The organism is Akkermansia sp. UBA7090 (genome assembly GCF_002493465.1).
Taxonomy (GTDB): Bacteria; Verrucomicrobiota; Verrucomicrobiia; order Verrucomicrobiales; family Akkermansiaceae; genus Akkermansia; species Akkermansia muciniphila_A.
In genome coordinates this window covers 1-54,145 of record NZ_DKYW01000007.1, presented here as the reverse complement: position 1 = coordinate 54,145, position 54,145 = coordinate 1, and the positions used below count along the sequence as shown (strand labels likewise).

The window sequence follows — 54,145 nt, the reverse complement described above, 5'->3', positions numbered from 1 at the left end:
TCAATTATGATATGGAGCGCACCAGGGAGAATGAACCCGCCTTCCCGTGGAAAAACAAAAAGTAATTCCCGCCGTTTTTCCTTATCACGCCTCCTTCACCATGATAGAGTCTTTTCCGAAACAACTTACCGTGATGTTCAAACTGCCCTCCATCCTGGCCTGCGCCATTTTTTCCGCACACACGGCATGTGCCGCCGCAGCGGAAAAATACAGCGTTATCCCGGAGCCGGGAAAAACGAAGCTGCAGCAAAACAGTACCAGAACCCTGAAACTTCTTTCCGACCGGGAAACCCCGTCCCTGGGAACGGACGCCTACCGGCTCTCAGTCACTCCTCAGGGGGCGCACATCGCTTCCGGAGGAAGGGAGGGCAGAATTTACGGGCTGGCAACCCTCCGCCAGCTCCGGGACCAGTTGGCGGAGCAGCCGGAGGGCATCCCCTGCGGCGTCATTACGGACGAGCCGCGCTACCCCTGGCGCGGCCTCATGGTGGACCCCGCGCGGCATTTCATCCCCGTCAAGGACCTGGAAAAATTCGTGGACCTTATGGCCTACTACAAATTCAACAAGCTCCAGATCCACTTGACGGACGACCAGGGGTGGCGTCTTCCGGTGCCCGGCTACCCCAAACTCAAAAGCATCTCTTCCAAACGGAAAGAAAGCATGCGCAACGGAACTCCTCATGAGGGGATGTACACCAAACAGGAACTGAAGGAGCTGGTGGCGTACTGCGCGGCGCGCGGCATTGAGGTCATCCCTGAAATAGACGTGCCGGGCCACAATCAGGCCCTGGCGGCAGCCTATCCCGAATTCTTCTGCTTCCCGAACCCGGATACGAAAGTAAAGACCGATGAAGGCGTCACTCTCCACCTCATCTGCCCGCACAAGCCGGAAGTATGGGAATTTTATGCCGCTGTTTTCAAGGAACTCAAAGACATCTTCCCGTCCGGCATCGTCCATCTGGGCGGGGATGAAGCCCCCCTGGAAAAAACCTGGGCCCAATGTCCCCTCAGCATCCGGTACCGGGAGCAAAAAGGCATGAAGGACGTCCATGAGGAATTGAAGGAATTCATCAAAAAAATGTCCTCCATGCTGGCTGTTCACGGCAAGCGCATCCAGCTATGGTATGAAAAGCCGTGGGCCAAAGCCAACATTTACAGCAAAGGAGACGCCGTCTTCACCTGGCGCATGGGCCAGACTCCGTCCACCATCACAGAAACAAAAAAACAGGGACTCTCCCTGATCATTGCTGCCGGAGAACACTGCTACCTGGACTATCCGCAAATTCCAGGGCAAAACAACCGGGGATGGATGCCCACCACCACGCTGGAACAAAGCTATAAGCTGGATCCCGCCTACGGCAAACCGGAAAAAGAAGCGAACCATATCATCGGCGTTCAGGGCACCGTGTGGGGAGAACATCTCCCTGCCCTGGATCACATTCTCTACCGCGCCTATCCGCGCGCCTGCGCCATTGCGGAAGCCGGCTGGTCCCCGATGAACGCGCGTTCCTGGGAGAACTTCCGGCGCAAGCTGGCCGACCACCGTCAATTCATCCTCAAACGCTTCAATTATGATATGGAGCGCACCAAAGAAAACGAACCGCCTTTCAAATAATCCGCATTCTTTTTCCATGAGCAACATGAAATTTGCACGTCCGCACCGCCCCTCCGTAGAAGAACTGGCCCAGGGAGTACTGGCCGGAAACCGCGCCCTGCTGGGAAGGGCCATTACACTGATAGAAAGCAATGCCGTCCGGGATCAGGAATCTTCCCGCGCCCTCATCTCCAGGCTCCTGCCCCATTCGGGCAACGCCGTCCGCATCGGCATCACGGGCGTTCCGGGCGCCGGAAAATCCTCCTTCATTGAAGCCTTCGGCACCTACCTTTGCAAAAAAGGTTTCAAGGTGGCCGTGCTGGCTATTGACCCGTCTTCTTCAGTCTCCCGCGGTTCCATTATGGGAGACAAAACACGCATGGAGGAACTTTCCGGAGAGGAAAACGCCTTCATCCGCCCTTCCCCTTCCGGAGGCTCTTTGGGCGGCGTAGCCCGGAAAACGCGTGAAACCATGATTGCATGCGAAGCCGCGGGCTTTGACATTATTCTCATTGAAACCGTGGGGGTCGGCCAGTCGGAAACTACGGTGCGCTCCATGGTGGACATATTCATGCTCCTGCTCATCACCGGAGCCGGAGACGATCTCCAGGGAATCAAGCGGGGCATTATGGAACTCGCGGATATCCTGGTAGTTACCAAGGATGACGGCGACAACCGCCAACGCGCCGCAGCCCACTGCCAGGAACTGAAAATGGTGCTTCACTACCTGCAAAGCCCCACTCCCGGCTGGACGCCCTCCGTCCTCACCTGTTCCTCCCTGGAGGGACGCGGTCTGGACACCATTGAAGAAACGCTCTTCCGCTTCCGGGACAGCATGAAGGAATCCGGATTCTGGTACAACCGCCGCCGGAGCCAGTCCCTCTCATGGGTGCAGGCCCTGGTGCACGAAGCCCTGCTCACCGCCTTTGAACAGCACCCCGCCGTAGCGTCCCGCATGCCCATTCTGGAAAACATGGTGGCGGGGGACAAGATGGACCCCGTTTCCGCCGCACACGACCTGCTGAGCCACTTCACTTATCCAGCGCCCGGACATTAAAGAAATCTTCAAGCACCCTGGCGTAAACTTCCTTTTTAAACTCCGGCAGCCACTCCAGCTTAAATTCGGCCGGGGTTATCCATTGATAGGCGCAAAACTCCCGATTGTCCAGGTCGGGGGCCGGAGCGTCCGCATGCAGCCGGCACAGGAAATATTCCTGCTCCTGCCCCACAAAAGGCTGCCGCCGCTTTTCACGGACATACTCCAGCACCTCCGGCGGATAATCGTAACGATACCCTTTCCGGGATTCCACAATATCATACTGGGTCGGTAAAAAACCCACTTCCTCTCTAATCTCGCGCCGCACGGCATCCAAAGCCGTTTCCCCCGGGTCAATTCCGCCCTGGGGAAACTGCCAGGCCCCTTTCTGCCCGGAACGCTCGCAAATCAATAATTTCCCGTCCTGCCGGACCATCATCCCCGCAACATTCGGACGATACAATCTTTCCATGCCTTGTTCATTAACATAACCTTTTCCGCATTTCCAGCCATGTTCTTCCATAAGCCTGTTGAAAACGGGCAAAAAATCCTTTTACAGATTTTTTCCCCCTCCTTCCAGGCGGCCCGGACATCATCCACCTTCCATCAGAAAAATAAAGACGGAAAATGTTCCGTTTGCAGCGGGAAAGCCGTCCAATCAGCTAAAAATTTTAGTAATCAGATATTAACATCCTCCCTTTTTTCGAACATTGTTCTTTATTGGCAAGTCTATTGTTTTCACATAGTAAACTCCGGGAAGCAGGCCTCCCTTTTATTTTTCGCGCATTCCATTAATAAAGCTCCGATATGATCATAAAAATAAACTGTTTGGCCACCGCGCTTCTGGCAATGTCCGTATGGGGAGGCGGAGTGTACGGAGCAAACAAAAATGACCTTCACAGCATGCAAGATGCGGAACAAGGCCCCAAAGACAAACCGGATGCGCGGAGCATTTCCCGTTCCAATGCCAGAAGAGCGCTGTTTGAAGTCACGAAAGGAATTTACCAGATTCACGGGAACGGTTTTCCGAACATAACTATTATGGAGGGACAGGAAGGCATCATGATCATTACCCCTTTCGTCCCGGAAGAAATCATGACCGAAAGTCTTGACCTTTACTACCGGAAAGCGGGAAAACGGCTTGTCAAAGCCATCGTCCATACACACCCCCATATCGACCATTTTGCCCATGCCAGAAGAGTGACATCCGGGCAGCACATCAATTCCAAAGGAACGCAGATACCGATACAGGGAAACTCTCCGCAAAAAGCCATCCCGGAAAAGGCTCATGCGGGCAATACCATGAAAAAAGATTCTGCCCGCATGGAGGCCGCTCCTTTTGATAAAACGGTAAAAAGCGCCCTGCATTCCGGCAGGGGCGCCGCTGATTCCGGTAAAATCATCACAGCGTTCCCGCCTGCCGGGACTACCGCCAAGACAGGTGGAACAGTAAGGATAGACGGCATAGAAGTGGAATTCATGACGGTTCCCGGAATGGGAGCCTCTCCTGCCGCACTAATGTATTTTCCCCAATTCAAGGCGCTTTTTTATGGAGAAGACACGGCAAGGGCCATGCATGATATCTGCACTCTGGGAGTATCCAACATAAGGGAAGCAAAAAACCGCTGGAAAGCTCTTGATCAAGCCATTCAGCGTTATGAAGACAAAATAGAAATTTTATTCGCGCAACATCATCGGCCCAGAATGGGAAAAGAAAATATTAAACGGTTCCTGGCCAGGGAATGCCGCAGCTGCAAATACATGCATGACCGGATATTGAATCTGGTCAGCAAAGGGTATTCTCCCGCAGAGATTGCGGAAAAAATCAATCCGATGCCGGAAGACGGCAGAATCAAGATTAGCTCTCCGGAAATCACCGGGCAAAAGGACTATCGTCAAGACGCCGGGGCATTAAGGCACGTTATGTTTGCCAATCTAAAAAGCGGCAACATAAGGAATCTTGCAGGAAATATGTTGAAACAATTCGGTTATCAAACGGAGTCCTTATTCCGAAACAATGAACTTCTCGTCAATGCCGGGGAACCGGGAAGCGGTCTGCTTAAAAATTCCCGCGAACTCGTCTTGACGGACACGTTATCTGCCCTGACTCCTGAACTGCTGTTCGACTACCTGGGCGTCAGCCTGAATAGCGAAAAGACCAAAGGGAAAAAGCTGGCTTTCAACTGGATTGCCCAAAATGGAAAACCATACGGTTTCTGGATTGAAAACGAAGTACTGATGTACCGCGAAGGAAAACCGGTCAAACACCCCGACGCAGTCATTACCGGAGACAAACTCCACTTTGCCCTGGTTGCCACGCGCGCAATGCCCTTAAAGACGGCGCTGGACAAAGGCATGATCAAAATTGAAGGCAATACGGATAAATTCAGGGAACTGCTCGGATGCATGGATAAATTCCATGGGAACTTCCATATCATAGTTCCCTGAGCTCATTACCTCTTGAAGAGTACCGGCATTATTTTTCTCAACATCATTAACCGTATCAGCAAATATTGTTCAAACGGCCATGTCTTCCGGCGCAGGAAAGCAATTGAAACGAGGAATGGCTATTTCTCAAGGGCTAAACATATTCTCTCCCCGCAACATCCAACGATTTTTCTTCCCATAGGGTAAGGGCTAATATTAAATGGAAATCATGAAACGTTTTTTCCTTCCTGTTTTAGCGCTACTTGTTTGTGCAGCCGCACCTCTTTCCGCCCAGGCCAGGAAAGGAGCCGCCACCCCTTCCACGGACGACTACAACCAGAGCCAGTTCTGGATAGGCAATTTTCCGGAGGGGCAGTATGTGGTGCATCTCAGCCGGATTGTAGCGGTGGCGCAGCATAAGTATATTCTGGACAATGCCTGCATGGTGTATGAAGTGACGCTGATTACTCTGGGGAATACGCCCACCAAGTTTTATTATCTGGAAACGCTGGGGCAACATTCCGGCATCAACGCCATCAAGAATGTGACTGACCGGGCGAAGGAACTAGGGGCCGGCGCCGTCAACCGGGCGACGGGAGGAAGCATTGACCCGGATACAACCGTCGCAAAGATTTACCCGAATACGAATACCGTGGAATTCCGTGTAGCTACCCTGGAACAGCTCAATAAAATGTATGCCTCTCTGCTCAAGGCGTGGCAGGACGGGAAAGGGAGGACGTTCAAACCCTGAAGGCCTGAATCAGTGATTAAAGCGTAGCTAAGCACGGTCTGATTCCAATCCGCGGCAAGTACGGATTTTTTAATCATCTTTCCTCACTGCTAAATATATTTCCTCTCCATCATGTGGGCCTTCAGAGGATCCGCAGAATAGAGGTGGGTAAGGCCGATCGCCAGAGCGTCGGCGGCATCGGATTCCGGCGTTTCCCGGAGTTCCAAAAGAGCCCGCACCATAAAGGCGACTTGCGTTTTTTGAGCAGCCCCGCGCCCCACGACGGAGAGTTTCACGCTTTTGGGGGAGTACTCCATGATACGCAGCCCGGCTTCCGCCGCGGCAATGACCACGGCCGCCTTGGCCGCTCCCATCGTGATGGCCGTCTGATGAGACTGGACATAGATGATGCGCTCCACCGCCATTTCATCCGGGTTCCATTTGTCAATAAGGTTGCCCAAATGCTGCTTGATGGCTAGCAGACAGCCGGACTGGGACACGCTCCGGGGAATGGAGAGCGTTCCATAGTCCAGCGCGCGCGCCCGTCGGTAGTCGCCCTCCACCACGGCATAACCCGTGTTGCGGATGGCCGGGTCTATGGCAAGAATGCGCATGGGATGATCTTCATTCCATCAGAGAGAAACATCATGTTTCCCCCTCCTTAGCGCCTGCGGCGCTTGGGGCCCGCGGGTTTGGGCTTGCGGACGGATTTGACGGGCTTGTCTTCCAACAGGGCGGTGTACGTGTAATTGAACCCGTCCAGTTTTTTGCGCTCAATGGGTTTCCCGATGAAATTTTCCACAGCCGCGGCAAAGTCCAGTTCATCCGCCGTCATGATCGTGAACGCATCCCCTGAAGCTTCCGCGCGGCCGGTACGGCCGATGCGGTGCACATAGTCTTCCGCATTTTCCGGAACGCGGTAGTTGATGACGTGGGTCACGCCGCTGATGTCAATGCCGCGAGCCGCCACATCCGTAGCCACCAGAATATCGTATTTTCCGCTCTTGAATCCCTTAAGCGCCTCCATGCGCTCTTTCTGGGGAATGTCGGAGTGCATGACGGCCACTTCCCCGCGGTAACCATGATGCTTGAGCATGCCGCATACCGCGTCCGCCTCCTTGCGGGTGCGGGTAAAGATCATGACGGAACGGAAATCCGTTCCCTTGAGCAGGGCCAGCAGCAGCTCATCCCGCTGATCCAGAGCCACCGGATAAAAGGCGTGGCTGATGGTGGCGGCCACTTCACGCCGGGCGATGGTGACTTCCGCGGGGTCCGTCAGGCACCATTTGGCAAATCCCGCGATGACCGGAGGCATGGTAGCGGAGAAGAAGAGGGTTTGCCTTCCTTCCCACGGGCAGAGGTTGACGATTTTACGGACAATGGGCAGGAACCCCATGTCCAGCATTCGGTCCACTTCATCCAGAACCAGGGCCTTGACTTCACCGAAGCGCATGGTGCAGCGGTAGAAGTGGTCTACCAGACGGCCGGGGGTGGCCACGACGATGTCCGCTCCTTTTTTCAGGTCTTCCGTCTGCTTTCCGTATCCCACTCCGCCGTACAGCAACGCTACTTTCAATCCGGTGAATTCACCGTATTCGGCAAAGGCTTCCGCTACCTGGTCGGCCAGTTCACGGGTGGGTTCCAGCACCAGTATCTGAGGTTTGCCGATGGGTTGAAGCTTCGTCAGCAGAGGGAGGGCAAAAGCGGCGGTTTTCCCCGTTCCCGTCTGGGAGGCCCCAATGAGGTCCCTGCCTTCCAGAATGATGGGAATGGCCTGCTCCTGAATGGGGGTGGGATGTTCATAACCGCATTTCTCCACCGCCTTCAAGACGGGTTCCGATAAACCTAATTCTGAAAATAACATTGATCTTGTATGCTTGCTAAAGAGTAGAACACGATTCCGCACAGAGGCGCAGGAACCGCGGTCAGGAGATGAACGGATTGGTCAGCAGTTCGTTCTTTACGGTGGTATAAGGCCCGTGTCCCGGGAAAATCATAGTCGTGGCGGGCTGGTTGAGCACTTTCTTTTCAATGCCCTGTTTCAGCAGGCGCAGGTTTCCTCCCGGAAGGTCCGTCCGCCCGATGGAGCCGGCAAAAATGACGTCACCAGTGAACATGATTCCTTCATCCGGCAAATCGTAAACAATGCTGTCCGGAGAATGGCCGGGCACCTGGTGGAGATGCCACAACAGGCCGCCCCAGTTCGCCGTGTGAATGTCCGGAGTGAGTACTTCATCCACCACAAACGGCTGGACGTTGAGGGGAAGCCCCCAGGCGTCGCGGGCCATTTTTTCCAGCGTCAGGCTTTCATTGTAGGGCTGCCCGGCATGAATGCGGCAGTCGAAAATCTGGCGCATGCGGCAGGCGTCCTCCACATGGTCAAAATGCTGGTGGGTAATGAGAAGGTCCGTGATGATGATATCGGGCTTTTTGGAATAGATCCAGTCCGCGAAACCGGACGGAGCATCCACAGCCACGTAAGTGTTATCCCTCGTTTTGAAGAGGTAACCATTACAGGAAGCCACTCCACCCGTATAAACGCGAATCCGATCCATGGACAGGGATTGTAGTGAGATCGCCCGGAATATCCAGTATAAAGACGATTCCCTTAAATCGCTTTCTGTCATCTTCCCCTGGAAAAGCCCCTCACATCAGTCTCCAGGGAATGGTGCGTCCGGCATCCATCGGCACCACTTTCTGTCCATGCCCTTCGTAAACGTCCGGCACCGGCATTTCACGCCGCTGCAAACGGACCGTCCTGGCAGGCGGGTTCAGACCGTACAGAGCGCAGGCATGGCCGGAAACAAAGCCCTGCAGCCGGTCCAGGGCTCCGTGTTCGTCAAACAGGGCCGCCAGACGCGGAAGGGCGATGGGGGCCGTGAATACGCCGGCGGCGCATCCGCACGCTTCCTTGGCATGGATGGGATGAGGGGCGGAGTCGCTGCCGAACATGAGGCGGGGATGCCCGGAAAGGGCAGCCTGCAGCAGGGCTTCCCGGTCTTCCGGCCTTTTGGCGATCGGCTTGCAGAACAGATGCGGCCTCAGCATGCCTCCGGCCACATCGTCCAAAGTAATCAGAAGGTGCTGGAGGGTTACCGTGGCGGCCAGGTTTTCAAATTCATCCAGCAACCGCACGGCGGCGGCCGTGGTAATGTGTTCCATGCAGATAGTCAGCCGGGGGAAGCGCGTGGCCAAATCACGGTAAACATTCAGGAATTCGGCCTCCCGGTCCATCACGAAGCCGTGGCTTTCTCCATGCACCAGCAGGGGAATATCCATTTCCTGCATGATGGACAGGGTGGCTTCCGCATCCTTCATGGCTTTCACGCCGCCTTCGCTGTTCGTCGTAGCCCCTGCCGGGTACAGCTTGATGCCGAACACCAGTTCCTTGAGCCGGGACAATTCCTTCTCGGAATAGGAACGGAAAAATGCCGTCATGTACGGCTGGAACACATCGCCTCCGCAAGCGTCCAGCACCCGCTGCCGGTAAGCCTGCACCGCATCCGCATCAGCCACCGGAGGCACCAGGTTGGGCATGATGACCGCTCCGGCAAAGGAGGCGGAACTTAACGGGGCGACCAGCTTCAGCATATCGCCGTCCCTCAGGTGAAGATGCATGTCCAGCGGGGAGTGCAGTTCCAGAATCATGCCGATATCATGAGGGAAAATTGCGCCTAAATCAAGCACGCTCCCCCGCCCCGCAGGAAAGCAATTCTCCAACGGGGGGAGAAAAACGGGCATTTCCCCGCAAACCGGAAGGGACGCGGTACGCTTCGCGCTGTTGAGATGAAGTCAAATTCCGCTCCATGCCTCAGAATCCGGGGGCCATCCCGGACGATTTTCCTGAAACGGCAAGCGGAATACGGGAACAGCAACAATCCGGGCACAAAAAAGCCGCCCGGAGGCGGCTGTTTCTTCTGAACAAGGTGGCGAAGCGGACGGGGCTCGAACCCGCGACCTCCAGCGTGACAGGCTGGCGCTCTAACCGAACTGAGCTACCGCTCCATAACCTTGGATGTCGTCCCTGCTTGGCGGCGGGGACGTGGAGGCTTATACACGCCTTCATACCCCGGTGACAAGAAAAAAAGACTTTTTTTGCAACTTCTGCAACCGCCGGCGGTTTGTACGGTGAAGAAACCGTAACTTTTCAATTTCCTGATTTATTTCAATACAACAACAAATTCTCAACCTTATTTGTTTTAGTTTGACAACAATTAACCGGTTTTGACATAACACCCCCATGCTTCAGACTGCCGCGGATATCACTGCCTCCGTTCACCAATTTGAGACGATTCTTTATCAATTCAAAAGAGATAACCTGAATGAGGTGGACCAGAACCATTACCAGAAAATCATGGGGCTTTCCGTCCGGCAGATGAACGCCCTGGGCGCCCTGAACCGCCTGATGACCAACCGCCAGGAAGGCATTCCCCTGAAAACGCTCGCCCATTATCTCCGCATGAGCATTCCCTCCACCTCCCTGCTGGTGGACAGCATGGTGAAGAAAGGTCTGTTCGACCGCAAGGAGAATCCCCGCGACAGGCGTTCCCTGTGCATCCGCCTTTCCGAGGAAGGCGAATCCAGGTTCCAGATGCTTTTCAACGGCATGAAGGAAAAACTGGACACCCTGTTCAGCATTCTGTCGCAAGAGGACAAGGAAAATTTCTGCCGCATTGTGGATACCCTCTACAACCACGTTTACAATAAATAATACCACATGAAAAAACACACGCATCATCGGAAGGCGCCCCTCCGCCTGCTGGCCGGCTCCGGCCTGCTTTTTTCTCTGTTTGTTCCGGGTTATTCCCAGGGAGCGCCGGGAAGGGCTGCGGCCAAGCCCAGCACCGTACTCGTCCAGAAAGCCGCCGCTATTGACAGCGCGGTGAACAAAAAGTACATCGGCCAGGTGGAAGCCATTGACCGGGTGGCTGTGCAGCCCCGCGTCTCCGGCAACATCGTAGCCACCCGCTTCCAGGAAGGAAAGGTCGTGAAGAAGGGGGATCTCCTGTTTGAGATTGAGGACACGCGTTACAGGGCGGCTGTGGAGGAAGCGGTAGCCAAAAAGGCCCAGCTTGAAGCCAAACTTCTTTACGCCAAGAATAGTTTTGAACGCTACAACAGGCTGTTGGCCTCCAAATCCGTCTCCATGGACACGGTGGAAAACGCCAAGAGCACCATGCATGCCCTGGAAGCGGAAATCCAGTCCGCAAACGCCGCCATTACGGTAGCGAAGGATAATCTTAATTACACCAGGCTCACAGCCCCCATCACGGGCCGCACGGGCCGCGTCACTTTTTCCACGGGCAATTACATCACCCCCACCTCCGGTTCCCTGGTGACCATTACGGGCATTGATGAGGTATATGTGAAGTTCCCCATCAGCGAACGCGACTTCCTTTCCCTGTTCGGCACCCAGGAACAGATGAAGAAAGACGCCCTGGTGTCCGTCAACCTCGCCAACGGCAAGGCATACGACCAGCCGGGCAGAATTTTCATGACGGACAATACCGTCCAGACGACCACGGACACCCTGAATGTCTGGGCCAAATTCCCCAATCCGGAAGATGAGCTGACGCCCGGCGGCGTAGTCACGGTTAATCTTTCCAAGAAAAACGTGGACCGCTTCCCGGCGGCCAACATCTCCTCCGTGATGCATGATGCGTACAAGAGCTACGTTTACATCGTCAATGACCAGGGCGTCGTGGAACGCCGGGACGTTACGCTGGGCAACACGGTCAATAACGAACAGTGTTTCAGTTCCGGCGTCAAGGAAGGGGAAGTCGTCATCATCGACGGCATGCACAAGGTGCGTCCCGGCGCCAAAGTGAATCCGGTCTATTCCGTCCAAAACTGAGCTACCCATGATTGCGGACCTGTTTATCAAACGCCCCAAATTCGCCATCGTCATCGCCATCCTGATGATGCTGGCGGGCGGCATCTGCCTGAACCAGCTCCCCATTGCGGAGTATCCGGAAATCGCCCCCACCAGCATCAATGTGCAGGCCACCTATACGGGCGCCAGCGCCCAGGTGGTGATGGAGACGCTGGCCTCCCCCATTGAGGAAGAACTCAACGGGCTGGAAAACCTGCTCTATTTCTCCTCCAAGTCGGATAACACCGGCGGCTATTCCCTGTCCCTGACGTTCAAGAGCGGCACGGATTCGGACATCAACATGGTGAACGTTCAGAACGCCTTGAAACGGGTGGAATACAAACTTCCCAGGGAGGTGACGGACCAGGGCATCAAGATCAAGAAACGCTCCTCCGACATCCTGGGATTCTTCGCCTTCCGGTCCACCAGCATGAGTTCCCTGGAGCTGAACAACTTCGTCAAGACCAGGGTGAAGGATGAGGTCGCCCGCGTACCGGGCATCTCCGCCGTCAACCTGATGCCGGAAAAAAATTACAGCATGCGCATCTGGCTGGACGCCCTGCGTATGTCCGCCCTGAATATCACGCCGGAGGACGTTTCCAACGCCATCAAGGCGCAGAACGTCCAGGCCGCGGCCGGCTCCATCGGCTCGGAAGGGGAAAACAACTTCATCCAATACAAGGTGAACGTCACCGGACGGCTGCAAACCGTGGAGGAATTCAGCAAGATCATCGTCCGCACGGGCCAGGACGGCCACGTTACCCGGCTGGATGACATTGCCCGCATTGAGCTGGGCGCGGAAACCTACACGGGCAGCAGCCGCAACAACGGGGAAGACTCCGTGAACATGGCCGTGTACCGCCTGGACGACGCCAACGCCCTGGAAGCCATGAACGGCGTGAAAAACACGCTGGAGGAACTGGCAAAACGTTTTCCGGAAGGCGTGAGCTACGTCGTGAGCTACGACCCCACGCAATACATTTCCGCCACCATGGCGGAAATCGTGGAAACTCTTGTCATCGCCCTGATTCTGGTGGTGGGCATCACGTACCTGTTCCTGCAGAACTGGCGCGCCACGCTCATTCCGGCGCTCGCCATTCCCGTCTCCCTGATAGGCACCTTCGCCATCCTGCTGCCCCTGGGCTTTTCCATCAATGTGCTGACCATGTTCGGCCTTATTCTGGTAATCGGCTCCCTGGTGGACGACGGCATCATCGTAGTAGAGAATACGATGCGCATTCTGGAGACGGAGAATCTCTCTCCGGAAGAAGCCACCAGGAAGAGCATGCACCAGATTACAGGCGCCATCATCGCCACCACGCTGGTAACGGTAGCCATTTACGTGCCCATCGCCTTCTTCGGAGGAATGGTGGGGAACATTTATATGCAATTCTCCGTAACCATGTGCGTGGCCCTCTGCCTTTCCGCCGTCAATTCCCTGACGCTCAGCCCCGCCCTGTGCGTGCTGCTGCTGAAAAGGAAGCAAAGGAAACAGAGCAGGTTCAGCCTCTTCCGCCCCTTCAACGTCTCTCTGGAATGGGCGCGCAAAAGCTATATCAAATGCGCCGGCATCATGGTGCGCCGCGCGTGGCTGACGCTGATTCTGCTGGCCGCCGTCCTGGCCGGCAACTGGAAACTGTTTGAGACCGTTCCCAAGTCCTTCCTTCCCCCGGAAGACAAGGGCACCGTTTTCTGCGATATCCAGCTGGCCCCGGGCGCCACGCTGGGCCGGACGGAACAGGCCATGCGCAGTGCGGAACAGAAGCTGATGAGCATCCCAGGCGTGCGCCAGGTCTCCTCCACCTCCGGATTCAGCTTCATGGGCGGCAACGGGGAAAACCTGGGCATGTGCATCGCCCAGCTTGATCCCTGGGACAAGCGCAAGACGCCGGAGCTCTCCCTGGATTCCATCATGCAGAAAGCTTCCACCCTGTGTGATGAAATTCCGGCGGCCAAGGCCACCGTGTTCAGCCCGCCCGCCATCATGGGGCTGGGCCTGACGGGCGGCGTCTCCTTCATGCTCCAGGCCAGCGGGGAGGAAACGCCCAAGGACCTGGAACGCGTGACGAACGACCTTCTGGACAAAATCAACAAACTGCCGGGAACCATGTATGCCCGCAGCGCGTATGAGGCGAACACCCCCCAGCTTTTCCTGAACATCGACCGTGAAAAGGCGCAGAGCATGCACGTGCCCGTCAGCCGCATCTTCACGACGCTTCAAAGCAAGCTGGCCTCCATGTACATCAATGATTTCAACCTGATCGGCTACACGTTCAAGGTGAAGATGCAGTCTGCGGCAGAAAACCGCACCACCATCAATGACATCATGAACACCTACATTCAGAACGATCAGGGCCAGATGGTTCCGCTCAGCTCCGTAGCCACCCTGTCCTACATGGTAGGGCCGCGGCAGATATCCCGCTTCAACCAGCTCATGTCCGCGGAAGTGACCGCCCAGGCAAAACCCGGCGTCAGCAGCGGCGAGCTGATGAACCAGATTGAGGCTATTCCGCTGCCGGAAAACTACTCCATCACCTGGACGGACATGAGCTATCAGGAACGGCAGAACGACGGAAAAATCGTCCTGCTGATGGGGATGGCCCTGCTCTTCGGCTACCTGTTCCTGGTGGCGCAATATGAAAGCTGGACGGTCCCCATTTCCGTCATTGTTTCCGTCTCCGTGGCCCTGCTGGGCGCTTTGCTCGGCCTGATTATCTGCAACACGCCTCTGAGCATTTACGCTCAGCTCGGTCTGGTGATGCTGGTAGGCCTGGCCGGGAAAAACGCCATTCTGATGGTGGAATTCTCCAAGATGGAGCGGGAGCGCGGCGTTCCTATCCAGGAAGCCGCCCTGGAAGGGGCCCGGCAGCGCTTCCGCGCCGTGATGATGACGGCCATATCCTTCATCATCGGGGTATTCCCCATGGTCATCGCCTCCGGAGCGGGCGCGGCAAGCCGCAAAGCCATTGGCATCTCTACCTTCTACGGCATGATCCTCGCTACTTTGGTGGGCATCCTGTTCATTCCGGCCCTGTACGCCATGTTCCAGCGTTACCGCGAATGGGTGAAAGGTCTGTTTGCCGGAAAAGCGGAATAGATGTAAAGAAAAACTGCTCCATGCCAGACGGGGCGGCCCTGCCGCTCCGTCTTTTTTATGCCTTCAGCGCCTGACCGCAGAGTTACGGACAAGAGCGGCTATTTGACCTGCTCGTACAAATACAGGTCAAAATTTTCAAACCGTTCCTTCAGGACGGCATGCGCCAGCCGGTCCTCAAACGGAGGAAGAAAAGTGTCCGCCGGATATTCCCCCTTTACTTTGGAAACCCACATGCGGGACATGGCCGGCATCATCAGGGAAAAAATCTCCGCCCCCCCAATAACCATGATTTCCGGGTCCATCAATTCCAGACGTTCCAACTCCCCTGCGGAATGAATCACCTGAACGCCTTCCGCCGTCCACGCCGGATCGCGGGTCAGCACGATATTCTGCCTGCCGGGAAGGGGCCTGCCTATGCTCTCATACGTTTTCCGGCCCATCAGCACGGGGTGCCCCGTCGTAATGCGCTTGAACGTTTTGAGGTCGTCCGGCAGATGCCAGGGGAGCGCTCCCCGGTAACCAATGCCGCGGTCGGGAGCCATGGCGACCACTCCTGTATAAGTAACGGGCTGTGACATGATGGGTTAAGGGATGAATGCGCTAAACGGAGATGGGAGCCTTGATGTGCGGCAGGGGATCATACCCCACGAGCTCAAAGTCTTCATAATGGAACCCGTCAATGGTGTTCACCTCCGGGTTGAGCTTCATGACCGGCAGAGGACGGGGCGTGCGGGAAAGCTGTTCCCTCGCCTGGTCCAGATGGTTCCGGTACAGGTGCAGATCCCCGAACGTATGGATGAATTCCCGGGCTTCATACCCGCATACCTGGGCGGTCATAAGCAGCAGCAGCGCATAGGAAGCTATATTGAAGGGAACCCCCAGAAAAAGATCCGCGCTGCGCTGGTAAAGCTGGAGGGAAAGGCCGTGTTTTTCTTCTCCCGGCTGGGCGGGAATCACGCAAAACTGGAACAGGGAATGGCACGGAGGGAGGGCCATATCGTCCACCAGGGCCACATTCCACGCGCTGACGATGTGCCTCCGGGACCAGGGATTATGTTTCAGGCCGTCAATCAGTCTGGCAATCTGGTCAATGGGTTTTCCGTCGTTTCCCGGCCAGCAGCGCCACTGCGCTCCGTACACGGGCCCCAGATCCCCGTTTTCGTCGGCCCATTCATCCCAGATGCTGACGCCGTTGTCTTTCAAAAACCTGATATTGGTATCCCCTTTCAGGAACCAGAGCAGTTCATAAATGATGGAGCGCAAATGAAGCTTCTTGGTCGTCAGGCACGGAAAACCGTCGCGCAGGTCATACCTGCTCTGCCGTCCGAACACGCCGATGGTGCCCGTTCCGGTACGGTCCTCCCGCCCCGCCCCATTAGTCAGAACATCCTCCAAAAGTGCCAAATACTGCTTCATTCCCTTAAATTACGCTTTTCTAATCCCTGAACCCGTGATAATACGAGCATGCGCCACCTTAGTATCATCTCCTGCTTCAAAAGCCAGCCTTTTCACTTCTCCCCGCATCTTTTCCGGTTTTCCGTTCCATGATCATTCCTGAAGAGCCATATTTGGGATTTGCCGCCTTTTGCCACATTGCAGGCGCCTTCTGCCTGATTCCGGCCCTGCTCCACACGCGCACGCCTCAGGGAACAATCGCGTGGCTCATTTCCCTGCTGGCGTTTCCATATATTGCCGTCCCCTTTTACCTGATCCTGGGACGCCGGAGATTCAGCGGATATGTGGAAACGCGCCGCCGTCAGACGGACCCCGAATCCGCATGGGGGGAACTGACGGATAAAATCACAGACTGCATGGTTCCGTATGCCATACAGTCATCCGACACGGCGGGAAAAATCATGCGCACGCTTTCCAACATCGTGCGGCTGCCCGTCTGCCGCGGCAATTCCTGCCGCCTGCTTATTGACGCGGCCAATGCTTTCCCGCGCATTTACGACGCCATCAAGAACGCAGAGCATTACATCCTGATTGAATTCTTCATCATCAAAAACGATTCCGTGGGGCAGAACCTGAAGGACCTGCTGATTGAACGGGCCAGGGCCGGCATCCGCATCTACATGCTGTATGATGAAATCGGCTCCCACAAGCTCCCGCCCGGTTACATTTCCGCCCTGCGGAAGGCAGGAGTGAACATTGAGCCTTTCAACGGGAAACGCCATTTCCTGAGCAACATCCTGCGGCTGAACTTCCGCAACCACCGGAAACTGGTGGTGGTGGACGGCTCCACCGCCTTTATCGGAGGCATGAATATAGGAAGGGAATACCTGGGCAAAGGCGCTCTGGGCTACTGGCGCGACACGTTTGTTCAGCTTGAGGGGCCTTCCGTCCAGCAAACGCAAATCAGCTTTCTGGAGGACTGGAACTGGGCCATGCTGAAATGCGGCCCCTCTTCCCTTCCCCGCCTCCGCTGGGAAATCACGCCCCAGCCGGAGAATGAAACCCTGCTCATCCTGCCCTCCGGTCCCGCAGACGTCATTCCCGCCTGGAAAACCGCGCTCATCGCCCTGGCGAACAGCGCCACCCGCCGGCTCTGGATCGCCACGCCCTACTTCGTCCCGGACGAGGGGGTCATGGCCGCCCTGCAGGCGGCGGCCCTGCGGAATGTGGACGTGCGCATCCTGCGCCCGGAGCGGGCGGACCATATTCTGGTGAAACTGTCCTCCTTTACTTTCCTTCGGGACCTGGACACATACGGCATCCAGCTCTGGGCCTATCAAAAGGGGTTCCTGCACCAGAAAGTGGTTCTGATGGACGATGACATAGCCACCGTGGGAACCGCCAATCTGGACAACCGTTCCCTGGCCCTGAACTTTGAAATCACCGCCGTTATCCATTCCCCCTCCGTCTGCGCGGAGGTGAAAGCCATGCTGGAGCGGGATTTTTCCTCATCCAAAAGGGAATCCCTGGCGGATTACAACAACAAATCCCTGGGCTTCAAAATGCTCTGCAACCTGGCGCGCCTGACGGCCCCCGTCCAGTAGTTCTTCCGGGGAATCCGCTCTTGTATGCTTGACCTGCAAGGGAGGCTGTGAGAAAATCATTCTCCAGAAGCCACCTCTTCAATTTTTAACAACAGTTAACTAAATAATGAATCCTGTTACATTCAACTGCACCGTTCTGCGCGACGGGCATCAATCCCTGGCGGCAACCCGCATGAAGACGGCAGACATGCTGCCCATTGCCCCCATTCTGGACTCCATGGGCTTCAGCGCCCTGGAAACCTGGGGCGGCGCCACCATCGACGCCGGGCTGCGCTTCTTGAAAGAATGGCCTTTCGACCGGCTGGACGCCCTGAAAAAAGCAGCCCCCAAAACGCCGCACATGATGCTGCTGCGCGGCCAGAATATCGTGGGCTACACCAACTATGCGGACGACGTGGTGGAAGCCTTTGTCGCCATGAGCGCCAAGCACGGCATGAACATCTTCCGCATTTTCGACTGCGTGAACGACCCGCGCAACATGGAAACCTCCATCCGCGCCGCCAAGAAAGCCGGAGCGCAGGCCCACGGCACCATCTGCTACACGACTTCTCCCGTGCACACCACGCAGACGTTTGTGGACATGGGGCGGGAACTCGCGGACATGGGGGCGGACGCCATCGTCATCAAGGATATGGCCGGCCTCATTCCTCCGTATGTCACCCAGGAACTCGTCAGCGCCCTGAAAAAGGACCTGAACATCCCCGTCTGGATCCACACGCATGACACCGCCGGCCTCGGCGCCTCCACCTACCTCAGCGCCATTGATGCCGGAGTGGACGCGTGCGATGTCTCCATCTCCCCCTTCGCCAACGGCACGGGCCAGCCGGACTGCCTGCGCATGCTTGCCCTGCTGAACGGCAATCCCCGCAAGCCGGATTACGACGCGGACAAGCTCATTGAAGTTTCCGAAATGCTCAAACCCGTCTATGACAGCCTGGGCAAATTCGCCTCCCACCGCAATGAAGTGGTGGACTCCGACACGCTCCGTTACCAGGTGCCCGGCGGCATGCTTTCCAACTTCCGCACCCAGCTCAAGGAACAGGGCATGGAAGACAAGTTTGAGGAAGTATTCGCGGAAATTCCGGTAGTCCGCAAGGCCCTGGGCTGGATTCCGCTGGTGACCCCCACCTCCCAGATCGTAGGCGTGCAGGCGATGCTGAACGTCAAGTTCGGCCGCTGGAAGAACATCACCCCCCAGGCGGCGGATATTGCCCTGGGCTACTACGGCCGCACCTCAGCCCCCGTGGACCCGGAAGTGCAGAAACTCTGCGCGGAAAAGATGGGCAAGGAACCGATCACCTGCCGCCCGGCGGACCTGATCAAGCCCGGCATGGAAGACCTGCGCAGGAAGCTTGCGGAAAAGGGGCTCCCCACGGACGACGAACACTGCGTCATCTACGCCATGTTCCCGCAGCAGGTGGAAGACTTCTACAAAAAACCGGAACCTAAGGAAGAAGCCCCCGTGCAGGTGAACACCGCTCCCGCCGCGGCTCCGGCGGCCGCGCCGTCCATGACCGTCATTGACAACGGCATCACCGCCCGGGTAAGCGGCCCCTCCGGTTCCCGTGACCTGACCATCGTCATCAACGGCCAATCCCACTCCGTGAAAGTGGAACGCATCGGCTAAAATCTCCGGTGCGCCGACTTAAACCGTTTGCGGGCGGTTCCCTCCATGAGAGGGACCGCCCGCTTTGGCGTTCATTGCTTCCCTGAGAAACGGCAGTTCCGTCACAGGGAACGATCATTTGGTAAAGATCAGCATTTTCCCGGCCAGTGTCTGGCTGAGAAGCGCCGCGGGAATCTGTTTGACGGAACCAGGCTTGAGCTGGTGGGTTCCCCCCCAGGCGTCAACGGCCGTCGTGCTCTCTTCCGAGTCGCAGGAATAATAATTCCCCCCCGTACTATCCTTTCCCCACCAGGACGCGGCTACATCCTGAATGGATTGATTGCTGTCCCGCAAAATATTCAGGTCAAACACAAATTTTCTGCCCCAGTGGTAAGCGTCCGCCAATTTTCGGGACGCGCAGTCCACATTCTTCTGTATGACGCACCAGTGGGCACGAATACCTGAAGTATCAGGATTTCCCCCGGCATCTACGCAGAAGGGAACCATGCAAAGGCCTCCGGCATCCAGAATGCCCACAATGGAGGAAACTTCACAGGCGGCAGACTGACACTTGATTTTGGAAGATTCCAGACTCCTGATATAATCCGCCATGACGGGAGTGGAGTCATATAATTCTCCAATAATGGTTTTCTCGTCTCTTTTGAATTTTCTCCTCAGGGATACTCCCTTCTTGTCTCCGTCCGATGTGGCAGGAATTTTAATATTGTAGAGATAATCCAGAACAAAAGACAAGGAGTAAAGACCGCAGGTCGGCCCCTTCTGGTCCTTGAATTCAACGTTCCGGCCTTCCGGATTGGTAACTGTAATAGACATAATTCAATAATGATGGCGTGGGGATTCATTTCCCGCACGCCGTCATTACATCGTGAAAGCACAGTGGACGCACGTTCCGCCATGCTTCCTGCCATGTTCACCTTCTGAAACGCCGCATTTATCCCGCGGAAAGAAAGTGTTCCGGAAACTCAACTTTCCCTTAATCCCGCCTGTCTCATCAGGGCGAATTCCCGCCTGGCGGTGCGCCTTACGCGCCAGAGCAGCAGCACGGCCGCTACGGACAGGCCGATGATGAATCCCGTCCAGATGCCGCGCGCGCCCATGGCCGGGACAATCCAGTCCGTGCGGGCGAGGATGTAGCACGCCGGAAATCCTACTATCCAATAAGAGAAGAACGTAATGAAGGTAATGGACGCCGTGTCCCGGAATCCTCTCAGAACCCCGGCGGAGAGCACCTGCAAACAGTCCGGAAGCTGGTAGGCCGCCGCCAGAATCAGCAGGACGGAAGCCGTGCTGACAATCAGCTCCGAGTCATTGTACAGGAGCACAATCTGCTCGCGGAACAGGGTGATGCCTCCAAAGGTGCACAGGCAGATGGTGAGCACCAGCACGTAGGAAGACAGAATGGCGGATCTGGCGCCTGCCAGATCATTCCGGCCGTGATGGTACGCCACGCGGATGGAAGCCGCCAGCCCTACGGAGAGCGGGAGCATGAACACCAGGGCGCCCACATTCCCGGCAATCTGGTGGCTCGCCACCTGCGTCTCTCCCAGAGGCGCCAGCACCAGCGCCGCCGCGCAGAAGAGCATCACCTCGCACAGCTGGGAAACGCCTATCGGCACGCCCAGCCGCACAAGATGCGTGATGACGGATGGCGTGGGCCGCCGCCAGGAAATGATGTGCCTGCGGTACGGCCTGTGCTTGGGATTAAAGTAAACCAGCAGGAACATCAGCAGGAATTCAATGTAGAAAATGACTGCCGTGGCCGCGCCGCACCCTGCTCCGCCCATGCGGGGAAAACCGTACATGCCGAAGACGAACATGTAGTTCAGGGGAATGTTGAGCAGCAGGCCGCACAATCCCACGTACATGGCGGGCCGCGTCATGTTGGAGCCTTCGTTCAGGCTCTTCAGGGCCACGAATCCCAGGTTGGCGGGAAGCCCCCACATAATGGCGGACATGTAGGCGGAAGCCATTTGACACATGGCGGCGTCATCGGAAATCCAGCCGAACACGTTTCTCAGCGCATCAATGACCGGCATGGAAACCAGACTGAGCATCAACGCCAGCCACAGGCCGTGGTTGGTCATGTAGCCCACGCGGCTTTCATGGCTTTTCCCCCTCATATTGGCAATCACGGGGCCGATGATCATCAGCACGCCGCAGGCGAACAGAGCCACGGGCAGGTACACGGAAGACCCCAGGGCCACGGCGGCCATGTCCGTCACGCCGGCGCTCCCGGCCACAATCGCGTCCACCGCACCCATGCCCACAATGGAGAGGTTGACCACCAGCACCGGGAAAGCCAGCGGTATCAGCTTTTTCATCTCCTTCAAATTCCACGTCTTATTCATTTTCTTATTTCCTTCCATGCCTTTCCTCATTCCAAGAGCCGGAACCATTCCCGGCAAACAAGCCGGACCGGAGCGGCAAGCTCCAATCCGGCTTTAAAGTTAAGGGTTGTCCACCGTGCCGGGGCATCCTGCCCCGTCGGTCATTCAACGGTTAAGCACCACGCGGGCGCACTGTTCCGCCACCTGGCGGAACGCGGCGGAAACCGGGTTCTGCCCGGGATCTTCCAAAGCCACGGGGCGGCCTTCGTCCCCGCCGGAGCGGGTGGAAATATCCAGCGGAATCTTGCCGAGCAGGGGCACTCCCAGCTTGGCCGCTTCCCGTTCGCCGCCGCCTTCGCCAAAGATATGGTAAATCTTTCCGTCGGAGGGGCACTGGAAATAACTCATGTTTTCAATCACGCCCAGAATGGGGGTCTTCACCCGTTCAAAAAGGCCGATTGCCTTGCGCGCGTCAATCAGCGCCACTTCCTGCGGCGTGGTCACCACCACTACGCCGTCCAGTTCCGCCGTCTGAACAATGGTCAGCTGAATGTCTCCGGTGCCGGGAGGCAGGTCCAGAATCAGGAAATCAACATCCCCCCACGCCACGTTGCGCAGGAACTGCTGGACGTAGCGTGTCGCCAGAGGGCCGCGCACCGCTACAGGATCGGACTCGTTAATCAGCAGCCCCATGGAAAGGAGCTTCACGCCATGAGCCGTCACCGGGAGAAATTCGTCATTCTCATTGGCTCCGGGGCGTTCCTTGGTGCCGAACATCAGGGACATGGACGGGCCGTAGATGTCCAGGTCCACCAGGCCGACGGAATAGCCCAGCTTGCTCAGGGCCACCGCCAGGTTCGCGGAAACGGTGGATTTGCCCACGCCGCCCTTGCCGGAAGCCACGGCAATGACATGTTTGGCGCCGGGAACGGAGGATTTCCAGGTAGAGGGGTCGTCATTAATTCCCTTTTTGGCTTCCGGAGCCTTATGCTCAATATTGACGTCGCAGTGTTTCACGCCGGGCAAATGCTTCATCACGCCGTGAACGCCTTCAAAAATGTAACGGGGAATATCCGCATTCTTGCTCTCAATCACCAAATCAATCGTGACGTTGTTTTCAGCGTCAATGTCGATCTTTTTCACCAGCCCGAAAGATACGATGTCCCGGCTGAACCCCGGAAATTTAACCGTGGTCAGCGCAGCCCGTATCAACTCCGGAGTCAATTCCTGTTGTGTCGTCATATCTCTGAAATATTCGTGGTTGCATCAACATTGCGGCCCCGCGCCTCCGGAATGCGGAATACTCCGGAATAGGAAAAAGGGGACGTCAAAACCGGGAAGCAAAGATACTCCCTTTTTTATTTTTGACAACGCCTAATTCAGACAAAACGACTTTTTGACCGCCGGATTTCAATGACCCGGACACCAAGAAACGGCGGGACGGCCGTAGCCCCGCTATCGGTCTTCAAGAAAAACGGGAGGGAGGGGGAACTTATTCCCCCTGCTGCTTCAGCGTCTCCCGGATATCCTGGAGAGCGGCGATGAAATCGTCCAGAATTTCCGCGGGCACCATAATCCGGTCCCGGTTGGAACTCACCTTTTCCGTAATACGCACCACTTTGCCGCGCGCATTCTGTTTGAGATCAAGAAAGAACGTCTTGCGTTCCGCAATGATTTTTTCTGTGCAAATAATATCGTCCTCCACGGCTGTAATCTACCTCTGGTTGAATGAGGCTTTCAGGATAAATCTTCCCCGCTGGCGGGTCAATATTTTATTTGCCCCACCCCCGGCAGATGCGGACGTGAGGCAAAAGCCGTGGAAAAACCGTTATTTGCCCGGCAGGGTTTCCGCATCCGTTTTCCGGGCAAACTTGGTTGAAAACCGGCGCTCCGCGCGTTAACCGCGGCAACGTGACCGGCCAAAAAGAATGAGGTACAGGAAAACATAACCCGGCTCAAAAAAAACAGCCGCCGTCCGGGCCTGTTCACAGCACTCGTTGATCATTTCCCTTCCCATCCTGGACCAGCCAACCGGCAGGGGGGATTTTCAGCTCTTCAGCTGTCGCCCTCCCACGCAGAGGAACGGGAAGAAAAGGAAAAGCCATGAGGGCCGCCCATGCCCCCCGGAAAGGAGCGCCGCCCGTCAGCATTCCGCACGCCATCTGGCCTGCTCCGTCTTGTAGAGCTTATACGTGACGGCATCCGCCAGGGCTTCCAGGCTGGCCTCAATAATGTTGTAGGAAACGCCCACAGTCGTCCAGGTGGCGACGCCGTCCGAGGACTCAATAAGCACGCGGACATTGGAGCCGGTGCCGTTTTCATCCTCCGCATCCGGGATGTTCGTCCGGGTAGGGGAAAGCACGCGCACCTTGTAGTCGATGAGGTGCATCTGCTCCAATTCCGGATACCAGCGCGTCAGGGCGCGGCGCAGGGCCCTGTCCAGCGCATGCACGGGGCCAAAGCCCCCGGCGGCGGTGTGCTCCACCTTGCCGTGGACGTCCAGCTTGAGGGAGGCTTCCACCATCATGTCCGGGTCCATTTCATGGCGGGAGGTCAGCACCACGGTGCGCAGGATGTTGAAATACGGTTTCAGGGCACTGTCCGGCATGTGCCGCAGGAAGAGAAGCTCCGCGCTGGCCGGGGCGGCCACGTAGTCATACCCCAGCGCGGCATTCTTCTTCACGGCGGCGGAAAGCACGTCCAGAAGGGGGTCTCCCTTTTCCAGTTCAAAGCCCAGGGTGCGGGACAGGGAAAGAATGTTGCTTCTGCCGCCCTGCTCCGTCATCAGCACGCGCTGGGCGTTTCCCACCAGGGAGGGGTCGATGTGCTCATACAGAGCGGACTCCTTCATGATCGCGCTGACATGCACTCCGCCCTTGTGGGCGAACGCGGCGTTCCCCACGAAAGGCTGCCGCCGGAAGGGCGCCAGGTTGGATACCTCCGAGACAAAGGCGGCGGTGGATTTGAGCCGCGTCAGGGAGGCTCCGCTGAGGCAGGAAAAGCCTTTCATCTTCACCTGGAGGTTGGGAATGACGGAACAAAGATTGGCGTTTCCGCAACGCTCCCCGATGCCGTTGACGGTCCCCTGCACCTGGATGGCTCCGCTGTTTACCGCGGCCAGGCTGTTGGCGACGGCCAGTTCGCAGTCATTGTGGGCGTGAATGCCCAGGGGGGCGAAAGGCAGGCGTTCCCTGACCGTCCGGATAATGGAGCTGATTTCCTCCGGCATGGTGCCTCCGTTGGTATCGCACAGCACCAGGCAGTCCGCGCCATGTTCCCGGGCCGTACGGAGCACAGCCAGGGCGTATTCCGGATCCCGCTTGAAGCCGTCAAAAAAGTGTTCCGCGTCAAAAAAGGCTTCTTCCATATTTTTTTTAAGGAAGGAGATGGAATTGCCGATGATTTCCAGATTGCGTTCCCGGGAAATGCCCAGGGCCACTTCCACATGGCGGGGGCAGGATTTCCCAAAGACCGCGGCTACCCGCGCGCCGCTGGATACCAGGGCATTCAGCGTAGGATCCGTCTCCGGGGTATGGGAAGGATGGTGCGTGCTTCCAAAGGCGGCCAGTTTTGCATTCCTTAGTTCGACGCCTCTCATGGCGTTGAAAAATTCCGTTTCCACCGGATTGGCGCCGGGCCAGCCGCCCTCAATGTAGTCCATGCCCAGATAATCCAGCTGGCGGGCGATGCGGACCTTGTCCGTCGCGCTCAGGTTGACGTCTTCACTCTGCGCGCCGTCCCGCAGCGTGGTATCATAGAGAAAGATTTTGGTGGACATTCCTCTGGTTCATACATGCAAACCGGGAACCGTTCAAGACCGGGGCCCGGCTTTTCCGCGGATGCAGACACGAAAAGCGCAAGGCTTGAAGAGAAAAACGGCTTTCGGTAGGATGGCCGCCATGCGTTTACCCAGGCAGTGTTTCTACCTCCTTTTCCTCTTTTTCTCCATGGCCCTCCCCTCCCCGGCGGCCTCTTCCGCCCACCCTTTCCTGGACAAAGGGCGTCCCATCCGCTGGAGCCGGCTGACTCCGGACAAGCTGGAACCGGATATTCAGGAAGCCATGCGCCGCACCCGGGCCTCCGTAGAGGAAATCAGCCGCCTCCGTCCGGAGGAAATGACGTATGAAAATACGTTCGGAGCGCTGGAGAAAAGCAATGACCTCCTTACGGAAGGCATGTGCAAGGCCTATGTCCTGAAAAGCCTGTGCGACAGCGCGGAACTGCGCAAGGCCATGGATTCCGTGGCTCCCCGCGTGTCCGCCTTCCTTTCCTCCGTCACGAAAGACCAGGCCCTGTGGAAAGTCCTGAAAACCGCGGAGGAACGCCTGCGGCAGACTCATCTGAGCCCCGAACAGAAACGGTATATGGAACTAAGCATGCAGAGCTTCCGGGACAACGGAGCGGATCTGCCGCCGGACAAGCGCGCACGGCTTGAGGCCATTGACAGGGAACTGACGCTCGCCTCCCAGCGTTTCAACAATTTGTACATGGACGCCAGGAAATCCTGGACCTGGACGGTGCGGAACGCCGCCCTTCTGGAAGGAATAGACGGAGGCGCCCTGCAACAGGCGCGTGAGGAGTTCCTGAGGCGTCATCCCGGCCAGTCCGATCCGGGCTGGACGTTTACGCTGGACTCCGCGGCTTCCGCCCGGGTCATGGAAAAAGCCCGGCGGGAAGAATGCCGGAAGGATTTATGGGAACACCACCAGTCTCTGGCCACGGGAACATGCGACACGGAACCCGTCATCAGGGAAATCCTTTCCCTGCGCCGTGAAAAGGCGCATTTATGCGGATATAAGGCGTACCCGGATTACGCCCTGCGCGAGAGCATGGCGGGAAACGGGGAACACGCCATGAAGTTCGTCAATGAGCTGCTGGACAAGATCAGGCCCTCCTTTTTCCGTGAAATGGAAACTCTCCGCCGCCTAAAGGCCCGTCGCACGGGGCAGGAAAAAGCCCGCCTGAATCCCTGGGACGTGGCCTATTACGCCAATCTCCAGGCGGAGGAACGTTTCCGGCTGGACCAGGAGGAGCTGCGCCGCTACTTTCCCCTTCCCCGCGTTCTGGACGGCCTGTTTTCTCTGGCGGAACGGTTGTACGGCATCCGCGTAGCGGAAGTTCCGGCACGGCAGGCCTTATCCGGCATCCCGGCAGACAAATCCGCCGGAGCCGTAGAGGTCTGGCATCCGGACGTGCGCTTTTTCACGATTGACGACGGCAACGGCAACCGCCTGGGCTCCTTTTATCTGGATCTTTTCTCCCGTAACAATAAACGGGCCGGAGCGTGGATGAATACCCTGGACACGGGCAGCCCGTCCACGCCGGAGACCCCGGGAAAGCCGCGCCTGGGCATGGTCTGTCTTAATATTCACCCGCCCGCGGCAGGACACGCGGTGACGCTGACCCACCGGGAAGTCAGGACTTTATTCCATGAATTCGGCCATTTGCTGCACCTGATGTTTACCAGGGTTGCCATCTCCTCCCTGGCGGGAACCAGCGTGCCGCGGGATTTTGTGGAAGTTCCCTCCCAGTTCATGGAAAACTGGTGCTGGCGTCCGGACGTGCTGAAAAGCTTCGCCCGGCATGAACAAACGGGCCTCCCCATTCCGGAGGAGATGCTGCTCTCTCTGGACGCCTCCCGAGGCAATACGCCAGCCCTCGCGCTGGCCGGGCAGCTCCTGTACGCCAAGATGGACCTGGCCGTCCATGCGGCACCGGAACGTTTCTCCTCCGGTTCTCTAGATGATGTGGATTCCGCCGTAGCGGGAGACATGGACTATTTCAAAAATTTCAAAAGAGCCGGCAAGCTGCGCACGGCGCGCCATTTGTTTTCCTCCCCTTCGGGTTATGCCTCCTTTTACTTCTCCTACCAATGGGCTGAAGTTCTGGACAAGGATATTTTCGAAGCCTTTGAACGGGCCGGAGGACCGGACAGGGAAACGGCAGGAAAATTCCGGGAAACCATTCTGGAAAAAGGATACGCGGTCCCTCCCATGCGGCAGTTCATGGATTTCATGGGCAGAAAACCGCGCATGGACGCCATGCTCCGCAAGAGGCGGCTGGCATCCTGAAATCAAAAAGCCTCAGGCCGCCGCTTCCGGACAGCACAGGCGCAAGTCACATATTATACATTTGTTTAATTAAATTATCCTTTCATTATGCAAAGGTTACAGACATTTTGCAGAATTCAGAACACATCTTTGCGTTGACTTTGTAAGAAAAAGAAGAGAAAATTCTTCCGCTTTGCCGCACCTTCCGGCACCAGCCGCAACCAACCGCATTCATTTATGTACAACAAGCCTTTGACGTTTGCCGCAACAACCCTGCTCCTTTGCTCCCCGGTGATCATGCTAACTTCCTGTGACGGGGAAAAGGATTCCGCCGCCCAGGCGCCGGCGCTCGTTCCCGAAGTGCAGGTGACCAAACTGGTCACGAAGGATGTTCCCATCAGGCAGGAATGGGTGGGCACCCTGCGCGGCACGGAAGATGCCGAAATCCGCTCCCAGGTGACGGGATACCTTCTTTCCAAGGATTACCGGGACGGAGCTTATGTCAAGAAGGGCCAGGTGCTTTTCCAGATTGATCCCCGCCCGTTCCAGGCAACGCTGGACCAGGCCCAGGGAAGATTGGAACAATATGAAGCCACGCTGAAAAAATACAAACTGGACGTGGAACGCTACACCCCGCTGGTGAAGACCGGCTCCGTCAGCCGCAAACAGCTGGACGACGCCCTGCAGCAGGTCCAGGAGACGGAAGCCGCCATCGCCACGGCAAAGGCCCAGGTGGACGAAGCCAGGATCAATCTTAAATTCACCACCATTACAGCCCCCATTTCCGGCCTGGCCGGCCTGGCCACCCCTTCCATCGGCAACCTGCTGACGCCCTCCAGCCCCACGCCGCTGACCACCATTTCCTCCATTGACCCCATCCGGGTGGATTTCTCCGTGAGCGAACGGGACTTCCTGAACTCCATGGACAATAATCTGGCCAGTCAGAAGCACATCAAGTTTGACGTGATTCTGGCCAACGGCACGGAATACCCCATGCAGGGCGAACCCGTAGCCATTGACAGGAATGTGGATGCCCAGACCGGCACCATCAACATCGTCGGGCACATTCCCAATCCGAACCTGACGTTGCGGCCCGGCATGTTCGTCCGCGTCCGCGCCACGGTGAAAACGCTGGAAAACGCCGCGCTGGTGCCTCCGCGCGCCATTCTGTCCGCCCAGAGCGCCAAATTCATCATTTACCTGGATGACAAGAACATTCCCCACATGCAGGTCGTCAACCTCGGCCCCGTCGTTGACGGCATGCAGGTAATCAACGTCATTCCCATGCCGCATTCCACTTTCACGAAGGACAGCCCCATCGTGGTGGAGGGAATCATGCAGGCGGCCAAGGTTCAGGGGCACGCCCCCGTCAAGCCGCTTCCCTACAAGCCCGTAGTTTCCCAGCCCGTCATGCCCTCCATAGGGGCCCAGTCCTTTGAAAAGGCCAAAACGCCGGAAGGAATGAAGGATGGAGAAGCCCAGCCGTCCGCCAAATAACCTCCCTTCTCCGGAGACCCGGCATCTTCCCTTTTTTCCCGCGCATTTTCATGATTTAACGCCATGTCCAGCTTCTTCATCAAACACCCGACCATCGCCATCGTCATCTCGATCGTGATGATCCTGCTCGGCGGCCTGTCCCTGATGGGGCTCCCCATTGAGCAGTATCCCAACATCGTCCCGCCCACCATCAAGATGCAGGCGACCTACCCGGGCGCGAATGCGGAGACGGTGGCCAATTCCGTAGCCTCCCCCATTGAGCAGTCCATTTCCGGCGTCGTGGGGATGGATTACATGACTTCCACCAACGCCAACAACGGCATCTGCTCCCTGAGCATCGTCTTTGAAGTCGGCACGGACCCCAACATGGACCAGACGCTGGCCTACATGCGCTACGGGCAGGCCACCGCCCAGATTCCCGCGGAAGTCTCCCAGATGGGCATCACCATCACGCAGTCCACGGGCAGCCCGCTGGCCGTGGTCAACCTGTATTCTCCGGACGACAGCCTGAACGCCATCTTCCTGAGCAACTACGCCTACGTGAGCCTGGTGGACCCCGTGAAACGCGTTCCCGGCGTGGGTGACGTGCAGGTGTTCGGCGCGGGCCGCTACGCCATGCGCATCTGGCTGGACACCACCAAAATGGCTGCCCAGAACATCTCCGTGGGAGAAGTCCAGTCCGCCATCCAGGCGCAGAACACCGTGATTCCCGGCGGCCAGATCGGCGCGGAGCCGGCCCCTCCCGGAACGGAATTCACCTACAGCATCCAGACCAAGGGGCGCCTTCAGACGGCTGAGGAATTCGGCAACATCATCATCCGTGCGGAGGGGAACAAGCTCCTTTACCTGAAAGACATCGCCAAGGTGGAGCTGGGCTCCCAGACTTACAACGTATCCAGCAAATACAACGGCAGGGATTCCGGCGCCATCGCCGTGTATGCCGCTCCCGGCTCCAACGCCATCAACACGGTGGACGCTCTGGTCAAGCTTTTTGAGGACCGCTCCCGCAGCTTCCCCGCCGGAATGGAGTACAACCTGACGCTGGACACCACGCTGGCCGTGCGCGCCTCCATTGAGGAAATCGAGCACACGCTGGTGGAAGCCCTCCTGCTGGTGGTTCTGGTGGTGTTCGTCTTCCTGCAAGGCTGGCGCGCCACGCTGATTCCGGCCATCGCCGTTCCGGTTTCCATCATCGCCACCTTCGCGCTGTTCCCTCTCCTGGGCTTCACGTTGAACACCATCTGCCTCATGGGCATGGTGCTGGCCATCGGCCTGGTGGTGGATGACGCCATCGTGGTGGTGGAAGCCGTGGAATCCCACATGGAGCGCGGCCTTACGCCCCGCCAGGCGGCCTTCGCCGCCATGGAGGAAGTATCCGGGCCCGTCATCGCCATCGCCCTGGTGCTGGCGGCGGTGTTCCTGCCCTCCCTGCTGCTGCCGGGCATTACGGGCACGCTGTTCCAGCAGTTTGCCGTGACCATCGCCATTTCCATGCTCATTTCCGCGTTCAACGCGCTGACGCTCTCCCCGGCTCTGTCCGCCATTCTGCTCAAACCCAAGGACCCGTCCAAGGGAGGCCCGCTGAAATTCTTCTACCGCATTTTCAACCGCGGTTATGACGCCACGGCCAGCGGCTACACCAAAGTGTGCCACTTCCTGACCCGCAAGCTCATCATCTCCATTCCGCTGCTGGCCCTGATCGCCTACGCGATTGTCCCCGTAGCCAAGAAAATCCCCAATGGCTTCCTGCCGGATGAAGACCAGGGCTACCTGTTCGCGGCCCTGATTATGCCGGAGGCCCGCTCCCTCCAGCTGACCACGGCCGCCGCGGACAAGGTCTCCGAACTCATCCGCCAGAATCCGAACGTGAAAGACGTGATCGCCATTTCCGGCTTCAGCCTGCTGACGGGCGTGCAGAGCACGAACAACGCTTTCTTCTTCGTCATGCTCAAGCCCTGGGAGGAACGCCCCAATCCGGACCAGAGCGCCCTGGCGGTCACCGCCCAGCTGAACGCCCTGCTGACCACGAAAATTTCCGAAGGGGTCACCATGTGCTTCCAGCCTCCGGCCATTGCGGGGGTAGGTTCCGCCAACGGCGTCACCTTCATGCTGGAAGACCGCGACGGCAAGGGCACGGAATACCTGGCGGAACAGACGGACATCTTTGTGAAGGAAGCGAACAAGCTTCCGATATTCGACCCGAACAACAACGGCGGCGTGCGCAGCGTGATGTCCTTCGCCGTGGAACAGAAGGATGTGCGGCTGGATGAAGAAAAATGCGCCACGCTGGGCGTCAGCATCAGTGAAGCCAACAGTCTGCTCCAGGCCTACATGGGGTCCCTGTTCATCAACTACATTACCCTTTACGGCCAGCAGTGGCAGGTGTACATCCAGGCTCAGGGCAGCGACCGCACGGGAACGGACATGCTCAAGAACTTCTACGTGAAGAATAACACGGGCAGTTCCGTCCCCCTCTCCACCCTCGTGAAAATCACGGATATCACGGGGCCGGAATTCCTGCTGCGCCAGAACCTGTATAATTCCTCCAAACTCATGGTCACGCCCGCCCGGGGCTACTCCAATTCCCAGGCCATGGAAGCGCTGGAAAAAACCTTTGAAGCCAGCATGCCTTCCGACATGGGTTACAGCTACGCGGACATGAGCTATCAGGAAGAAAAAATCCAGAACGGCATCGGCATCGTGCAGATTTTCCTGCTCTCCTCCGTCTTCGTTTTCCTGATCCTGGCGGCCCTGTATGAACGGTGGTCCCTGCCCCTCAGCATTTTCATGACGGTGCCCATCGCGGCCCTTGGCGCGTTCCTGGGCCTGTACTGGTTCGGTTATGAATTGAACCTGTACGCGCAAATCGGCCTGGTGATGCTCATCGGCCTGGCGGCCAAGAATGCCATTTTGATCGTGGAATTCGCCGTCATTGAAATGGAACGCGGCAAAACGCTGATGGAAGCCACGCTTTCCGCCGCCAGAATCCGCCTGCGCCCCATCCTGATGACTTCCTTCGCTTTCATTCTGGGCTGCGTTCCGCTGGCGCTGGCCTCCGGTTCCGGCGCTTATTCCCGCAATATCATCGGAATCGTGGTCATTGCCGGGATGACGATGGCGACGGTCGTGGGCATTTTCCTGATTCCGTGCTCCTTCTATTTCATCATGAAACTCTTCCGCGTCCGCGTCGCCCGTAAGACGGTGGAAACGGAAGACCCGGATGAAATCATCGCCCGCAAGCATCTGTTCCACGAAGCCCATGAATCATTAAAAGGGTAACCCCCTTTGCAACCATCTGAAAACAGACTCAACGCATATGCGAAGAAACCCATACATCACACGCGCCATCCTTCTGGGAACGGCTTTTGCCGCCTCCTCCTGCATGATGGGCCCCGACTTCAAACCGGTGGACATGCCCATGCCCGCGGCATTCAGGGGAGCCCCCGCGGCGACGGAATCCATTGCGGACCTGCCCTGGTGGAAAGTCTTCAAAAACAAGGACCTTCAGAACCTCCTGACGGACACCTACAACAATAACCGCGACTTGAAAGCCGCCATGGCGCGCGTGGAAAAGGCACGCCAGTACATCACCATCACGGAGGCCCCGCTCTTCCCGTGGGCGGATTATTCCGGCTCCGTCAGCAAAGGCTCCAACTATACCGGAGGCGGCATCGTCCAGACTACCGGAAACACACTGACGCCAGGGGCGATTGACGCCGGCATTTCCTGGGAACTGGATATCTGGGGCAAGACGCGCCGGATGACGGAAGCTGCCCGCGCAGACTACCTGGCTTCCGAAGAAGGACAGCGCGCGCTTATGCTTTCCCTGCTCCGCCAGGTGGCGGACTCCTACCTCCAGCTCCTCCAGCTGGACGAACAGCTTGCCATCGTGCAGAAATCCGTGGAATCCTATTCCGAAAGCCTGCGCCTGTTTGACGAACAGCTCGAAGGCCAGGTGGGCGACAGGCTCCAGGTGGCTTCCGCCAAGGCGGCCCTGGCTTCCTCCCAGGCCCAGATTCCCGCCATTCAGGTGCAAATCGCCAATCTGGAAAACGCGGTCTCCGTCCTGGCCGGACGCGCTCCCGGCCATATCCGCCGTTCCGGCAGCACCCGGGACATCGCCTATAACGTTAAGGTTCCCGCCGGCATTCCGGCCTACATCCTTTCCAGAAGGCCCGACGTCCGCCAGAGCGAATACAAGCTGCGCGCCGCCAATGCCGAGGTGGGCGTAGCCATTGCCAACTACTTCCCGACCATCTCCCTGACGGCGGCGGGCGGTCTCGCCTCCGCAGACCTGCGCCACGTGCAGGGACGCCGCGGCGGCTGGGGCCTGGGAACCAATCTGACCGGCCCCCTCTTCCAGGCGGGCAAGCTGACGGCCTCCGAAAAAGCGGCCAAGGCGGAATTCCTGGCGGCCAGCAACGACTATGAGCAAACGGTTCTCAACGCCCTGGCGGAAGTCTCCAGCACGCTCATCCAGAGGGACAAGCTGCGGAGCATCACCGCCACCCAGTCCGAGGCCGTGGAAGCCTACCACACGGCGGTAAAACTCTCCTTTGAGCGCTACCGCACAGGCCTTTCCAACTACATTGAAGTCCTGTACGCCCAGCAGAACCTCTACCCCGCGCAGATTCAGCTTTCCCAGTACTATTACCAGCACGCCAGCACGCTGGTTTCCCTGTACACGGCCCTGGGCGGCGGCTGGAACATGAGCCACAAGGCTATCATGGATGGCCCTTCCGGGCGATAAAGGCGCTTCCCCTGACAACAGGCAATATACCTGACTGTTTTTTCTCCCTCCGGCAAGCACAGCTTGCCGGAGGGTTTGTTTTCCGGCCCGAGAACAACGGCGGCTCTCCAACCGCCTTCTCCGTCCCGGCTGCAGGAACCACGGGACGGGAATTCCCAACGGAGGGGCTCTTTTCCTGTTCCGACCCTATCCGGAAAGCGCAAGGCCCTCAACCGCTCCTTCTCCTTTTTCCCCGCGGAAACGGGGGCCATGTCGGCATTGCCCAATTCCCGTTCATTCACGATCAACGGGCCGCAGGACAATTCCATCGCGTTTTCAGAAATTCATGGCCGTTGATTCCGATATTCCGCCGTTTTCAACAAAACAAGCCATCTCCCGCTTTCATCGCTGATGTGCCGCCTCCCGCCGGATTTCTAATCCGTTTGCGGCAATTCGAGCTTCCCAACAGGAGTAAAATTCGGCAAATCATGGCGAAAGAAATGGGCCGGGAAAAGACCAGAGCCCGGAAACACTACTGAAAATCAATGTATTGAGGCAAACAACACATTTACCGTCAATATTTTTAATTGTTGGCGGATTAGAAATCCGATAAAAAACGGAAGTTTCTTACGTGGAAACATTTTTAGCAACTGTTGTAATCACTCACATGAAGACTAAATATCTTGTTCTCCTGATCGCCGCCATGGGAGGCAGCCTGTCCTTCGGGGCTTCCATCGACGGTCTGGACGCGGCTTATTCAAAAGCAACCACCGTTTATAACGGAACCTCTGGCGATACGCTGACCGTGTCATCCCCCACAACTATTAGCTTAAACAAAGCATACAGCTGGACGATGGCATTCACCATTTCCGAGCTGGGAACCACTCCGGGTTCAGATGTAGGGTTGCTGTTTACCTACAACACCGGCTCTTACAAAAATCTGGAAGGTATGGGATTTCAGCTTACGGAGTCCGGCAATCTCACTCTTTGCGCCGGAGGTTTTGCTTATGGCGGAAATCCAGCTGCCTCCTCCCCCTGGAAAACGCAAACGTTTTCCGGTTATTCCGCCAGCACCCCCCTGACCCTGTTTTACACATTCAACAGGGGAAATGTTTCCATCTCCGCCATGCTGGGGAACGACACGTCCACGCTGACCACGCTGGGAGACCTCAGCAGCTCAGCCGCTTTCAGCGACCAGAACATGACTCAGATCAATTTCTCCGCCAAAGACGCCACCGGAAACACATGGACCGTCCCGAATGGAATCACGGGGGAATATACCCTGAACAATTTTGATCTGTACACGGCGGTTTTGACAGAAGAGCAGATGAGGGCATACGCCCTGAGCGCCGTTCCGGAACCGGCTGCGGCCTCTCTCGGTCTGCTGGGCCTGGGCATCCTGCTGATGCGCCGCCGCAGGGCTTAAACTTTCGTCCGCCCGCCAGACGGGCCGCGCGCTTATTCCCGAAGAACGCGCTTTCCCCGGAGCCGGCCTGTCTGGATGCATTCAGCAGCGGCACGGAAAAAATATTTCATCAACGGCCCTTCGTTTTCTTCAGGCCCTGATGGAACAAAGAAGCCCCCGCGGCATAACGCCTGCGGGGGCTTTTCTATTAAAGAAAAAACGGTAACGCCGCTCAAGGAGCGTTTTTTCAGTCTTCCCTTCTTTTAAACAATTCCAACGCAAGCTGGGACCAGGTCTCCAGTTTCTCAAACATTTCCCCGGACAGTTCCTCCGGAGACACGAAACGGAGATTGGCCAGGGCCGCTTCATTCGCGCGTACACGGTCCGTATCCAGCTCAAACAGGTGGACAATGCCCAGATGCACGGCCCCCACCTCATTGGTATCATCATTAATCACGCCGAGCACCCGCTGGGTGCAGCTCCCGTCAATAACCAGTTCCTCGCGGATTTCGCGCTCCACTCCGGCCAGATAGGTGGAAACGTCGTCATGGCCGGATTGGCGGTCCACCGGATTGATATGGCCTCCGATGCCGATGGACCCCTTGTCATGCAGGCGGGCCTCGCCGCCGGAACCTCCGCGCGTGTAATGCAGAATGCGGCCCCTGTGGCAGAAAATGGCATAGGCGATGATCTGCTTGTGGGAAGGATCGTTTTCCGCGGCCTCCCGGTCCATGAAAGAGGCGACGCCCGGCTTCATGAACGCATTCAGATAATGATCCCCGCCTTTCCGGTGTCCCTGGAAATAGCCCGCCTCCTCAAAGGCGGCGCGGGGAACCACCAGAACCTGTTCTCCATGGTAACGTGACATGGAGACACCCTACCCGTTTTCCTCCCGCGCTCAACAAAAAAGGCGCTGAAACGGCAAATTCGCCCCTTCCTTCCAGGAACGCGCAGGCCGCCCCTCCGCATCAGGAAATATCCCGCACTTCCACGCCATGGTTCCGGAACCTGCGCATGATGCTTTCCAGCTGTTCCGCATTCATAAGATGGAGCGGCAGCCACAGCACCAGCTTCTTGCCGAACAGGAACAGCAGCGCGTGGCGCGTCCTGCACAACGTGGAAAAACGGTCGTAGGGAATATTCATGGGATCTACGCCCTTGCTGGAGAACGTCAGGTAGTCCTCATGGAAAACGTAATCCTTTTCCTGATGGTACATGGGCACTTTTTTGTTGGCGGCCAGAGCGGCCTTTGCCAGGAAGGGAACGTAAAACCAGGACAGGATAATCGCCATCAGCGCCCCGGCCAGGGACAGCCAGGCGAATAAGGGAAGAGGCCGCAGGGAAAAGGAATACAGCGTCATCAACACAAAAAAGGCCGTAATGGCCAGATCCAGCGGCTTCTTCCACCTGGGACGCACCGCATGGTACCATGCCACCAGCACCTGTGTTGCCAGGCGGTCGGAAGGTACGGGCTTGACGAGTTTGATGACCTCTGAATCCTGCATCATGGCGGCAGGGTAGCTTCATTCCCGCCGGAGAAAAAGCCTAAAAGAGGGTTCTTCCGCCGCTATTGTGTCAAAAAAGCCCCTCCGGAAAGGTTTCCGGCCCCTTTTTCCCGCCTCCGTTCACGGGGGAAAGCCTCCTTCCCCGCATGCAGGCCAGAATTTCCTTGATAATCATAGTTCCCTTCATAGAATGAGAAACCAAAAGCTTTCTGAAGACCCGGTGGCAGACAATCTTCAAATTCACGTACGCACGTTCCAGCCCTCAACCACTCAGGCACAGGCTCTGGAAGCCCTGACGGATTCCATGTCGGAAGTCCTTGACGACCGACAGCTAAGGCACATCAGGAATGCGGTTCTTCTGCGCGAGGAAACGCAGACCACTTATCTGGATCACGGTCTGGCCGTCCCCCACGGACGCACCAGCGCGCTGGATTCCATGCAGGTCACCGTAGGCATCAGCCCTGAGGGCGTCCTCTGGCCGGACGATTCCCGCAGCGCGCACCTCATTGTGATGCTGGGCGTTCCCGCCTCCATGGTGACCGGCTACCTGACCACCATGCAGAAATTGCTGCGGTGGCATAAAAACGCCCCCCTGGGCCCCAACGGGGAATGGACGGGAGATGAAGCCGGCCTCCTGGCGTCCCTTCAACAAGCCCTGCAATGACGGACAAGAAAAACCAGCCTGCGGAGAAGACGCATCTTTCCTGGTCATGGCTGCGCATGGCGCTGAGCCTGCGTGAAAAAGTCAAGCTGGGAGACAAGCAGGTCATCTTCATCTGGGCGGTCGTCGTCGGCGCGCTGGGCGCCCTGATGGCCCTTGTCTTTGAAATGGGCGTGGAACTGGTGCAGGACGTCCTGACGGGGCGGACCAGCTACAGGCAAATTCAGGTCTTTCAGGAAATGGCCGGCCAGGACCCGGCCTGGTGCATCTTCGTCCCGGCGGCGGGCGGCCTTTTAGCGGGTCTTACGCTCCTTTTCACCCATCGTTTTGTGCCGGCCAAGGCAACGGAATACATGGAAGCCGTGGCGCTGGGCAACGGATACGTGCCTCCCAAGCCCAGCCTTCTGCGTTCCCTGTCCGCTGTTTTCTCCGTAGGTTCCGGCGCCTCCATCGGCCGTGAAGGCCCGCTGGTGCAGGCAGCCGCCGTAGCGGGTTCCGCCCTGGGGCGTTTCTTTCACCTCTCAGCGCCCCGCCTGCGCCTGGTGGTGGCCTGCGCCGCCGCCTCCGGCATGTCCTCCGCCTTTCATACGCCCCTGGCGGGCGGCCTGTTCGTAAGTGAAATCGTTCTGGGCGCGCTGACCATTGATTTTCTGGCTCCCCTGCTCGTGGCCAGCTGCGCGGGCTATTTCACCATGGGCCTGTTCCATGAACCCGCCCCCATCTACCAGCTCCAGCAGGAAGTCTCCCTGGCGGGCAACCAGCATGTGCTCTGGTGCGTGCTGCTGGGAGCCCTGGCCTCGCTGGTCGCCAGTTTCTGGCTCCTCATCCTCAAAAAATCGCGCCAATACCTGAACGGCAAGCGCCAGTGGCTGCCCGTGCGCCTGACGGCGGCGGGCGTGCTGGTGGGCGTCATCGCCATCTTTTACCCGGAAATCGTAGGGAACGGCAAAAATATCATCACTTCCCTCATTAATTACGAATTTGACGCCGCGAGAGCCGCTGTCCTGCTGTTCCTGAAAATATTCACCGTCGCCATCGTCTTCGGCGTGGGAACCGTGGGGGGCGCCCTGACGCCCAGCCTGACTATCGGGAGCGTCTGCGGCTTCCTGTTCAGCGCGGCTCTTACCCAGCTGGGCGTGCCCGGTGACCATGCCATCGCCTATTCCCTGGTGGGCATGGCCGCCTTTTTCACGACAGCCGCCAATGCCCCGATCACCTCTCTGGTGCTGGTGGTGGAATTCACCATGGCCGGGCAGATGATGTTCCCCCTCATTATCGGCGTGCTGGTTTCCTACGGAATGGCCAGGCTCACCAGAGCCCAGTCCATGTACCATGATTCCCTGGCCTTCGGCCCCAGAAGCACCTTTGACAAACCCCTGGCCCAGGTGCAGCTTCAGGATGTAGCGCGCAAGAACCCGCCCGTGGTGCATCCCCTGGACAAATTCGGCACCATTGCCGCCATGCTCATCAAAAATCCGGCCCAGCCCATCTTCGTCACATCCCCGGCCGGCAAATACCTGGGCAGCGTGGTGGCGGAAGACGTGGCGGCCTTTGCCCGCAACAAGGAGCTGGCCCAGGCCGTACTGGCCATGGATGTGCTGCGCAGCGACATGCCTACGCTTCCTGCGGACATGCACCTTCCGGAAGCGCTGGGCATTTTCTCCCGCCCCCACTGCGCGGAATCCCTGGCCCTCGTGAACCCGAACAACGACCTTCTGCTGGGCGTGGTCAACAAGACGGACCTCTACCTGGTGCTCTCCGAGATCATGCGCAGGGAAAAGCTGCAATAAGGGGGGCGGCCTTTCTACATTATATCCGTTGAAATACCGGAAAAAACGCCGTTCCTTCCCTCAAATTACGGGAAATGCCTGTTCAAGCCCCCCCTGCCCGGTCAAAAGATATTTCCCCTTTCTCCAACTCCGGCGGCGTCCCGCTTTCCTTTCACGCCTTATCCGGGCATGGCATCCGGGGAACGGCGTATTTGGGGTTCCCTTCATGAAAAACACGGGGCAAAGGCATGATTTCCCCGGCACAAGCGCCCTGCCGCCATTGCGGAAAGTGAATCCGGCTTCTTCCGAGGGCCTCTGCCCGGAGCCCCTCCGGCAAAATTTGCTTCCTCCGGAAAACGCGGACGAGCCGGAAAACGCATTTTTTTCCTCCTCTTTTTTTACAATAGGGGTCAGGTTAAAAATAACAACAAACTTGCATTTCAGACCTTTTCCGGTACGCTTCCGGCATGAGCCGCACCCTGAGAATAGAATACCCCGGAGCAGTCTATCACGTGCAGAGCGAGGGCAACCGCGGAGACGCCATTTACCTGGATGACGAAGACAGGGAAATTTTTCTGCGGACTTTTCAGGAGGCGTCCCGCAGAAGCGGATGGACCGTGTACGCCTACGCCCTGATGGCCAATCACTACCACATTCTTTTCCAAACCGCGCGCGCCAATCTGGTGGATGGCATGAAATGGCTCCAGACCGCTTATACCCAGCGTTTTAACGCGCGCCACCGAATGCGTGGGCATCTGTTCGCGGGCAGATACCACGCCATGGTGGTGGAAGCGGATAACGCCCACTATTTTTCAACCATCATTGACTACATCCACCTGAACCCGGCCCGGTCCGGCCTGGCGCGCCGCCACACGTTCCTTTCCGGCTGCAAATGGACGAGCCTGCCCGCATGGCTGGACTCTCCCGCCAAAAGGCCCAAATGGATTCATCCGGAACGCGGCCTCGTCTGCTTCGGCTGCGACGACACGGAAGACGGCCGCCAGAAGTACCTCAACCATCTGATGGGCCGTTTTGAAGCGGAACGCATGGATGAACGCTCCCTGCTGCCCGCCGGCCATGTAGGCCCCGGCACCGTCCAACGGGGCTGGTGCTACGGCTCCAGCGCCTTCCGTGCCAGGCTGGTGGGGGAACTTCCCCGGCTGGCGCGCAGAAAGCCCGTCACGACAGGGATGCGCGCGTCGGAAATCGGGGAGTACCAGGCGGAAATCATCGTCAAAAACGGGCTGAAAGCATTCGGCCTGTCGGAGGAGGAGCTGCTGGCCACGCCCTACAGCCACCCGTCCAAACTCATCATCGCCCTGGCCGTCAGGCAAAGCACGCTGGTACCGTATGCATGGATCAGCAACCGGCTGCACATGGGCATTCCCAAATCCATGGGAACTTTGCTCCACCGGGCAAAAAAAATGGCGGAAACGGATTTGAAAACGCGGGCATGGATCGAGCGCCTGAGCTCCTGACCGCCATTTCTCCCACGGAATAAACCTGGAAAAAACTTCCTCCTGCCACAAGAACCCGGCTGGCATGAAACCGTTGATCCGCGGCAGGAAGAAACAGCGGGAAGCAATCAAGGCGCGCCCCCTTCTCCGGCACATCATCATGCAGGCCAGCCCAAGCAATTCCTAGGATGCCGCAGCCGGTCCCGAAACTACGGAAAACGCCATGGCGGCAATCCCGGCTTCCCCCCCCCTCCCAATGAGGGAAACAAGAACCTCCGCCGTGGCCTTCCCCGTCCACTTGACCAGGGTTAGCCTGTTGTAGGCAAAATTCCATATCTGTCGCCTTGGCGGTTTTTGACTACTTCTTCTTTTTCATTCGTTCTTTATCCAAACCATATTCAAAATCCGCCCCGCGGAAACAGGAACCCGAATAACCGAGGACAAACTCCGTGTTTCAGCATCCGGAACACGTAATGCGGAAAGGCGTCAGTCGGCGGAAATGGGGTCAGTTTACAAATCACAACATATGAACATATTTTCTATTTTCCTGCTGACCCCTAAAGACCGTCAGAAAAAAAATAATTGCCAGCCCGCTCTACGGAATGATAAACGGAAAGCGCATGCGCAACACTGCGCGTGAAGCGTCAACCCAAATACAACAACAGAAAAGATGGCACAGACATATTCCCAGCGCGTGCTCGACTTGGTCAAGGCCAAGCATAGCCACGAAAAAGAATTCATCCAGGCCGTTCAGGAAGTGCTCAGCACGATTGAACCGGTTTTGGCCGCGAATTCCAAGTATGAAGACCACGCGATTCTGGAACGGATCGTGGAACCGGAAAGAACCATCCTGTTCCGCGTGCCGTGGATCGATGACCAGGGCAAGGTTCAGGTGAACCGCGGGTACCGTGTGGAATTCAACAGCGCCATCGGGCCGTACAAGGGCGGTCTCCGCTTCCACCCCAGCGTCAATCTCGGCATCCTGAAGTTCCTGGGTTTTGAACAGGTTTTCAAAAACTCCCTCACCACCCTCCCCATGGGCGGCGGCAAGGGCGGTTCCGACTTCGACCCCAAGGGCAAGAGCGATAATGAAGTGATGCGCTTCTGCCAGAGCTTCATGACGGAGCTTCAGCGCCACATCGGCGCGGATACGGACGTTCCCGCGGGGGACATCGGCGTGGGCGGCCGCGAAATCGGCTACCTGTTCGGACAGTACAAGAGAATCCGCAACGAATTCACCGGCGTTCTCACCGGCAAGAGCCTGAACTGGGGCGGTTCCCTCATCCGTCCGGAAGCCACCGGCTACGGCTGCGTGTACTTCGCCCAGAACATGCTTGCCACCCGCAACGACGACTTGCAGGGCAAGGTCTGCCTGGTATCCGGTTCCGGCAATGTAGCCCAGTACACGGTGGAAAAACTTAACGAACTGGGCGCGAAGGCGGTCACGATGTCCGACTCCAACGGCTATGTTTACGATCCGGACGGCATCTCTCCGGAAAAACTGGCCTGGGTCATGGAACTCAAGAACAAGCGCCGCGGACGCATCGCGGAATACGTGAAGCAGTTCCCGAAGGCCCAGTACTTTGAAGGCCAGCGCCCCTGGAGCGTTCCGTGCGACTGCGCCTTCCCCTCCGCCACGCAGAATGAAATCAACGGGGAAGACGCCCGCACCCTCATCAAGAACGGCTGCACCCTGGTGGCGGAAGGCGCCAACATGCCTACGGATCTGGAAGGCATTGAAACCTACCTGGCCGCCAAGATCCTGTACGGGCCGGCCAAGGCCGCCAACGCCGGCGGGGTGGCCACCTCCGGGCTGGAAATGTCCCAGAACAGCCAGCGTCTCTCCTGGACGCGTGAGGAAGTGGACCACAAATTGAAGACCATCATGGCCAACATCCACGCAAATGCCGTGGCCCACGCCCAGGAATACTCCTCCGACAAATCCTTCACCAACTACGTCACCGGCGCCAACATCGCCGGCTTCGTGAAAGTGGCGGATTCCATGATCGACCAGGGGGTAGTCTGATCCCTGGCCGACATACTTGCTGCCAATGTAAAACACACCAGAAGCGCCGGGTTCGCCCGGCGCTTCTCTTTTCTACGGAAACGTCTCCATGCCGGAAGTTCCTTTTTTCCGTATGGCCAAACATGACGGCGGAAGAACTTCAAAGGCCTCCCGGCATGGGGAACAACCACCCTCAAGAGTTTTTCCCGGCTGCCGGGACGTTACCTGCTGCATCACGGCAGCGCCGGGATATCTACAATTCAGGGCTGGGGCGGCCGGACAAAAATGCGTTACATGACCTGTTTCCGAAATTGGAGGGCCAATTCTCTTCCCCTGCCCCATTTTTCCGCATCAAGGGCCGGAACGGCGCTTTCCCGGCCCCAATGCATCATTGGAGCTCCTGAATTATTCCTTCAACAGGCGGCAGACGGCCTGGGCCGCATGTTCCGCCGCCCCTCCCTGCCCCAGTTTGTCGGAGGCCTGTTTCATTTCCTCCAGCAGGGCGTCCCTGTTTTCCGGAACCAGCAGGCGTTCTATTTCATCAATCACCTTGTCCGGCGTAAAATCAAACTGAACCAGCTCCTTCACCACGGGTTTCTGCGCCAGGATATTCACCATGCCGATGAAGCGTATCTGGATGAGCATGCGGGCCATCCAGTACGTCAGCAGGGGAACCTTGTACACCAGCGTGTACGGCAGGCGGTGCAAGGCGGCCTCCATGGTGGCGGTGCCGGAAGCCACCACCCCCACGGCGGCGCGGTCCATCAGCTCATGATATCCCCCCACCGTAATGTGGAACAGCTCCGGCGGCATGCCGGCCTTCCGCGCCATGCCGCGCATTCTTTCCGCCAGAGCCTCCGTGGAAGCGGCGGTTTCAAAGGACAGTTCCGGCCGTTCCCGGGAAAGACGGCTCACTACCTCTATAAATACCGGGAAATGCCTGTCAATTTCACGGTTCCGGCTGCCGGGAAACAGACCGACCAGTGACGGCTCCCGGACGCCCTCCTTACGGATGGAGGCAATTTCATCCACCAGGGGATGCCCCACAAACTCCGTTCTCAGGCCGGCTTCCTGAAACAAGGGGGCCTCAAAGGGGAAGATGCACATCATCAAGTCCAGCATGCGCACCATCTTGGGAATGCGCCCACGGTGCCATGCCCAAACCTGCGGGGAAATAAAATAAACGATTTTGGTGCGGGGGCAGCACTTGCGGACCCTCTCCGCCAGCCGCAGGTTAAACCCCGGATAATCAATCAAAACCAGGCAATCCGGCTGGTCCTGCCGTATCCTCTCCAGAATGGAGAGAAAACGCCTTCTGAACCATCCGTATTTTTTGAGCACCTCCACCACGCCGATAACGGCGGCTTCATCCGCCCAGTCCTCCACGCCGGGGCATAACGCGTGCATGCCATGGCCTCCCAGCCCCGCGACCTCCATGCCGGGCATCAGGCGCAACAGATTTTTCAACAACAGGGAACCATGAATGTCCCCGCTCTTTTCGCCTGCTATGATATAAAGCTTCATCATTTTCTGCAACGGCGCGCGCCGGATGCTTTCTTATCCTACCAGCCCCGTTCCCGGGACGCAATAAAAGACTTTCCTTTCAAGGATTTTGATGCAAGATACGCGCCGTTATGCATGAGTTGATCTCACTTTGGATGTCCTGGGTGCAGGACTGGGGATATGCGGGCGTCATTGTCCTGATGGCCATGGAAAGTTCCATCTTCCCCGTCCCCAGCGAAGTGGTCATCCCGCCCGCGGCCATCCTGTCCGCCCAGGCAGGAGCATCCATGAGCTTCTGGGGGGTAGTGGCCGCCGGAACGTTCGGCTCCTGGCTGGGTTCCGCCATTACCTACGCCGTGGCCCGGACCGTGGGCCGCCCGGTCGTCATGCGCTGGGGCAAATTCTTTTTCATGCCGCCCCACAAGGTAGAAAAGGCGGAAATCTTCCTTCAGCGGTACGAAGTTTCCGGCGTCTTCTTCGCCCGCCTTCTGCCCGTCATCCGCCATCTCATTTCCATTCCCGCCGGCATTGTCCGCATGGGCTTCGGCATTTTCTCCCTGGTCACCGTGCTCGGCTCGGTTGCCTGGTGCACGGTGCTCGCCTGGTACGGGCACCGCATCGGGGAACGGCATCCGGAACTGCTCAAATCTCCGGAGGAGCTGATCCGCACCGTCAAGAGCGAAAGCCTTCCCCTTATTCTGGCCGTGCTGGTGCTGGCCGTCTGCTACATACTCATGCTTCGTCTGACGGACCGCAACAAGCTGGAAAAAGCCGCAGCGGACACGCCCGCAGAAAAAGAGCAGTAAACCCCCCCCTTTTTCCTATGCTCCCTTCCAAGGAAGACCGGACTGCCCGGGCTCTGGATTATTTCCACCAGGGATATAATTGTTCCCAATCTGTCTTTGCCGCTTTTGCAGATGTCTGCGGACTGACGGAAGAAACGGCCCTGAAATTGTCCTCCCCCCTGGGGGCAGGCATTGGACGCATGCGGGAAGTATGCGGCGCTTTTTGCGGACTGAGCATGCTGGCAGGGAGCCTGTACGGAAACAGTTCCCCAGAAACCGGAGAAAAGGAGAAAATCTTTTCTCTGGTTCAATCCCTGGCCGCCTCCTTTAAACAGGAATTCGGCACGCTTTACTGCCGGGAACTGCTGGGGCTGTCCCCGGAGCGCCTGGCTGCGGAAACGGCGCGCCCCGGAGAAAGAACGGCAGCTTATTACGCCTCCCGCCCCTGTGAACGCTGCATTGCCTTCTGCGCCCGCCACGCGGCCGAGCTGGAAGCAAAAGCCCGGCGTCATGAAAACGCCCGGCCCCCTTTACAGGGAAACCGGGCGCTTTAACTACAGACGGAAGGCGCCGTCAATGGGCGGCGGAACTGTTGCATGCGCCGTCCGGACAGGACGCCTTCAACTTGTCAATCTTTTCATTGGTTTCACCCATCCCCTCGTCATAAAAGCCCTGTTCGTCCGGGGCCAGCACCTGGAGGAGGCGGAGAAATTCGCCCGCGTGTTCCTTTTCCTCATTGGAAATATCCAGCAGGACTTCCTGGGCCAGTTTATGGTCTATGGATTCTGCAAGCTGGGTATAAAGCTGGATGGCTTCATATTCCGCTGCGATCATGAACCGGATGGCCCTCACCAATTCGCCATGAGTGAGTTTCCGGTTTTCCTTTAATCCGCTAAATGCATTTGTAAATTCAGGCATGCAGATGAGACCTGATACAGAAAGCCTTCATTCAATATGCTTTGTCATAACTTTTATACGACTGCAGCCTTGAAAACAGTACAGCGAATAAATGGCCAGTATCTTTTGCCGGCACAAGAAAGGAGCGCCGGGTTTTCTTCCGGCGCTCCTGTTAATCAAATTTTTCCGGAACAACAGCCTTACTTGGCTTCCGCAGCCTTGGGCGCGTATTTCTTGAAGAATTCAACGTACTGGGCGGGAGTACGGCCGGGAACATAACCTGTGCGGCCCAGCTCCTTGCCTTCCGCATCCACTACCACCATGACCGGCACGCCGGTAATTTTATACGTCTTGGCTTCCTTGGATTTGCTGAAATCCGAACTGCCGAATTCAAATTTGACGCCGATAGCCACGCCGTCCATGCCTTGCTTGAAGTCCTTTTTGGAAAGTATTTCCTTCTCCAGCTTAATACAAAAGCCGCACCAGGACGTTCCCGTGAAAAGAAGAACAATAGGAAGGCCGGTTTCCGCCGCCTGCTTCTGAGCGCTCTTCAGGCTCTTGCCCCAGCGGAATTTCACTTTCGCCGCCTTGGCGGCCTTGGCGGCGGCTTCCTTGTCCACGGGAACGCCTTGAGCCATGGAAACGCCGGAAACGCTGAATCCCAACACCGTACACAACGCGAAAATAAAATGTCTGTTCATCATACTCGGTAAAACGTTTTTTTCAGATTAGCAAAAATACTTTGTATAGGAAGAGAAATCAGCGTCTTCTTACCGAAGAAACGCTTCCGTCACCCTTCACAAAACGAAGCGCCCTCAAAAAAAGTATTGCTCTTTCCTCCTTAATCGGGTAATAATCCGCCCGCACTTACAAACGCGCGGTTAGCTCAGTGGTAGAGCAACACCTTGACATGGTGGAGGTCGTAGGTTCAAATCCTATACCGCGTACCACCTTCAACAAAAAGACTGCCTCCGGCGAGGCAGTCTTTTTTATTCTACCTATTGAATATCAAAAGGATTACAGCGTTTTTACCTGTCCGCGAATTCCGTCCGTTTACTAGGGGAACGCTAAAATGCGTTGACGTTTTGTGTAAAAAATTGTGCAGATAAATCGTAATTCATTTATGATAAATAACAACGTACAATATACCGAATATTATTCTCCTTAACCCCCCCATTCCTTTCTAAAAACGCTCAATGCAAAAGATCAATTTGCGAGAATAAGAGAAAATACGGGAGATATCTACATTTTTACTCACTTACGGTGAACGATATGATGAATATTTCATCTCATGCGTTTCCCATGCGGGGAAAATGTTTTTCCAACTTTTTTTGAACACAAGCCCCTTCCCGGGACGCTAATGATAGGAAGGCAGTCTAAGGCCCCAGCCCTTACCCCTCCTTCCCTGATGAAACAATGACCATTAAAAGCCCGGCGGAAGATACTCCGCCGGGCTTGCTTCTTATTATGAAACTCCGCTGGTTAAAGCGTCCGGGAAATTAACGTGTGGTCAAACGGTCATATAACTCATTGGCATATTTATGATTGGGATGATTCACATTCATATACGCCTCATAAAGAGGATGGGATGGATCCGATTCCATCCGCATGGCTTCCTGAGCGGGGGAAGGTGCCGCATTTCCTGTATGATGGAGAGGAGCTTCATCAAGCAGGCGTGATGCCTGGTACAACAGGCGGATTGCATCCGGATTGGAACCGAGTCCCGGATTATCCAGCAAAGCGTCCGCATCCACCCCTGTTTCAGAAGCAAGCCGCCGGAGAACGGCGGCAGCCCTGCCCATGTTGCGTTCATAATTGGAACCCCATTCCTGCTGAAGGGACTGTTCCGCCTGCATTTCCATCTCCATCCGGGCATCTTCCATGTGCTCGCGGGCCTCATCATATGCCTGCGCCATCGTCTCCTGAAGAGCGTTCATTGCCTCCGGCGGCACTCCGTAACGATAGGCCGTGCGGGCCATGCGTTCTGCCAGGTCGGCATTCCATTCGCTTTCCGGCGTGGATTCTGGACGTTCCAAGCGGTATTCTTCCTCCGACTCCGGCAATCCGGCCAGCCGGCGGAACCGCGCCATCTGTTCTTCATTCTCCACGCCGGGATAACGTCGCAGGCGTTCCAGCTCCGCGTAACTCTTCGCCAGAGCCTCCGGCGTCTTAAACTTGGAAAGGGATTTCTCCATCCCTTTCAGCTCATCAAACCGGGCGTACCAATCCGGAGCAAAACCTCCGTCCTCCCCCAGAAGGGGAGGAAAAGGTTCAGTTGGAACCGCGGCTCCGGCCAACGCTTCCGTCTCCGGGGAAACGGCCCCGGAACCCTCCGCATCCCTGAAAGGAGCGGCCATGCTGTTATTAGTGGAATCAATCATTTTTTTCTTCTTCTGTAGTTTCTTTAATGGCTAATTGAAGCTGGCGGCGGATGTACAGAAATATCTCCCTGTAGGCATCCCTCCTCATGGCGTCCAGAGGGTCGTAATTCCCCGGACTGCCTTGAAAAACGGGCAAATCAGTCTGGAAGCGGGCTTCCAGAAAGGAAAGCGCCTCACGCCCGTCCGGGGTGTCAAACACCCGGAGAAGCTGGCGCCTTTTGAGACGGGCCTCCCGGACGGAGGCCTCCTGCTGCAATGTTGTATCCTGGTTCATTTTTGAATCGCGGTTAACTGGTCAAGCAAAGGATTGAGGGAAGCGTAAGGATCCTCTTCCGCCGGAGCCGGGGAGGTTCCCTGCCGGAGGTCCGCCCGTTCCTTCCGCATGGCGCGGACATCGGCCCAGGGCCTCAGCATGCTCTCCGGGGCTCCGTCCACCCGGGCGGACAGGCGGAAACAGTGGTCCCAGTCCACATGATCCGCCAAATCCGGGGCAGCCTGCATCATCATGTTCAGCCGCTGAAGGCTGCGGTCCATCCCTTCGCTCTGCAAACGCCTGAGCACCAGGGCAATCTTTGACTGATAGACAACCCTGGGTTCTCCCACGGCAACGGAGCCGTCCCTCCCCTCCCTCAATACCGCACGGGGGGGCCTGGGAAACTTGCCCATACGGAACAGCAGTGAAAAAATGCGTGTCATTGTGGAATACAAATCACTCACAAACAGCGTGAAGGAAGGAGAAAACATCAAGACGCGCTCATTCTCCCGCGCCATGACCTCCGTGGCAGTCATATTGCCGTGGCGCCCGCTCCATAGCTCCAGCATGGGCAGATAATAGGCGCGTCGTATCGCATCCTGCTTTTGCGCCAGACGGTCCATCCCGACATCATACCTGCCCTGCGTAGCCCACTCCCGGGGAAGATGAAGGGAAGCGGCCTCCGGGGTAATGACGGTCCTGCCGCCGGCCCGCAAATCCACCTCCCCAATCTGGTTGGCAAGCTCCAGAATACGGGGAAAGGCGGCCACCTCGCCAAGAGTGTCCAGAATACGGTTCAGGAACTGCACCTGCTGAATAGCGGGAAACACCAGCCTGCCGGGAGCCAGGCCGTACGGGCCGCTGCCCCACTTCAAAAAGCGGGTTACCAGATAAGGGAACTCCATGTATCCCCCCTCCTCCACGATCATCTGGTCATCCAGAGACAGGTAAACGCTTTCAAACGGCATGTGGGAAGCCTGCTCCCTGCGGCGGCTGCGCCGGGTGCGCGGGCGCACCACATGCAGAAACCTCAAAGTCGTGGCATACGGATTGCCTCCGCGTTCCAGAACTTCCCGGGCCCTGGGCCCCAGAGCTTTCACCCCGAACATGGAGCGCGCCTGATGGGCCGTGTAGGCAAACTCCCTGACGTAGGTATCCACCCGGCCTTCCGCATTCTCCGCACAGGCGAACTGGCCGCACGGAATATTGGTGAACAACAGCCTTCCGTCTGAGGAAGTGCCTGTAAACAGGCTTCCGGTCCCCAAAGCCACCCGGTCCAGAAAACACTCATGGATCTCCGTGTAAAAATTGGAAACGGACAATTCTTTCAGGGCAATTTCCGAACACTGGTTATACCAGGCCTCCGCCTCGTCGCCTCCCCGGTCGTCCGGAGCCGACCACTTGAACCATACGTCATGGCTGGGCGTAATATAGGACATATGGCCGCTGGCCAGCTTCTGGCACGCCTCCACGGCAGTAGTATCCGTCATGCGGTCCATGGCGTCCCTGTTGGGCAGGGAAACCTCCCCTTCCCGGTTCAGGCGGCGAGGCAGCACGTAATCCCTCAGACGGTCCCACCACATCTCCCATGGCGCGCGCTGGGCGGCCAGGGACTTGTACACGGAATTCAACTCCGCAACTCTTTCTTCCATGGCAGCGCCTATCCCAGAGTTTTCCTAAGCAGAGTCCGCGGATTGACCTCCCCCTGCCCGGCGGAAGAATGACGGCGCGCGAGAATGGTGGAAATCATTCCCTGCCTCTGCCGTTCCCGGGCCTGATAATCTTCCCCTACTTCTTGTTCCACGCTCTCCGCCTTGACCGGGATGGTCTGCTCCGGAGCAGAAGCGGAAGGAGTGGACGGTTTCATGAATCCCATAATTTCTTTTGCTTTCTATTCATGGTTGATACTGATTCCCCTTCCCGTCTGCCGGATAAAGGCTCCAGAGGATGACGGACGCCCGCCTCACAGACAATCCATGCGGCGGGAGCGTTCTTTTCCCATGGAAGGAAAGGGCGCTTACCCCACCTGCCCAGGCAATCCGGGCAGGTGCTTGCATTTATCAAATAAACGAATCGGCAAAAAATGCACCTGAGGAAAAACCGGACGCATACATGCCACTGGTGGCATTAAAGAGGGCGCCACCAAACGTGATGCATTCCGCATCCGTTTCCTCCAAAACATAGGGCGCTATGATCAATGAATCCTTACTTCAGCCGGATACTCCATCCGCGCTGGACATCTGCAACGCGGCCCTCTCAAAAATAGGGGAGGCACCTCTGGACGCGCTGATTGCCAATGAATCCACGGCATCCCGCCTTTGCGTTCTTCATTACCATCCGGCCCGCAGGGAAACTCTCTGCATGGCGCGCTGGACCTTCGCCGCTACGCAAACCACGCTGGACTCCGTTTCCGCACAGGCGCCCAATTCCCTGACTCCCTATCAATTCACCCTGCCGGCAGACTGCCTGCGCGTGCTGGATGTGGAATGCTCGGAATGGAAAATGCAGGGACGCCGCATTCACGCTTCCTGCGCCCCGCTGCCCCTAAGCTACATTGCCGATATTGAAGACGCCGATCAATTCGATCCCCTCTTCATGGACGCGCTGGCTACCCGGCTGGCGGAAAAACTGGCCATGCCCCTGACGGGCAACCAAAGCCTGCGCCAGAATCTTAACCAGGAATTCCATAAAATCATTCTTCCGCAGGCGGCAACCGTCAATGCGGTGCAGTGCTTTTCCAATGATTCCCACCCGCTGCTGGATCTGCTGAGAAAAATCAAATCTCCCTCTTGTCCGGAAGAATGTGAATAACATGAGAATAATAAGCAAACAACATAACAATAAGTTGTGAATACATGCTCATGAAAGCCCTGGATTTCATACAGATATTTGCCGCCAACGTCCGCAGGTTGGACTTCCGCCTCAGCAGTGCCCAGGTCATCCTGGCCGTCATTGCCGGGTACAGGCGCCACAGCACTATTACGGAAGCCACACGCCTGCACCCTAATACCGTTACCAATATCCTGCAGGATCTCATTGCGCAGGGATACGTCAACCGTATTGGAGAAGGCCGCCCTTATGTTTACCGGCCCACTGCAGATGGAGAGCAGCTTGCCGGAAACTTGCTGGACAAAAACACATTCCCCGGCAAATGAACAATCCCCTGCTCAGTACGGAAGAAAAACGCCGCTGGCTGGCCCGCGTTTTCCGGGACGAGGACGGAGAATACTCCCAGGCGGACAAATTCAAGGCGCTGGTGGAAGACACCAAACTGGCGGCCCTTCAGCAGGAAGAGGAGGAATTCAACCGCCAGCGGGAAACGGGAGGCGCGGAGCAGGACCCCGTCCTGGCCCTGCTCCAGGCCATTCCTCCTGCGGAGCTCAACCTGCATCAGCACCCTCTTTCTGAAAAATAAATAGAGGAATCAACTGACAAGCCTTCCAGCTCCAACAATCCTGAAAAATTTTTTGAAAAATGGAGTTCTTTAAAGAGTCGGAACGTACCAATACTTTATAGAAAAATTATCAAGCATTACAGGAAAACGCCCTTAACCACCACCCCTGTGCTATGTCTGCAACATTGTTGCCATCCCCTTGCAAGAGGACAACAGGCCGCCCCAGCCTACCGCATCGTCGTCCTCTTTATACACTCCGCAAGGAGTGCGACGGGCGGAAAACCGCAAATAACAATCACCATTCAGGTTTCAATCCACGCATTCCTTGCAGAGTGCGACACGGGTCACGCTGGAGCTGCTTCCCCTCTCCCCGGTTTCAATCCACGCACTCCTTACGGAGTGCGACCTTCCTGGTCATCTTCCAGGTTGTCCGCCACGCCGTTTCAATCCACGCACTCCTTGCGGAGTGCGACCGTATCGTCCGCGGGCGGCGTGCTGAACAGCCAGTTTCAATCCACGCACTCCTTGCGGAGTGCGACTGGGCAGACTTCCATTGACGCGCAAAGCGTTTCGGTTTCAATCCACGCACTCCTTGCGGAGTGCGACTGTTCCATATCTGGTCGATAGCCGCGGATGGGATGGTTTCAATCCACGCACTCCTTGCGGAGTGCGACAGAACGGGACGTGAGAAACGCCGCTCCAATCCCAAGTTTCAATCCACGCACTCCTTGCGGAGTGCGACTTAGGCAATCTCCCGTCAGGCGTGCTGACCTGGTGGTTTCAATCCACGCACTCCTTGCGGAGTGCGACCCTGGGACAAAGAAATCTATGAATAAAATAACCATGTTTCAATCCACGCACTCCTTGCGGAGTGCGACTTGAGAGCGGGATTTTTCAGAACCGCACGGGTGATGTTTCAATCCACGCACTCCTTGCGGAGTGCGACCAACGGCAAGAATTCTTTTCAGGACGTAAAGAATGTTTCAATCCACGCACTCCTTGCGGAGTGCGACTATTTCCCCTGCTAAGCTCATATCCGTTCAACAAGTTTCAATCCACGCACTCCTTGCGGAGTGCGACCTGTTAAGGGTGTTATTTTAGCTGTAACGTCGGTGTTTCAATCCACGCACTCCTTGCGGAGTGCGACCCTATCCCGGAAAAATCGGCCTCCGGCTGGACCCGGTTTCAATCCACGCACTCCTTGCGGAGTGCGACTTCCTGCGGCTGTAGTTTAATGGTTCATGGAGACTGTTTCAATCCACGCACTCCTTGCGGAGTGCGACTTCTTGAAAGGGGCGCGCATCCGTGCTACAAAAGTTTCAATCCACGCACTCCTTGCGGAGTGCGACCCCAGCGCGACAAAGGAAATCGTGCCGTCGTAAGGTTTCAATCCACGCACTCCTTGCGGAGTGCGACATCAGCGGCCATGCCAGGGACCGCATGCTTTGCGGTTTCAATCCACGCACTCCTTGCGGAGTGCGACTATCTTAATATCATACTAATCAACAAGAAATCATGTTTCAATCCACGCACTCCTTGCGGAGTGCGACGGCGGGATCGTGACTTCCCGGCACAGCACGTAGAGTTTCAATCCACGCACTCCTTGCGGAGTGCGACGCTGATGGCGGCGTTAAAAGCTTCGGCTACTTTGGTTTCAATCCACGCACTCCTTGCGGAGTGCGACGTGCTGGATGATTGCCACGCTCCGGTGGATGCCGGTTTCAATCCACGCACTCCTTGCGGAGTGCGACTTTGCCAGGTCGTTCTCGCCTGGCACCAGGGGCCGGTTTCAATCCACGCACTCCTTGCGGAGTGCGACAAAAGCGAATAGTTAATAGGATGCCAAGCGCCGAAGTTTCAATCCACGCACTCCTTGCGGAGTGCGACGGAGCCGAACGACTACGGATTCCGCGTTCAACTGGTTTCAATCCACGCACTCCTTGCGGAGTGCGACAGATTTCCGCGCCTTCGCCCGCCGCCAACATGCGGTTTCAATCCACGCACTCCTTGCGGAGTGCGACCTATTATGAAGGGGCGAAACGGTTTGCCTACATTGTTTCAATCCACGCACTCCTTGCGGAGTGCGACTCCCCCCCCCCCTTGAAAAGATACGCCACTCTACGTTTCAATCCACGCACTCCTTGC

Annotated in this window: 44 protein-coding genes, 2 tRNA genes and 1 CRISPR repeat array; of the genes, 24 read left to right on the top strand and 22 right to left on the bottom strand. The window is 57.1% G+C overall.

The window, feature by feature from the left end; all coding sequences use genetic code 11:
* Positions 1-100: 100 nt before the first annotated feature.
* Entirely contained in the window at positions 101-1,615 is a 1,515-nt protein-coding gene (locus tag B3075_RS01950) for a beta-N-acetylhexosaminidase (RefSeq protein WP_290492004.1), read from the top strand.
* Positions 1,616-1,640: 25 nt separating this feature from the next.
* Positions 1,641-2,651 carry a methylmalonyl Co-A mutase-associated GTPase MeaB gene (meaB, locus tag B3075_RS01945; protein ID WP_233465488.1) on the top strand — a complete coding sequence of 337 codons (1,011 nt, stop codon included), beginning with the start codon at positions 1,641-1,643 and terminating at the stop codon, positions 2,649-2,651.
* On the opposite strand, the gene B3075_RS01940 is transcribed toward meaB, so the two are convergent.
* On the bottom strand, positions 2,626-3,102 hold the full coding sequence (locus B3075_RS01940; protein WP_179218532.1) for an NUDIX domain-containing protein: 477 nt from the start codon (positions 3,100-3,102) through the stop codon (positions 2,626-2,628). The genes meaB and B3075_RS01940 overlap by 26 nt on opposite strands.
* Positions 3,103-3,437: 335 nt before the next feature.
* Between B3075_RS01940 and B3075_RS01935 the strand changes: the two genes are divergently transcribed.
* A complete protein-coding gene (locus B3075_RS01935) occupies positions 3,438-5,078 on the top strand; it encodes an alkyl sulfatase C-terminal domain-containing protein (RefSeq protein WP_290488971.1) in 1,641 nt (546 codons plus the stop codon).
* 208 nt (positions 5,079-5,286) lie between these two features.
* Entirely contained in the window at positions 5,287-5,808 is a 522-nt protein-coding gene (locus B3075_RS01930) for a hypothetical protein (protein WP_143245703.1), read from the top strand.
* Between the two features lie 89 nt (positions 5,809-5,897).
* On the opposite strand, the gene ruvC is transcribed toward B3075_RS01930, so the two are convergent.
* The 5 genes from ruvC to B3075_RS01905 form a co-directional block, all read right to left on the bottom strand.
* Positions 5,898-6,401, bottom strand: a complete 504-nt coding sequence (gene ruvC, locus B3075_RS01925; RefSeq protein ID WP_022197316.1) for a crossover junction endodeoxyribonuclease RuvC — start codon at positions 6,399-6,401, stop codon at positions 5,898-5,900.
* A gap of 47 nt (positions 6,402-6,448) precedes the next feature.
* A complete protein-coding gene (locus B3075_RS01920; RefSeq protein WP_290492003.1) occupies positions 6,449-7,651 on the bottom strand; it encodes a DEAD/DEAH box helicase in 1,203 nt (400 codons plus the stop codon).
* A 61-nt stretch (positions 7,652-7,712) separates the two neighbouring features.
* Positions 7,713-8,342 (bottom strand): MBL fold metallo-hydrolase, encoded by a 630-nt coding sequence (locus B3075_RS01915; RefSeq protein ID WP_179218534.1) that lies wholly within the window; start codon positions 8,340-8,342, stop codon positions 7,713-7,715.
* 91 nt (positions 8,343-8,433) lie between these two features.
* Entirely contained in the window at positions 8,434-9,435 is a 1,002-nt protein-coding gene (pyrC, locus tag B3075_RS01910; protein ID WP_290488969.1) for a dihydroorotase, read from the bottom strand.
* Between the two features lie 279 nt (positions 9,436-9,714).
* Positions 9,715-9,792 (bottom strand) — tRNA-Asp (locus tag B3075_RS01905).
* A gap of 235 nt (positions 9,793-10,027) precedes the next feature.
* On the opposite strand from B3075_RS01905, the gene B3075_RS01900 reads away from it, so the two are divergent.
* From B3075_RS01900 to B3075_RS01890, 3 genes are read left to right on the top strand one after another with little or no spacing between them, the layout of a single operon-like run.
* Entirely contained in the window at positions 10,028-10,498 is a 471-nt protein-coding gene (locus B3075_RS01900; RefSeq protein WP_094137149.1) for a MarR family winged helix-turn-helix transcriptional regulator, read from the top strand.
* Between the two features lie 6 nt (positions 10,499-10,504).
* Positions 10,505-11,641, top strand: a complete 1,137-nt coding sequence (locus B3075_RS01895) for an efflux RND transporter periplasmic adaptor subunit (RefSeq protein ID WP_290488771.1) — start codon at positions 10,505-10,507, stop codon at positions 11,639-11,641.
* Positions 11,642-11,648: 7 nt separating this feature from the next.
* On the top strand, positions 11,649-14,756 hold the full coding sequence (locus B3075_RS01890; protein WP_094137151.1) for an efflux RND transporter permease subunit: 3,108 nt from the start codon (positions 11,649-11,651) through the stop codon (positions 14,754-14,756).
* A 98-nt stretch (positions 14,757-14,854) separates the two neighbouring features.
* On the opposite strand, the gene B3075_RS01885 is transcribed toward B3075_RS01890, so the two are convergent.
* Complete coding sequence (locus B3075_RS01885; protein ID WP_290488774.1) at positions 14,855-15,334, bottom strand: dihydrofolate reductase; 480 nt, start codon at positions 15,332-15,334, stop codon at positions 14,855-14,857.
* Positions 15,335-15,356: 22 nt separating this feature from the next.
* Complete coding sequence (locus B3075_RS01880) at positions 15,357-16,172, bottom strand: thymidylate synthase (protein ID WP_094137153.1); 816 nt, start codon at positions 16,170-16,172, stop codon at positions 15,357-15,359.
* 128 nt (positions 16,173-16,300) lie between these two features.
* On the opposite strand from B3075_RS01880, the gene cls reads away from it, so the two are divergent.
* Together cls and B3075_RS01870 are read left to right on the top strand one after the other, a co-directional pair.
* Positions 16,301-17,755, top strand: a complete 1,455-nt coding sequence (gene cls, locus B3075_RS01875) for a cardiolipin synthase (RefSeq protein WP_290488777.1) — start codon at positions 16,301-16,303, stop codon at positions 17,753-17,755.
* Positions 17,756-17,861: 106 nt separating this feature from the next.
* Positions 17,862-19,382 (top strand): pyruvate carboxylase subunit B, encoded by a 1,521-nt coding sequence (locus B3075_RS01870; protein ID WP_102738551.1) that lies wholly within the window; start codon positions 17,862-17,864, stop codon positions 19,380-19,382.
* Positions 19,383-19,496: 114 nt separating this feature from the next.
* Here the strand turns inward: B3075_RS01870 and B3075_RS01865 are convergent, their stop codons facing one another.
* From B3075_RS01865 to cimA, 5 genes are all read right to left on the bottom strand, one after another.
* On the bottom strand, positions 19,497-20,195 hold the full coding sequence (locus tag B3075_RS01865; protein WP_290488781.1) for a hypothetical protein: 699 nt from the start codon (positions 20,193-20,195) through the stop codon (positions 19,497-19,499).
* Between the two features lie 149 nt (positions 20,196-20,344).
* Entirely contained in the window at positions 20,345-21,730 is a 1,386-nt protein-coding gene (locus B3075_RS01860) for an MATE family efflux transporter (RefSeq protein ID WP_290488783.1), read from the bottom strand.
* Between the two features lie 144 nt (positions 21,731-21,874).
* Entirely contained in the window at positions 21,875-22,951 is a 1,077-nt protein-coding gene (locus tag B3075_RS01855; RefSeq protein ID WP_094137161.1) for a P-loop NTPase, read from the bottom strand.
* Positions 22,952-23,201: 250 nt separating this feature from the next.
* A complete protein-coding gene (locus B3075_RS01850; RefSeq protein ID WP_012421062.1) occupies positions 23,202-23,414 on the bottom strand; it encodes a DNA/RNA-binding protein in 213 nt (70 codons plus the stop codon).
* Positions 23,415-23,852: 438 nt separating this feature from the next.
* Entirely contained in the window at positions 23,853-25,487 is a 1,635-nt protein-coding gene (gene cimA / locus B3075_RS01845) for a citramalate synthase (RefSeq protein ID WP_290488786.1), read from the bottom strand.
* A gap of 121 nt (positions 25,488-25,608) precedes the next feature.
* On the opposite strand from cimA, the gene B3075_RS01840 reads away from it, so the two are divergent.
* The 5 genes from B3075_RS01840 (at position 25,609) to B3075_RS01820 (ending at position 35,411) form a co-directional block, all read left to right on the top strand.
* Positions 25,609-27,780 carry a M3 family metallopeptidase gene (locus B3075_RS01840; protein ID WP_290488787.1) on the top strand — a complete coding sequence of 724 codons (2,172 nt, stop codon included), beginning with the start codon at positions 25,609-25,611 and terminating at the stop codon, positions 27,778-27,780.
* 276 nt (positions 27,781-28,056) lie between these two features.
* Complete coding sequence (locus tag B3075_RS01835) at positions 28,057-29,256, top strand: efflux RND transporter periplasmic adaptor subunit (protein WP_179218543.1); 1,200 nt, start codon at positions 28,057-28,059, stop codon at positions 29,254-29,256.
* 63 nt (positions 29,257-29,319) lie between these two features.
* A complete protein-coding gene (locus B3075_RS01830; RefSeq protein ID WP_094137165.1) occupies positions 29,320-32,535 on the top strand; it encodes an efflux RND transporter permease subunit in 3,216 nt (1,071 codons plus the stop codon).
* Between the two features lie 37 nt (positions 32,536-32,572).
* Positions 32,573-34,006, top strand: a complete 1,434-nt coding sequence (locus B3075_RS01825) for an efflux transporter outer membrane subunit (RefSeq protein WP_290488790.1) — start codon at positions 32,573-32,575, stop codon at positions 34,004-34,006.
* 646 nt (positions 34,007-34,652) lie between these two features.
* Positions 34,653-35,411, top strand: coding sequence for a PEP-CTERM sorting domain-containing protein (locus B3075_RS01820; RefSeq protein ID WP_290492002.1), 759 nt, complete (start codon positions 34,653-34,655; stop codon positions 35,409-35,411).
* Positions 35,412-35,637: 226 nt separating this feature from the next.
* On the opposite strand, the gene B3075_RS01815 is transcribed toward B3075_RS01820, so the two are convergent.
* Positions 35,638-36,258, bottom strand: coding sequence for a hypothetical protein (locus tag B3075_RS01815; protein WP_094137169.1), 621 nt, complete (start codon positions 36,256-36,258; stop codon positions 35,638-35,640).
* Positions 36,259-36,358: 100 nt separating this feature from the next.
* Positions 36,359-36,898 (bottom strand): hypothetical protein, encoded by a 540-nt coding sequence (locus B3075_RS01810; protein WP_290488187.1) that lies wholly within the window; start codon positions 36,896-36,898, stop codon positions 36,359-36,361.
* Positions 36,899-37,085: 187 nt separating this feature from the next.
* Between B3075_RS01810 and B3075_RS01805 the strand changes: the two genes are divergently transcribed.
* The 4 genes from B3075_RS01805 (at position 37,086) to gdhA (ending at position 42,808) form a co-directional block, all read left to right on the top strand.
* Positions 37,086-37,559 carry a PTS sugar transporter subunit IIA gene (locus B3075_RS01805; protein ID WP_094137171.1) on the top strand — a complete coding sequence of 158 codons (474 nt, stop codon included), beginning with the start codon at positions 37,086-37,088 and terminating at the stop codon, positions 37,557-37,559.
* Entirely contained in the window at positions 37,556-39,346 is a 1,791-nt protein-coding gene (locus B3075_RS01800; protein WP_094137172.1) for a chloride channel protein, read from the top strand. The genes B3075_RS01805 and B3075_RS01800 overlap by 4 nt, the downstream gene beginning before the upstream one ends.
* Positions 39,347-39,792: 446 nt before the next feature.
* Positions 39,793-40,803 (top strand): transposase, encoded by a 1,011-nt coding sequence (locus B3075_RS01795; protein WP_102737417.1) that lies wholly within the window; start codon positions 39,793-39,795, stop codon positions 40,801-40,803.
* Positions 40,804-41,452: 649 nt separating this feature from the next.
* Entirely contained in the window at positions 41,453-42,808 is a 1,356-nt protein-coding gene (gdhA, locus tag B3075_RS01790; protein ID WP_094137174.1) for an NADP-specific glutamate dehydrogenase, read from the top strand.
* A gap of 384 nt (positions 42,809-43,192) precedes the next feature.
* Here gdhA and lpxB read toward each other — a convergent pair whose 3' ends face one another.
* A complete protein-coding gene (lpxB, locus tag B3075_RS01785; RefSeq protein ID WP_290488186.1) occupies positions 43,193-44,314 on the bottom strand; it encodes a lipid-A-disaccharide synthase in 1,122 nt (373 codons plus the stop codon).
* A 107-nt stretch (positions 44,315-44,421) separates the two neighbouring features.
* Here lpxB and B3075_RS01780 point away from each other — a divergent pair, with 107 nt between their 5' ends.
* Together B3075_RS01780 and B3075_RS01775 are read left to right on the top strand one after the other, a co-directional pair.
* The gene (locus B3075_RS01780) at positions 44,422-45,096 is read left to right on the top strand and encodes a DedA family protein (protein ID WP_290488185.1); all 675 of its coding nucleotides are present in this window, start codon (positions 44,422-44,424) and stop codon (positions 45,094-45,096) included.
* A gap of 17 nt (positions 45,097-45,113) precedes the next feature.
* Complete coding sequence (locus tag B3075_RS01775) at positions 45,114-45,629, top strand: C-GCAxxG-C-C family protein (protein WP_290488184.1); 516 nt, start codon at positions 45,114-45,116, stop codon at positions 45,627-45,629.
* Between the two features lie 19 nt (positions 45,630-45,648).
* Here the strand turns inward: B3075_RS01775 and B3075_RS01770 are convergent, their stop codons facing one another.
* Positions 45,649-45,993 carry a ferritin family protein gene (locus tag B3075_RS01770; RefSeq protein ID WP_094137179.1) on the bottom strand — a complete coding sequence of 115 codons (345 nt, stop codon included), beginning with the start codon at positions 45,991-45,993 and terminating at the stop codon, positions 45,649-45,651.
* A gap of 179 nt (positions 45,994-46,172) precedes the next feature.
* Positions 46,173-46,676, bottom strand: a complete 504-nt coding sequence (locus B3075_RS01765) for a thioredoxin family protein (RefSeq protein WP_094137180.1) — start codon at positions 46,674-46,676, stop codon at positions 46,173-46,175.
* Positions 46,677-46,847: 171 nt separating this feature from the next.
* On the opposite strand from B3075_RS01765, the gene B3075_RS01760 reads away from it, so the two are divergent.
* Positions 46,848-46,922 (top strand) — tRNA-Val (locus B3075_RS01760).
* A 549-nt stretch (positions 46,923-47,471) separates the two neighbouring features.
* On the opposite strand, the gene B3075_RS01755 is transcribed toward B3075_RS01760, so the two are convergent.
* The 4 genes from B3075_RS01755 to B3075_RS01740 are packed head-to-tail and all read right to left on the bottom strand — an operon-like array spanning position 47,472 to position 50,473.
* Positions 47,472-48,353, bottom strand: a complete 882-nt coding sequence (locus tag B3075_RS01755; protein ID WP_290488183.1) for a hypothetical protein — start codon at positions 48,351-48,353, stop codon at positions 47,472-47,474.
* On the bottom strand, positions 48,346-48,627 hold the full coding sequence (locus B3075_RS01750) for a hypothetical protein (RefSeq protein WP_290488182.1): 282 nt from the start codon (positions 48,625-48,627) through the stop codon (positions 48,346-48,348). Before B3075_RS01750 ends, B3075_RS01755 begins: the two co-directional genes overlap by 8 nt.
* Positions 48,624-50,258 carry a portal protein gene (locus B3075_RS01745; RefSeq protein WP_290488181.1) on the bottom strand — a complete coding sequence of 545 codons (1,635 nt, stop codon included), beginning with the start codon at positions 50,256-50,258 and terminating at the stop codon, positions 48,624-48,626. The genes B3075_RS01750 and B3075_RS01745 overlap by 4 nt, the downstream gene beginning before the upstream one ends.
* A gap of 8 nt (positions 50,259-50,266) precedes the next feature.
* The gene (locus B3075_RS01740; RefSeq protein WP_128153555.1) at positions 50,267-50,473 is read right to left on the bottom strand and encodes a hypothetical protein; all 207 of its coding nucleotides are present in this window, start codon (positions 50,471-50,473) and stop codon (positions 50,267-50,269) included.
* 323 nt (positions 50,474-50,796) lie between these two features.
* On the opposite strand from B3075_RS01740, the gene B3075_RS01735 reads away from it, so the two are divergent.
* The 3 genes from B3075_RS01735 to B3075_RS01725 are packed head-to-tail and all read left to right on the top strand — an operon-like array spanning position 50,797 to position 52,021.
* Positions 50,797-51,417: a hypothetical protein gene (locus tag B3075_RS01735; RefSeq protein WP_290488180.1), complete on the top strand. Its 621-nt coding sequence runs from the start codon at positions 50,797-50,799 to the stop codon at positions 51,415-51,417.
* A gap of 44 nt (positions 51,418-51,461) precedes the next feature.
* Complete coding sequence (locus B3075_RS01730; RefSeq protein WP_094137186.1) at positions 51,462-51,761, top strand: BlaI/MecI/CopY family transcriptional regulator; 300 nt, start codon at positions 51,462-51,464, stop codon at positions 51,759-51,761.
* Complete coding sequence (locus B3075_RS01725) at positions 51,758-52,021, top strand: hypothetical protein (protein WP_290488179.1); 264 nt, start codon at positions 51,758-51,760, stop codon at positions 52,019-52,021. Before B3075_RS01730 ends, B3075_RS01725 begins: the two co-directional genes overlap by 4 nt.
* Before the next feature lie 285 nt (positions 52,022-52,306).
* Positions 52,307-54,088: direct repeats of the CRISPR family, unit length 33 nt; unit sequence GTTTCAATCCACGCACTCCTTGCGGAGTGCGAC.
* Between the last annotated feature and the right edge of the window lie 57 nt (positions 54,089-54,145).

What these genes read in the sequence shown, in the direction of transcription:
- B3075_RS01770 (WP_094137179.1), bottom strand. Translation starts at nt 45,993, where the DNA reads ATGCCTGAATTTACAAATGCATTTAGCGGATTAAAGGAAAACCGGAAA.
- B3075_RS01825 (WP_290488790.1), top strand. Translation starts at nt 32,573, where the DNA reads ATGCGAAGAAACCCATACATCACACGCGCCATCCTTCTGGGAACGGCT.
- lpxB (WP_290488186.1), bottom strand. Translation starts at nt 44,314, where the DNA reads ATGATGAAGCTTTATATCATAGCAGGCGAAAAGAGCGGGGACATTCAT.
- B3075_RS01900 (WP_094137149.1), top strand. Translation starts at nt 10,028, where the DNA reads ATGCTTCAGACTGCCGCGGATATCACTGCCTCCGTTCACCAATTTGAG.
- B3075_RS01895 (WP_290488771.1), top strand. Translation starts at nt 10,505, where the DNA reads ATGAAAAAACACACGCATCATCGGAAGGCGCCCCTCCGCCTGCTGGCC.
- B3075_RS01820 (WP_290492002.1), top strand. Translation starts at nt 34,653, where the DNA reads ATGAAGACTAAATATCTTGTTCTCCTGATCGCCGCCATGGGAGGCAGC.
- B3075_RS01880 (WP_094137153.1), bottom strand. Translation starts at nt 16,172, where the DNA reads ATGAAGCAGTATTTGGCACTTTTGGAGGATGTTCTGACTAATGGGGCG.
- B3075_RS01930 (WP_143245703.1), top strand. Translation starts at nt 5,287, where the DNA reads ATGAAACGTTTTTTCCTTCCTGTTTTAGCGCTACTTGTTTGTGCAGCC.
- B3075_RS01725 (WP_290488179.1), top strand. Translation starts at nt 51,758, where the DNA reads ATGAACAATCCCCTGCTCAGTACGGAAGAAAAACGCCGCTGGCTGGCC.
- B3075_RS01890 (WP_094137151.1), top strand. Translation starts at nt 11,649, where the DNA reads ATGATTGCGGACCTGTTTATCAAACGCCCCAAATTCGCCATCGTCATC.
- B3075_RS01870 (WP_102738551.1), top strand. Translation starts at nt 17,862, where the DNA reads ATGAATCCTGTTACATTCAACTGCACCGTTCTGCGCGACGGGCATCAA.
- B3075_RS01855 (WP_094137161.1), bottom strand. Translation starts at nt 22,951, where the DNA reads ATGACGACACAACAGGAATTGACTCCGGAGTTGATACGGGCTGCGCTG.
- B3075_RS01780 (WP_290488185.1), top strand. Translation starts at nt 44,422, where the DNA reads ATGCATGAGTTGATCTCACTTTGGATGTCCTGGGTGCAGGACTGGGGA.
- B3075_RS01940 (WP_179218532.1), bottom strand. Translation starts at nt 3,102, where the DNA reads ATGGAAAGATTGTATCGTCCGAATGTTGCGGGGATGATGGTCCGGCAG.
- cimA (WP_290488786.1), bottom strand. Translation starts at nt 25,487, where the DNA reads ATGTCCACCAAAATCTTTCTCTATGATACCACGCTGCGGGACGGCGCG.
- B3075_RS01810 (WP_290488187.1), bottom strand. Translation starts at nt 36,898, where the DNA reads ATGATGCAGGATTCAGAGGTCATCAAACTCGTCAAGCCCGTACCTTCC.
- B3075_RS01795 (WP_102737417.1), top strand. Translation starts at nt 39,793, where the DNA reads ATGAGCCGCACCCTGAGAATAGAATACCCCGGAGCAGTCTATCACGTG.
- B3075_RS01885 (WP_290488774.1), bottom strand. Translation starts at nt 15,334, where the DNA reads ATGTCACAGCCCGTTACTTATACAGGAGTGGTCGCCATGGCTCCCGAC.
- B3075_RS01755 (WP_290488183.1), bottom strand. Translation starts at nt 48,353, where the DNA reads ATGATTGATTCCACTAATAACAGCATGGCCGCTCCTTTCAGGGATGCG.
- meaB (WP_233465488.1), top strand. Translation starts at nt 1,641, where the DNA reads ATGAAATTTGCACGTCCGCACCGCCCCTCCGTAGAAGAACTGGCCCAG.
- B3075_RS01830 (WP_094137165.1), top strand. Translation starts at nt 29,320, where the DNA reads ATGTCCAGCTTCTTCATCAAACACCCGACCATCGCCATCGTCATCTCG.
- pyrC (WP_290488969.1), bottom strand. Translation starts at nt 9,435, where the DNA reads ATGATTCTGGAACTGCACTCCCCGCTGGACATGCATCTTCACCTGAGG.
- B3075_RS01920 (WP_290492003.1), bottom strand. Translation starts at nt 7,651, where the DNA reads ATGTTATTTTCAGAATTAGGTTTATCGGAACCCGTCTTGAAGGCGGTG.
- gdhA (WP_094137174.1), top strand. Translation starts at nt 41,453, where the DNA reads ATGGCACAGACATATTCCCAGCGCGTGCTCGACTTGGTCAAGGCCAAG.
- B3075_RS01935 (WP_290488971.1), top strand. Translation starts at nt 3,438, where the DNA reads ATGATCATAAAAATAAACTGTTTGGCCACCGCGCTTCTGGCAATGTCC.
- B3075_RS01775 (WP_290488184.1), top strand. Translation starts at nt 45,114, where the DNA reads ATGCTCCCTTCCAAGGAAGACCGGACTGCCCGGGCTCTGGATTATTTC.
- B3075_RS01765 (WP_094137180.1), bottom strand. Translation starts at nt 46,676, where the DNA reads ATGATGAACAGACATTTTATTTTCGCGTTGTGTACGGTGTTGGGATTC.
- B3075_RS01815 (WP_094137169.1), bottom strand. Translation starts at nt 36,258, where the DNA reads ATGTCACGTTACCATGGAGAACAGGTTCTGGTGGTTCCCCGCGCCGCC.
- B3075_RS01860 (WP_290488783.1), bottom strand. Translation starts at nt 21,730, where the DNA reads ATGAATAAGACGTGGAATTTGAAGGAGATGAAAAAGCTGATACCGCTG.
- B3075_RS01750 (WP_290488182.1), bottom strand. Translation starts at nt 48,627, where the DNA reads ATGAACCAGGATACAACATTGCAGCAGGAGGCCTCCGTCCGGGAGGCC.
- B3075_RS01950 (WP_290492004.1), top strand. Translation starts at nt 101, where the DNA reads ATGATAGAGTCTTTTCCGAAACAACTTACCGTGATGTTCAAACTGCCC.
- ruvC (WP_022197316.1), bottom strand. Translation starts at nt 6,401, where the DNA reads ATGCGCATTCTTGCCATAGACCCGGCCATCCGCAACACGGGTTATGCC.
- B3075_RS01835 (WP_179218543.1), top strand. Translation starts at nt 28,057, where the DNA reads ATGCTAACTTCCTGTGACGGGGAAAAGGATTCCGCCGCCCAGGCGCCG.
- B3075_RS01805 (WP_094137171.1), top strand. Translation starts at nt 37,086, where the DNA reads ATGAGAAACCAAAAGCTTTCTGAAGACCCGGTGGCAGACAATCTTCAA.
- B3075_RS01740 (WP_128153555.1), bottom strand. Translation starts at nt 50,473, where the DNA reads ATGAAACCGTCCACTCCTTCCGCTTCTGCTCCGGAGCAGACCATCCCG.
- B3075_RS01865 (WP_290488781.1), bottom strand. Translation starts at nt 20,195, where the DNA reads ATGTCTATTACAGTTACCAATCCGGAAGGCCGGAACGTTGAATTCAAG.
- B3075_RS01745 (WP_290488181.1), bottom strand. Translation starts at nt 50,258, where the DNA reads ATGGAAGAAAGAGTTGCGGAGTTGAATTCCGTGTACAAGTCCCTGGCC.
- B3075_RS01915 (WP_179218534.1), bottom strand. Translation starts at nt 8,342, where the DNA reads ATGGATCGGATTCGCGTTTATACGGGTGGAGTGGCTTCCTGTAATGGT.
- B3075_RS01800 (WP_094137172.1), top strand. Translation starts at nt 37,556, where the DNA reads ATGACGGACAAGAAAAACCAGCCTGCGGAGAAGACGCATCTTTCCTGG.
- B3075_RS01735 (WP_290488180.1), top strand. Translation starts at nt 50,797, where the DNA reads ATGATCAATGAATCCTTACTTCAGCCGGATACTCCATCCGCGCTGGAC.
- cls (WP_290488777.1), top strand. Translation starts at nt 16,301, where the DNA reads ATGATCATTCCTGAAGAGCCATATTTGGGATTTGCCGCCTTTTGCCAC.
- B3075_RS01730 (WP_094137186.1), top strand. Translation starts at nt 51,462, where the DNA reads ATGCTCATGAAAGCCCTGGATTTCATACAGATATTTGCCGCCAACGTC.
- B3075_RS01840 (WP_290488787.1), top strand. Translation starts at nt 25,609, where the DNA reads ATGCGTTTACCCAGGCAGTGTTTCTACCTCCTTTTCCTCTTTTTCTCC.